This is a genomic window from uncultured Brachyspira sp., assembly GCF_934747485.1.
Lineage (GTDB): Bacteria > Spirochaetota > Brachyspiria > Brachyspirales > Brachyspiraceae > Brachyspira.
In genome coordinates this window covers 1-57,607 of the sequence record NZ_CAKVGN010000008.1, presented here as the reverse complement: position 1 = coordinate 57,607, position 57,607 = coordinate 1, and the positions used below count along the sequence as shown (strand labels likewise).

Below are 57,607 nucleotides of genomic sequence, written 5' to 3'. Positions count from 1 at the left end.
TTAGTTAATTAAATTATAAGGAATACCTGCTTTTTTTAAACTAAAAAACGTGCAATATGTATGGCTCCTAAACACATTATTTTCTTATTTTTATATATAATCTAAATATTATATTAAATTATTATAATCTTGATATATAGAAACTTTATAAAAAATAAAAGAGCTTTAAGTCAATAAAAACCTCAAAGCCCTTTTGTATTTAAATTAATTATATTCTAAATTAAATTTCTTCGCCGTTCTCTATTTTTGTAAGCAAGTCAACTCTCTTAGCATGTCTTCCGCCTTCATATTCAGCATCAAGCCATTCCTTAACAATCATCTTAGCCAAATCAACACCTACCACCCTAGCACCGAAAGCTATTATATTAGAATTATTATGCTGTTTAGAAAGTTTAGCAGAATAAGGCTCACTGCAAACTGCCGCCCTTATGCCTTTAACTTTATTAGCAGCAAGTGAAATACCTATACCAGTTCCGCATATCAAAACGCCGCATTCACATTCTTTACTTACAATGGCATCAGCAACTTTTTTTCCATATATTGGATAGTCAACACTTTCTGTAGTATGAGTACCATAATCAGTAACAGTATGCCCTAATTCCTCTAAATATTTTATTATCTCTTTTTTTAATTCAACAGCTGAATGATCGCAGCCTATAGCAATTTTCATAATTTTATTTCCTTTATATATTTTTTCTAATATTAAAATCAATTTATAATAAACAATGTAAAATTATTTATAAGATATAAGAAAATTCTAATATAGCATAAGTTTTATCATCTTCGCTATCAAACTTGAGTAAAACTTTATCATCAATTATAGCTTTCTTTACAACTATAGTATCCCCTAAAGCAGCAGGTACTCTGTATTCTATTCTTATTCTTTTATAATTATCTTCTACATAATCTATTGCCATATCAATATATCTTGCATTATTTACATGATTATTATCATCTATAAAATATTTTTTTACTTTAAATCTATCAACTTCTTTTAGACTATCATTATCAACTTTTATTTTTCTGGGTAAATAATTCATTTCCTGCTTTTCATCAAATTTAATTTTTTTAATAAAATCAGAAGGCACTCTAATCAAATTACCATTAGATAAATCAACAAACCCTCCTATGGCATAACAAATAACAAGCTCATTATAATTTTCATCATATATTACAGTATTTCTATATCCATATGCCTCATTACATTCATACACATAAGTGCGTACTATAACTTTATCGCTATACTTTGGAAGTTTATATATATCAACTTGCCTAGATACTAAAAACATACTCACATTATTTTCATTAAAATACTCTGTAAGCTCTTCTTCAGAATCTAATTGAAAAAATGAACAGTCCTGCATTAAATCAAATATTGATGAAGTTTTTAAAAGTCCATCTTTATCAATCTGACTAGTACCTACAACTGCTTTCATTTCATACATAATTAGTAAACCTTTTTAATTAAAATAATTTTAAATATTATAATACTAAAATAATAATTGTCAAAGCAATTAGACTTTCAGTTTTACACAGCCGCACGGTTAGCTTATTTCTTATATAATAAAAATTGTTTTAATTTAAATATTTTCTTTTATATAAAGAGTTCTTCGTGCGGTTAATAAAACTTTAAATTTAAAAAACTCTAGGGTGGGAAGCTATAAATTTCTATTTAGATTATTAAAATAAATAAAATTATAATTTAAAAAAACAAACATTAAATCTTAAGGGTGGGGAGTGAGAATAATTTTTTTTACACACCCCGCCCTTTTATATATTCTTCTTAATTTAGTAAATATAGTTATTTGTTTTTTAACACTAAAAAAGAAAAAGCATACCCACCCAAGTTTTGATTAGATTAAATGCTAAATTTACCGCACGGTTAATAATATTTCATAAATAGAAAAATTAAAAAATAATATTATTACAAATTATAAAATCTATTTAGCGTGCGGTTAAAAAGATTAGAATTATAATAATACCCCAATAGTAAGCATTCTTCCAATCTGAAGAGCATCTCTCCTATAAGAATAAAAATTATCATCATAACTATTGAGATTAGATAGTTCAATATTATTCTCTAAAATACCGCATTTTATCATTTGACTCTTTACTTCTAAACCATTATCAATATGCCATTTATTATTAATTATAGTTTTATTTTTGAAATGAATTGCTACTTCTTCTCCAACTTCATAATCTTTTAAAGCTATGTATGGACCAATATAGGCATACATTTTAGAAGGGTTTGCATTATATTCTTTTATCATAATATTAATAGTTTTTTCTGTAATATTTTGAACAGTGCCTCTCCAACCAGAGTGAATTGCAGCCATAGAATTACTTTCACTGCAATAAAGTATTATAGGAACACAATCAGCTGTTTGAACTACTAAAGGAATATTTTTTAAGTTAGTTATTATAGCATCGGTTTCTTTAACTAATTTTTCTCTGCTTCCAAATGAATTAATATTAGTTTCATCTATTTTTACTATATTATCCTTATGGACTTGATTCATAAAAATGGCTTTATTAATATCAAAACCAATAGTATTAAAAAAAGTCTTCTCTTGATTGTCTCTATATTCTAAAGTAATCTCTTTAGGATTTACATTTGATTCTTTAGAAAGCACAGCTATATATATATTATCATTTTTATTATTAGGATAATAAATATTATGCATTCTTTAACCTTTTAATCTCCGCCTCTAATTCTTTTACTTTATTAGTAAGGTCTTTAGTTTCGCTTCTTGATTGTTCCATAATATTTTCATACAAAACAAAAAATTTCTGTGCATATTCCAATTTTTGCTTTAATTCATTTATCTCTTCTTTATAGATGTCTATTTTAGAAGCGAGAAGTTTATTATCTTCCTGCAATTCTAAAATAGTTTCTTTATCATTATATTCCACTTATACAAATCCTAATTTTTTCTATATATAATATAATTATGTACATTAAAACTGAATTGTCAAGTTAAATTACATAATTATATTATCATAATCAAATAAATATGAACTATAATACAAATAATTATTTAACAATTAATTATTATATATTAGATACAATAATATCTGATATTTCAGAACATTTTACTAACTTGTATAAATTAGATATATTTTTATCTTTAGGCATAATATCTATAGTTCTATAACCTTCTTCTATAGTTTTATAAACAGCATTTTCTATATTTTCTGCCTCTTTATCCAAATTAAAAGAATGCCTAAACATCATAGCAAGAGAAAGTATAGTACCTATAGGATTAACCAAATCCTTACCTGCAATATCAGGGGCAGAACCATGAATAGGCTCATACATACCAACAGTATTATCAGCAAGACTTGCAGAAGGAGCCATACCTATAGAACCAGTTATAACGCTAGCCTCATCAGAAAGTATATCTCCAAACATGTTTTCTGTAACTATAATACCAAATTGAGAAGGATTAGCAATAATCTGCATAGCAGCATTGTCAACATACATATCATTATATTTAATGTCGCTATATTCTTTTGATAAATTATTCATAACCTCACGCCACAACTTAGAAGTATGAAGTACATTAGCTTTATCAACAGAAGTTAAAGGCTTTTTAAGTTTTCTAGCCATCTCAAAAGCAACCTTACCTATTCTTTTTATTTCATTTTCATCATAAGGCATAATGTCTATTGCTTTTTTTGTGTTATTAGTGTTTTCAAATTTATGCTCTCCAAAGTATACGCCACCAGTAAGCTCTCTCACTATAACAAAATCTATATCATTTTTAGTGATAATCTCTTTTAGAGGAGAAGCATATTCTAATGGTTTAAGCATTTTTATAGGTCTAATATTGGCATAAAGCCCCATACCTTTTCTTAATTTAAGAAGCCCCTTCTCTGGTCTATTCTCAGGAAGAACATTATCCCATTTAGGACAACCAACAGCACCCAAAAGCACAGAATCAGAATATTTGCATTTTTCTAAATTTTCATCAGTAAGAGGCACTCCATATTTATCTATAGAAGCCCCGCCCATATCAACATATTCTAAATTGAATTTATGAGAATATTTTTGCTCTATTTTTTTTAATACATCAATAGCCTTAGAAATAATTTCAGGACCAACACCGTCCCCTTCAATAACAACAATATTTTTTTCCATAAATAATTATCCCTTAAATTAATTTTTTAAAGAGTTCAAAAGCCCATTAGAGTTAATAATATTTTTTATAAACTCTGGGAAAGGCTCTGCTTTGTAGCTTTCATTTTTAGTTATGTTTGTAATAATACCGCTGTCAAAATCAACTTCAGCCTCATCACCAGCATTTATTTTTTTACTAGCCTCATCGCATTCTAATATAGCAAGCCCTATGTTAATAGAGTTCCTATAAAATATTCTAGCAAAAGATGAAGCTATAACGCAGGATATACCAGATTCTTTAATAGCAATAGGAGCATGCTCTCTTGAAGAACCGCAGCCGAAATTCTCTCCTCCAACCATTATATCGCCTACTTTAGCCTTGCCTACAAAATCTTTATCAATATCTTCCATACAATGAGAAGCCAACTCTTTATGATTAGCAGTATTTAAATATCTTGCAGGAATGATAACATCAGTATCAACATTATCTCCATATTTATGAACGAAACCTTTAGCTTTCATATTATCTCCTAATTTAATTATTATTAATAATAAATACGGCTATAAAAACTACATTCCTAAAAACTTTCAGCCGTAAAATTAGTAATGAACAATTTTTTAATTTATCAATTTTTTGTTGTTCTTTTTCCCGCCGCAAAAAGAACCAAAAAGTGCAAGTATAAAAATTAATGTCAAATAATACTAATTTTATCTTTAATAAGATAAATTATTAAATTTAAGCTAAAATATAAATTTATTTTAACAAATTATATTTTATTATAATATTATAACAATTATTACATTTTTATCACTTAGGCTCTGTTATGTATCCTGTCAAAGCACTATATGCTGCTGTAGCAGGACTAGCCAAATATACTTTTGAAGTTTTATCTCCCATTCTTCCAACAAAGTTTCTATTAGTTGTGGTAACAGCAACCTCATCATGTGCAAGTATTCCCATATAACCACCCAAACAAGGTCCGCATGTAGGAGTAGATACTGCACAACCAGCGTCAATAAATATATCCATATAACCTAATTTTATGCACTCTTTATAAACTTTTTGTGTAGCAGGAATAATTATGCATCTTACATTCTTAGCTACTTTTTTTCCTTTAAAAATGTTGGCAGCTATAGCCATGTCGGATAATCTTCCATTAGTACAAGAACCTATAACAACCTGATCAACTTTTATGTCTTTTAATTCTTTAGCTTCTTTTGTGTTTTCAGGTAAATGCGGGCAAGCAACTGTAGGCTCAATTGCAGATAAATCAATATCATACTCTTTTTCGTATACTGCATCATCATCAGCTTTAAAAATAGTATAATCTCTTTTTACTATGTCTTTTAAGAATTCTATAGTTTTGTCATCAACTTCAAATATTCCGTTTTTAGCACCCGCCTCAATAGCCATATTAGAAATACAAGCCCTGTCGTCCATAGTAAGAGATGAAACACCTTCTCCCCTAAACTCCATTGACTTATATAATGCTCCGTCAACTCCTATCATACCTATAATATGAAGTATAACATCTTTACCAGATACATTTGGCTTTAACTCTCCTTTAAGATTAAACTTAATAGCAGCAGGCACCTTAAACCAAACCTTTCCAGTAGCCATAGCAGCCGCCATATCAGTGCTTCCAACACCAGTAGAAAAAGCACCAAAAGCCCCATAAGTACAAGTATGAGAATCCGCCCCAATTATAACTTCACCGGGAGCAACTAACCCCTTTTCTGGTAAAAGTGCATGCTCAACACCCATATCACCCACATCATAATAATGAGTAATATCATGCTTATTAGCAAAATCCCTACATTGTTTGCACTGCTCTGCAGCTTTAATGTCTTTGTTTGGAGCAAAATGGTCCATAACCAAAGCTATTTTTTCTTTGTCAAATACCTTATTAAAACCATACTTTTCAAATTCATTTATAGCAACAGGACTTGTTATATCATTACCTAAAACTAAATCGGTTCTAACCATTATAAGCTCACCTGCTTCAACTTTGTCAACACCAGCATGTGCAGCTAAAATCTTTTGTGTGATAGTCATGTTCATATCCTTAAATTAATTTATACTAAAAATTATTTTTATTATTTGCAGGGGCTAGCCCCCGCACCCCCAGTTCTTTTACCGAGTAGGTACCTTTCGGTATTGGTATAAAAGAACCAAAAGAACTGCATTTTAAAATTTAGGTATTATAAAAATATATATTTTTTATTTATAAAAATTACAACCTACATTCATAGAAAACTAACAAAAACACAATTACTTTAGTTTACATAAAAATGATTTACAATTATATCATAAAAAAGGGCTTTTACAATCTATAAAAAATTGCATAAGCCCTATATGAAAATTATAATTTATTCAAACCATTAATATAAGCCATCAAACTTGCCTGTATAATATCTGTACTTACAGCTCTTCCAATAACTGTTTTGTCATCAGAAGCAAGTCTTACAATAACCTCTCCTAAAGCATCTTCGCCTTCTGTAATAGCATTAATAGTATATGTAACCAATTTAGCTCTATTTGATGTTACAGAGTCAATAGCTCCAAATGCAGCATCAATAGGTCCGTTACCCTTTCCTATAGCCTCAACAACATTGTCTTTATTGTCAATTATAGATACAGAAGCAAAAGAAGATATTGAATCACTGTCATTAACCATAAAGCTTTTTAATGTGTAGGTAGGATTTTCTATATTTGTATTTCCTATCAATAATGCTTCAATGTCAGAATCTGTAACTACTTTTTTCTTGTCTGCCAAAGCCTTAAACTCTACAAACTTATCTTCTAAAACTTTATCATCAATATCATAGCCCAAAGATTCAATTCTGTCTTTAAAAGCATGTTTACCAGAATGTTTACCTAATACCATTTTGTTTTGAGGTATGCCTATATCTTCAACATTCATAATCTCATAAGTAGAACGCTCTTTTAATACGCCATGTTGGTGAATACCAGCCTCATGAGCAAAAGCATTAGCTCCCACTATAGCCTTATTAGGAGCAACCACCATACCAGAAATTGTAGACAATAATTTTGACACTTTATAAATGCGTTTAGTGTTAATATCAGTATATGCATTATAAAAATCTTTTCTTGTTTTTATGCCCATTACAATCTCTTCTAAACTTGCATTGCCTGCACGTTCCCCTATACCATTAATAGTACATTCTACCTGAGTAGCACCAGCTAACACTGCAGATAAAGAATTAGCAGTACCAAGTCCTAAATCATCATGACAATGCACAGATATATCAACATTCTCTATGCCCTTAACATTTTCTTTTAAATATTTTATTAAGTCAGCCATCTCTATAGGAGTGGTATATCCAACAGTATCAGGAACATTTATAGTAGTAGCACCGTTTTCTATAGCAACAGAATAAGCCTTAGCTAAAAATTCTCTGTCGCTTCTTGATGCATCTTCAGCAGAAAACTCTATAAACTCGAATTTGGTTTTAGCATAAGAAACAGATTCTTTTATAGTTTCTAATACTTGCTCTCTGGTCATCTCTAATTTATGCTTTAAGTGTATATCACTTGTAGCTATAAACGTATGAAGCATAGGGTGTTTTGCCTCAGCAAGTGCCTCATAAGCTCTGTCTATATCTTTTTTGTTGCATCTTGCTAAGCTTACCAATTTTGCATTTTCTACAACCTTGCTTACTTCTCTTATGGCATTGAAATCATCATCAGAACATATAGCAAAACCTGCTTCTATTATATCAACGCCTAATTTATCTAATTCAGCTGCCATCTCTAATTTTTCAGCCAAATTCATAGTACAACCGGGAGACTGCTCTCCATCTCTTAAAGTAGTATCAAAAATTTTAATCTTTCTCATTGTTAAAACCTTTTTATAAAATAACCATTGTATAATTAAATATTTTTATTGTTTGTATAAAAATTGTTTATTTTTTCTTGTTCTTTTTCCCGCAGCAAAAAGAACCAAAAAGTGCAAAATAGTATATATAAAAAATATAAATTATCTTTTATATATTAAAATGATTTATTAAATTACTATCAAATGCAGTCCTTTTGCTTCTTTGGGCCACCAAAAGAAGTAGGGGTTCGGGGACTAGTCCCCGAAAATAACAAAAATATAAAAACTAATTTACAACAAAGTTAAAAATATTCAGTATATAAACAAAACTCCAATATAAAAATATTTAATTATAAGTTTGGATAAAAATTACTTTTTAATCCAGCTCATCATCTTTCTTAACTCTGCACCGACTTTCTCTAATTTATGCTCACTCTCTAATCTCTTAGTAGCATTAAATTTAGCCTTGCGTCCTGCACTAAACTCTTGAATAAACTCACTAGCAAAAGTTCCGTCCTGTATCTCTCTCAATACTTTTTTCATCTCTTTTCTAGTTTCATCTGTTATCATTCTTCTGCCAGTTCTATAATCTCCATATTCAGCAGTGTTTGAAATAGAATATCTCATCATAGCAAAACCGCCAGAATATATTAAATCAACAATTAACTTCATTTCATGTATACATTCAAAATAAGCCATTTCTGGTTCATAACCTGCTTCTACTAAAGTGTCAAAACCAGCTTTCATTAGCTCTGTAACACCTCCGCATAATACTGCCTGCTCACCAAAAAGGTCAGTTTCAGTTTCTTCTCTGAAAGTAGTCTCAAGTATACCAGCACGTCCCGCACCTATTCCAGAAGCATAAGCCAATGCATAATCTTTAGCTCTTCCGCTTTTATCTTGATAAACAGCTATTAAACTAGGAACCCCTCTTCCTTCTAAATACTGACTTCTTACAGTGTGTCCAGGTCCTTTTGGAGCTACCATTATAACATCTATATCTTTAGCAGGTACTACAAATTGAAAATGAATATTAAATCCATGAGCAAACATTAACACATTGCCCTCTTTCATATATGGAGCTACCTGACTATTATAAATATCAGCAGCAACCTCATCTGGTACAAGCATCATTACTATATCAGCAGCCTTAGCAGCTTCTGATACTTCCATTACTTTAAATCCTGCCTCTTCTGCTTTTTTGCAATTAGCACTGTCTTTTCTAAGTCCTACTATAACATTCATTCCGCTGTCTTTTAGGTTCTGTGCATGAGCATGTCCTTGACTGCCGTATCCCATTATAGCTATAGTTTTTCCGTCTAATAATCCTAAGTTACAATCAGCATCATAATATTTTTTTATCATTTTATTTCTCCTTATATTTGTTTTTTAGTTTTATTAAAATATTTATTAAAATTATTAAAAATTATTAAAACTCAAAATTATTTATTATATTCATATCAGGAACATCATCACCCAGTTGTATAGATGTTACCCCTGTCCTTGAAAGCTCTAATATATTGAAATCTTTTAAAGCCTCTAAATAACCGTCTATTATAGAAGCAGAAGCAGTAATTTCAACTATCATACTCTTACTTCCTATATCAAGTATAAGTCCATTATGAGCATTAGTGATATCGCAAACTCTGCGTTTATTAGAATCATCTATCTCTATTTTTACCAACAACAAATCTCTTATTATGCTGTTACAATGATCTATCAAATGAACTGAATGAACCTCTATAAGTTTAGAAGTTTGCTTCATAATTTGTGTAATATGCAAATCATCTCCCTCTGTAACTATAGTCATTCTTGATATACTTGGAACACAAGTTACAGAACAAGTAATAGTTTCTATATTAAAACCCTTTTGACTAAATAATAAAGTTATTCTGTTTAATACACCAGAACTATTATCTACAAATAAAACTAAAACCCTTCTTTGTTTATTATTCATTTTTAGCTCCTACTATTATTAATCTACTATTATATCATCTATAGTTCCGCCAGCTGGAATCATAGGTAAAACTCTCAAATCTTTATCTATAACACATTCTATCCAAACAGGACATTTACATTTTAATGCCTCTTCAAAAGCATTTTCAAATTCGCTTATAGTTTCGCATCTAAACCCCTTAGCCCCAAAACCTTCAGCTACTTTAACATAATCCATTTTTTTATTGATATCAGTGCTTGAATATCTAGATTCATAAAATATTGTCTGCCATTGTCTTACCATACCCAATGTGCTGTTATTTAGTATTATAGTGATAATAGGCAAATTATATTCAACGGCAGTAGATACTTCGTTTAAATTCATATAAAAAGAACCATCTCCTGTTATATGTATTACTCTCCTATTTGGATTAGCAACTTGAACACCTAAAGCTGCCCCATATCCAAATCCCATAGTTCCCAAACCTCCGCTTGTTATAAAACTCCTTGGCTTAGTATGGCGTATATATTGAACTGCCCACATCTGATGCTGACCTACATCTGTAACATAAATAGCATCATCTTTAGTTTTATCTCCTATTATATTCATAACCCTGCTTGGATAAATTCCATCTTTATTAGTGTTTCTCTTAGAATTTTCTTCTTTTTCTTTTGATATTAAATCAGATAAATATTTTACCCATTCATCATCTTTCACTCTTTTAACAAGTTTATTAAATCTATCTAACACATCATTTAAATCGCCTATTATACTATAATCAACATTAACGTTTTTATTAATCTCGCTTCTGTCAATATCTATATGCACCTTTTTGGCAACACCTCCAAATTTAGAAGTATTCAAAGCAACTCTGTCGCTAAATCTTGTTCCCACAGCAAGTATTAAATCAGCTTCATTCATAACCTTATTAGCAGTAGCAGAACCATGCATTCCAAGTAAGCCAATATTTAATTTCTCATTATAACCCAATACACCTGCCCCCATCAATGTATGAACCGATGGTATATTTGAGTTAATCATAAACTCTCTTAATTTGTCGCTTGAATCTTTAGCCCCGCCCCCAAAATATATAATAGGTCTTTTAGATTCATTTATTAATTTTGCTACTTCTTTTATTGTGTTTTCATCTTCAGAACTTATTTGAACTGGTTTTGGAGTAAATTTTGGTTTGCTTACGAATTCTGTTTCTGCTATAGTTATATTTTTTGGTATATCTATTAAAACAGGTCCCTTTCTTCCAGTATTTGCTATATAAAAAGCTTTTCTAATTGTATTAGCCAAATCATTAATATCTCTAACAACGAAATTATGTTTTGTAATAGTCATTGTTATTCCAGCAATATAAACCTCTTGAAAAGAATCTTTCCCTATTAAACTTGTAGGCACATTTGCTGTAATAGCAATCAAAGGCACACTATCCATATATGCTGTAGCTAATGGTGTTACTAAGTTGGTTGCCCCCGGTCCGCTTGTTGCAATTACAACACCTGTTTTACCGCTTGCTCTTGCATATCCGTCAGCAGCATGACAAGCCCCAGCTTCATCAACCGGCATTATATGCCTTATTTTATCTCTATATTTATAAATAGTATCATATATATTTAAAGCAGCTCCGCCGGGATAACCAAATACAGTGTCTACCCCCTCTTCTATCAAAACTTCAATTAAGATATCTGAACCATTCAATTGCATAAAAATCTCCTAAAATCTACTAATTCTATATATAGTATTGTAAATATATACAAATACAACAGAATACAATTTATTATTTTTGTTATTTTTATATGTGTGTATTATTTTTTATAATAGAAACTTTACAGGATAATAATGAGAGATAGGAGAATAATAGATATGTTAGTTTGATTGAAATGTTTGAAAAATGACTTCATTCATCTTCTCCTTATCTTATTTTTGAATATATTATATAATACTTCTAATAATATTGCAATAGCAAAAAACAAATAATTTAATAAAAAAATATATGATTTAATAAAATATAACACTAATATGTAATTTGAGAGTGTTGACTTTTTATTAAAAAAAAAGATAATAATAAGTAAATTAATATTTTTTAAGGGGGAATAATTATGGGTATTTCAGACGAAATAAAATCTGGTATTTATACTGGTATAGGTTTTATGCTTAAAGGCAAAGAAAAAGTGGAAGAGGCAGCAAAAGAGTTTATAAAAGATAAGAATATGAGTACAGAAGAAGGCGAGAAATTTGTAAAAGAAATGGTTAGCAAGGCTAATGAAACTAAAGAAGAAATAACTCAATATTTAGATGAAAGAATAAAAACTACTATGGATAAAGCTGGATATGTAAAAAAAGAAGAATATGATGCTATAAAAAAGGAATTAGAAGAATTAAAAAGCAAAATAAATAATCAGCAGTAAATTATAAACACTATTAATAATTATAAAATTGGGGCATATTGTGAAGGGGAAAAAATCTTTAAATAGGACAAAAGAAATTATATCAGTTATAATGGCATATGGTTTTAAAGATATAATTGCTGTTACTCCTATATTAAAATTGGTAAAAAATCCAATACAAAAATTTAATGTAAAATATAAAGGAGTGGATTTAAGAAGCTATACACGAGGTCAGAGAATAAGAATGGCTTGCGAAGAACTCGGAACCACATTTGTAAAGTTAGGGCAAATACTTTCAAACAGAAGCGATATACTTCCAAAAGACATCATTGAAGAACTAAAAAAACTTCAAAATAATGTTAAGCCTTTCGATGAAAAAGAAGCTGTAGCTATAGTAGAACAAGAATTACAAAAACCTATAAATGAAGCTTTTCAATCTTTTGACACTACACCTAAAGCAAGTGCCTCAATTTCTCAAGTACATATTGCTGTATTAAAAACAGGTGAAAAAGTTGCTATAAAAATAAAAAGACCAAACATAGAAGAAAATATACTTAATGATATTGAAATAATAACTTGGCTTTCTTCTATATTAGAAAAATATAATGAAGAGTTTGCTTTAATAAGACCGGAAAAATTAATAAAGGCTTTTAAAAATCAGCTTTTACAGGAATTAGATTTTAATTTTGAAAAAAACAATACTATAAAATTTCAAAAGTTTTTCAAAAATAATAAAAATATAAAAATAGCTAAAATCTACGAAGAATATAGTACAAAAAACATATTAACTATGGAATATATAGAAGGAATTAAAATCTCTGATATTAGTCCTGATGATACAAAATATGATAGAAAAAAATTAGTTTCTATTGGCGTTGATTGTGTATTAGAACAGATATTTAAATTAGGTTTCTTTCATGCCGACCCTCATCCGGGAAATTTAATGGCTTTGGATAATAATGTATTATGTTTTTTAGATTTTGGTATGATAGGTTTTATTCCTCCTACTTCAAAAGAGGCTTTCTCTTCTCTTATAATGAGTATCAATAATGCTGATTATATTAATCTTTCTAAAGCTGTATTAGATTTATGCGATCATAGCGAAATACAAAATATGGAAGATTTTAATATGGCTATATTTATGCTTATAAACAAATATATAGATATGCCGTTAGAAAACATTAATATAGAAGATATATTCAATGAACTTATATCTATAATAAGAGAGTTTAGGCTAATGCTCTCTGGAAATATAATGCTTCTTATAAAATCTTTAATAGTATTAGAAGGTGTTGGAAGAGATTTAGATAAAGACCTTAAATTAGTAGAACATATAAAACCTTTTGCTTTTAAGTATGTTAAAGAACAATTAAAACCTGATAATTTATTAAAACAATCAAGAAATTTAATTAATGATTATTTTCATGTTTTAAAAAATGTGCCTTCAGATTTGGGTGAAGTTATAAGCCTAATGAAAAAAGGAAATATTAGAATACAGCTTGAACATAAAAAACTTGATACTCTTGCAAACACTTTAGACAGTTTGGGAGACAGATTAAGCTATTCTATAGTATTAGCTTCATTAATTATTTCAAGCGGACTTATAATAGCTACAAAAATGCCTCCGCTAATACATGGAATATCATTAGTTGGGCTTGTGGGGTTTTTATTATCTGGAATCATGGGTTTTATTATGATTATAAGCAGATTTATAAGAAAGTATGTAAAGAAAAAATAATTATATCTTCTCTAAATACTCTTTGTTAATCCAGCCTTTTGATATGCCGTTAACATAATACCAATTAGAAGACTCTTTTATCACTCTAAATTTTTCACCCTCATACACACTAGAAACTATATCAGATTTTAAACTGCTTCCGCTATATATGTTGGTGTTTTTTACAATTATGACATAATCTGATTTTATAGTGTTATATGAGTATATAGAAAATACAAGTAAAATAGCAGATACAATTAATAATAACCAATTTGTGTTTTTCTTTTTAATAAATGATACAAATAAAAACACAGTAAAAAATACAAACAAAACCAAACTTATATAAAAACCAATTATATAAAAAGAATCATAATCTTTTCTTTCTGTTATTTTATTTATATTGTTTTTAATCTCTTTATCGAAAGGCTCTATATTCAAAGCCCTCTCATACCATAATACAGCATAGCCATTACTATTAATCTCATAATATGAAGAAGCTAAATTATAATACAAATCTTTAGACACCACATTAGAACTTACTAAATTAAGATACAAATTATTAGCCTCTATATACATTCCTTGATTATATAAATCATTTGCATTTTTAAATATATTATTAATATTCTCCAAATCATTTTGAGCAAAAATTAAATTGCATCCAAAAAGTAAAAACATTATAATATTTTTTTTAATATCCATAAATAAAAGCTCACTACTTTTTTTTGTTAATGCTAGTAATTATCTCAATAGCCTTACTATGATAATCTATATTTTCAGTAGATTTATTTCCAGAATAAAGTTCTCTCTCACAAGAATCTATTATATATTTTATCTCTTTTATTTTCTCCTCTTCTACCTTGCCCTTTAATTGCAAATAAATATCTTTAGAGTTTATATTCAATTTATTTTTAATCTCTTTTTCAATATAGGAAACAACACTTTTGCAATACTCTTCTCTATTTCCTTCGTTATAATTTGCAATCATAACACTAATACCAGATTCTTTATCGTTATTTGAAGAAGCTAAAGCTAATGTTTTAATCTTCTTTGAAAACACTATAACAAAAGAAAATACTATTAAAATAAGTATATAAATATAAATAATATTAATATTCAATAAATTAAAAGGCTTTTCATTTTTAATATAAGTATCTTTAATATTAATGATGTTAGGCTGATTATTATTATCAACAAAATGAGAAGAGCCCATATTTCCGCCCATCATAGTAAAAGATATATTGCCTGAATAAACATTACTATAGCTTTTAGCCTCTGGAGAAAAATAACAAAAAGCTATATTTGACAAACTAAACTCTCCGCTGTTAGTTGCAACCATCACATATTGTTTTGTTTTTTTAGCCATCATTTTATCATCTTCAAACCAATTAGTTTCGTATGTTTTAGGCTGATAAACAGAAAAATATTTATTTATGTTTGTATCAATACTAGGCATATTTATAATAGAAGTATTTCCCTCACCAAAAACCTCTAAACTAAGAACAACCTCTTCACCTATTTTTAAATTAGTTTTATTAGCCTTAACTGTAAAATCAAACTCTCCAACACCTCCAGAAAAGTCTTTGTACCCAGTATTATCAGGAAGAGGAAGCACCTTTATATTATACTCTTCTTCTCCATAAAGCACCCTGTCAAAAAACATATTATTCTTTTCAAAAACAAACTCTGTAGTGATAATGCTTTTATCTCCATCTTTTAAAGCATATAAAACCTCTTTTTTTAATGGTATAACACTCACCCTCTTTCCGTCAATTATCTCTGTAAAGGAATTATATTCAGAATAATCTGTATAAGAAATAAAATCTGTTCTGTCAGCTATTTTAGATATGCCAACCACATTAACAGGAACATGAGTATATGCCCTTTGTGTAATATATATAGGTTCATACAAATATACTTCTTTTTTATTTATAGTGTTTTCAACATGTATATCTTCAGAATAATTCATAAAGCTCTCAAAAGAATCAGAATCAGGAGCATCGCTTTGCCTTTCTCTCACAGGCTCATCTACAACCTCTAAAGTAACAGGATTTGCTTTGTAAGTTGTATTATCTATTTTTACAGTGATATTATCTATTTTATATATCCCAACTCTGTTTGCCACATAAGTATAGCTATAGGTTTGAATGGATTTAAAAGTCCCCCCGCTTAATGTCATATTTCTTGTTTGCGAAGTTCCTCTCAATAATAAACCATCTATATTTGGTATGGTAACTTTACCTTTTGTATTATTAATAGTTACAGATAAACTAAAAACTTCCCCAACACCTATTTTTTCATCAGAGAGTTTAGCGGTAATTGTAGTTTGAGAAAATAAGGCAGAAACATTCAATAAAAATAATATAGCAGCTATTACTTTACCAGTCTTTATCAATTCTTCCTCCGCCGTAATATTGGTCATCATTTTCTTTATCTTTTCTATATTGTCTCAAAGAATCTAAAAGTCTATCGATATCAGTTTGAGTGTTTTTCTCTTCATCATCTCTGTTGTCGTTTCCATTATTATTATCTTGATTATTCTGATTATTATTTTCTTGGTTATCGTTATTATTTTGATTGTTATTTTCTTGATTATCATTATTCTGATTGTTTTCATTATTGTTTTGATTATCTTGATTATTATTATCTTGATTATTCTGATTATTGTCTTGATTATTATTATTGTTTTGATTGTTCTGATTATTTTGATTATTATTATCCTGATTATTTTGATTAGAGTTGGCATCATCTTGATTATCATTATTATTGTTCTGAGCACTCTCACCGCTATTTTTTTTCTGTTCTTCTAATTTCTTTTTAGCATATTCTAAAGCACTCTTTGCATTATTATCATTAGGATTATTTACCAAAGCTTCTATCAACTCTTCTATAGCACCAGCATAATCTTCCATTTCTATTTTGCTTATGCCGGCATTATAATAAGTTGAGCTTTTTATATCTTTAGAAGTTTTTTCTGTAAAATTTTTTTTAGCCATATCAAAGGCTTGAACTGCTGAGTCCATTTCCCCCATAGAAGATAAAGTAGTACCCATATTATAATAAATTTCAGGAGACGTAGGCAGTTTACTTAAAGCCTTCTCATACAAACTTATAGCATTATCATAATCGCCTTTTCTTAATAATCTGTTAGCCCTATCAACATCAATTTTAGCTGTAAACTCATTTAAAGAAAAAGCATAGGAGCTTGAGAATAATATTAAAAATAACAGTAATACTTTTATTCTAAACAGCACAATATAAATCACCTATTTATTTAGTATCTTTAATAATACTACTTTTATTATTTTTGTAAAGAACTCTTTTTTGAGTTAATATATTTAATATACTAGCAATTATAATTAAAATAGTCGAAGCAAACAAGAATATTTGAAATCTATCTTTATAGCTTCTATTATTTTTCATTGTGGAAACGCTGTCCATATTATTTTTTATATCATCAAATATAGCTTTTAAAGATATATTATCAGAAATATAAGCCTTGCCGCCTGTAGAGTCTGCTATTAATTTTAATGTTTTATCATCTCTTTTTGATATAACCGTTTTTTCAGAATAACCAATATCGCTTCTTATGCTAGCCCCAAGTTCAGAACCAACCCCAACTGTATAAACACTAATATCATTATCCTTTAATTCTTTTAATATATTATCAAAATACCCCGCATGGTCTTCACCGTCTGTTATAAGTATAATTGATTTCTTTCCCGGTATATTAACATTAAAAGTATTTTTGGCAGTAACCAAAGCATCAGCAATTCTAGTGCCCTGCAAAGTTACAGATTTAGTATTTAATTCATTTAATATATAAGAAAAAGTTTCCATATCCTGAGTAAAAGGCGAAGCAACAAAACTAGTGCCCGCAAACCCTACTAAAGCTACAGAAAGATTATCTGTGTTTTTTACAAAATCTTCTATTTCTAATTTTGCCCTTTCTAACCTTGAAGGCCATACATCATCAGCCTCCATAGAACGTGATAAATCTAATAATATAGTTATCATATAATTATTAGTTTTAATTTTTTGCTCTATTATACCCCATTTAGGCTGCATAAGTGCAAATATAGCTAATGATAATGCAAGTATTAAAAATGAAGCAGAAAATATTCTTAATTTAGATATTCTTTTATAATTTTTATCGTTTTTAAAATCTGTGTTTTTTGTAAATACAGATAATACTCTATTTACCTTAAAACGAGAAGTAACTAAAAAAAATATTAGTATAGGTACAATTATAAAAAGAAATACAAACTTAAAATCTGCTATAAACATAATACAATGATATACTAATTTATTATTTAATCAATAAGAAAATCAATTATCGCTGCTGTATACAATATCCCCGTCAATTATAGTTTTTAATACTTTAATATCTTTTATCTCTTTTTTATCTACTTCAAAAATATCTCTATCTAAAACGATAAAGTCAGCTAATTTATCTTCTTCTATACTTCCTTTAAGTTTATCTTCAGAAGACAAATAAGCACTTCCCATAGTATATAAATAAACTGCCTCTTTAACACTAAGCTTCTCTTCAGGCATCCAACCGCCCTCTGGCCAGCCATTCAAATCCTCTCTATTAACGGCACAGTGAATACCTTCCATTATATTAATTCCTCCTGCAGGACCAGCAGTACCAAAACCTATATTAATACCCATATCCATAGCTGTCTTATAAGCATAACTTGTTTGAGCCCTCTCCTTACCAACACGCTCTTCAGCTATATGCATATCATAATTCAAAAATATAGGATGATAATATATACAAACATTTAACTCTTTTATTCTCTCTAATAATTGCTTATCTGTTATCTGACAATTTATCAAACCATTTCTTCTATATTTAAAATCTTTAGTATCTTTAATTTTCTCTATAGAGTTTAATGCCATCTCTATAGCACCGTCCCCAGTAGCCTGTATAATAACAGAATAATCTAAACTATTTGCATATTTTACTAACTCATCAAGCTCTTCTTGTTTGTACTGACTTACCCCTCTAACTCCTTGAGCATCATTATAATCTTCTCTGAGTAAAGCAGTTCTTGAGCCTATACCTCCATCTATAACAAGCTTTATACGTGCAACTTTAAATCTGTTATCATTAATATATTGATAGTAATAGTATTGTCTAAAATCATCTATATCTTCTTTGTTAATAAACTCTGCCTGCTCGCATACTCTTATCTTTAATTTCTTTTCTCTATGAAGTTTTTGATAAGCATCTATTACCTTTTTATAATCAAAATCTGTAAGCCCTCTCAAATCATCAGCCTGCACAGATGTAATACCCATCTTAAAAAACTCTTCTTGTGTATCTAATATTATCTCTTTTAATTTGTCCATCTCAAGAGATTTTATCTTTGACAATATTAAACTCATAGATTTTGAAGATATAAGACCATTCTCAAAATCTATAGTATCAGATTTCATACTCTCTGTAATGCCGCAAAACTCAAGAGCCTTACTGTTTGCTACTATCATCTCTCCGCAGCATCTTCTAAAAGCAACAGGATATTCATTAGATATCTCATCTAAATCATGTTTATTAAGCATTCTCTTCTCTTCAAAATAATCCTGATTCCAGCCTCTGCCTACAAGCCAATTATCATACTTCTCAGCCTTCTTAGCAATATTAATAACCTCTTTTATAGATTTGCAATTACTTAAATCCAACATAGTATTAAAACGAGCATAAACTACAAAATTAACATTACTGTCATTAAATCCCGGTATAACCGTTTTTCCTTCTAAATCTATTATATCTGATGCATCTTTATATTTTTTTAATACCTCTTCATTGCTTCCTGCAAAAACTATAACTCCATTATCAACAGCAAGAGCTTCATAAATGCTGTCATTTTTGTCCATAGAATATATTTTAGCATTTTTAAAAACTTTCATTATTTAAAATCCTCCATAAAAACTTATAACTCTATTTTTTATTTCCTATTATTATTTTTTTATTCCAACATAGCCTTTATACTATCAATCTCTTCATTGATTAAAAGCCATTCATTTTCTTTTTCTTCTATTAATTTCTTAACCTCTAATAATCTCTTACTTTTATCATCATTATAATCTTTCTCAAAAAACTTTAATATATCTGTCTCCTCTTTTTTATACTCTTCTATTTCTTTCTCATATTTTTTTAATGCAGATTCAGCTTTAGAAAGCCTATTTCTAATCTTTTTTCTCTCTTCATAATTGCTATTATTTTTTTCTGCTGCATTTGTATCTTTAGTGCTATTTGCCTCTTGATATTCTAATTCTCTTTCTTCTTCTTCCAAAGCCTCCAAACGAACCTTATAAACATAAGCTTCATAATCACCATTATAAAGAGAGAGTTTTTTGTCTTTAACTTCTATTATGGTATCAGCAAGAAGACTTGCAAAAGTTCTATCGTGCGAAGTAAAAAATATAGTGCCGCCATAATCACGCAGAGAATTAGCAAGAGCCTCAACTGTTTCAAAATCTAAATGGTTAGTAGGCTCATCTAATATAAGCACATCTGCACATTGTGTAATAGCACAAAGCAAAGATAATCTTGCCATCTCACCTCCGCTCAGCACCTTTACATCTTTATTAACATCTTCTCCAGAAAACAAAAAACTTCCTAAAAGTGTTAAAAGTTCCTGAGTTAAAAGCCCTTGTTTTGCATTCTTTTTCAAATAAGAAAGTACATTATCATTGGCTGTGATATTTTTGTAAGTATCCTCTCCAAAATAGGCAAGTTTTATGCCATAAGAATAATTATAACTTCCAGATACAGGATTAAGCCTTCCTGCTATAGTTCTTAAAAAAGTAGTTTTACCTTCTCCGTTTTCTCCAAGCACAGCAACTCTGCTTCCTCTTGCTATCTCCATTCTCCTGCTTGTCGCTATCACCTTTTCACCATATCCCACAGATAAATCATCAGATATAATGGCAAAGCCTTTTTTAGATTCAATTTCAGGAAGTCTTATTCTTACACTCTTTGCTGGGTGATTAATCTCTATAGTTTTTAATTTCTCTATTTGTTTTATACGCGACTGCACAGCCTTTGCTTTTGATGCCTTATATCTAAACCTCTCAACAAATCTCTCTAAATGTGCCTTTCTCTCTTCTACATTCTTATTATATTTTTTTATTGTATATTCTTTCTCTTCTTTATATTCAAAATAATCTTCTATATTACCCGGAAAATAAGTGAGTTTGCCCTTTTCTATTTCAACGGTTTTATCGCAAGTAGTCTTCAAAAATTCTCTATCGTGCGAAACTATTAAAAAACCGCCATTATAATCCATTAAAAAATTTTCTAAATCTATTAATGTATTTAAATCCAAAAAGTTTGAAGGTTCATCAAGTATTAAAAAATTAGGCTCTTCAAGCATCATCTCTGCAAGTTTCACTCTCATTCTATAACCGCTTGATAAGCTTCCAATATTATAATTTACTTTTATATGGTCAATTCCAAATCTGCTTGCTATCTTAGAGCATTTCCAAGATTCCTTACCGCTAACCCTTACAAGATAATCTATTACCTTCTCACTCTCATCAAAATCACCCTGCTGACGAAGATAACCAATCCTAACATCATCAGAAAATATTACCTCTCCATCATCAGCTTCTTCAATACCCATAAGAATTTTTAAAAGAGTAGTTTTCCCCGCCCCATTTCTTCCTATCATGCCTATTTTAGATTTCTCTTCTATAAGCAAATTAACATCATCAAGCAAAACTCTGTCTATAAATCTTTTTGATATATTAACTATATTTATAATACTCTTAGCCATTTCTCTATATTTAATTAAACAATTTATTTTAACTTATTAGTAAGTTAGTAAACAATTCTATAATAGTTTTAAAAATTATTCAATAACATAAAAATTATATTTATAAGAGTGTAAATTTTTTGTATATTTTTATTGCAAAAAACGCTATATATCTATAAAAAAATCATAAGTTTTATAACTAACTTAAAGTTTATCTACATCTATTTCAGTCACAGAATTAAACACATAATTTGGTTTATAAGGAAACTCTTTTAGCATTTCTTCTTTTGTAACTCCAGACAATACTAAACAAGTTCTCATTCCTGCACCAAGCCCTCCAAGTATATCTGTATCCATTCTGTCGCCTATCATTACAGTATTTTCACTATGTGCATTAATTTTGTTTTTTGCAATAGACATCATAATAGGATTGGGCTTACCAACTATATAAGGCTTTTTTCCAGTGGCCGTTTCTATGGCAGCAAGTATGGGACCAACTGCCGGTATAAGCTCGCCATCTGGAGCAGGGTCTGTTATGTCTGGATTACAGCCTATAAACCTCGCACCTTTATTTATAAGCGAAACAGCCTTTTTAAGCATATCATAATTAAAAGCACTTGTCTTACCAACTACTACATAATCAGGATTAACATCATTTATGCTATATCCTATATTATAAAGCTCACTTACCAATCCGCCCGTACCTATCACATAAGCACTTCCATTTTCTTGCTGAGTCTTTATAAACTTTGCTGTTGCTTGTGCTGCCGTAAAAAAATGTTTATCTTCTAAGCCATCTATGCCAAGAGATTCTAATTTTCTTTTCAAATCAATTGGTGTTTGTTCTGCATTATTTGTTAGAAATAAAAAAGATACATTTTTCTCTAAAAGCATATTAACAAAATCTTTAGCACCATCTATTAAATTATTTCCTCTATATATTACTCCATCCATATCTGATATTATGCTAACCATATAATTTTACCTCTTTTTATACAAATATTATTTTTTATATAAAGTCTTTCCTTCTTTTATTGTTTCTAAAACTTCTATACTGTTCATATCTTTAGCATCTATTTTTAACGGGTCATCAGAAAGTATTACTAAATCTGCTAATTTTCCCTCTTTCAAACTTCCTTTTATATCCTCTTCTCCATTTTGATAAGCAGCATTTATTGTGATAGCTTTAAAAGCATTTAGAGCATCTATCTTCTGATTTTCTCCAAGCAATACTCCGTCTTTTGTAGTTCTATTTAAAGCACAGCTTATAGTTTCTATCATATTAGGTTTTATAACAGGGGTGTCTTGATGATATGTAAAAGGCAAATTGTTGTCTAATGCAGTTTTACTTGCACTTATTTGAGAAGCCCTATCCATTCCTAAATTCACTATATGAGTGTCTCCCCAATAATATATATGAGCCACAAATAAAGAAGGTATTATATTAAACTCACTCATTCTTTTATATTCATTTTCTTTTACAATCTGGCTATGAACTAATACAGCTCTATAATTGTTTGTAGTGTTTCTCTCTGTCATAACTTCTGATATTGCATCAACATATTGCTCGGCAGCAGCATCTCCATTACAATGAGCCTGAAGCTGCATTTTATCATCAAAAGATTTTCTTACATATTCTTTTACAGTGTTATAATCATGTATAGGATATCCTCTATAGCCTTTCTCTCCTGTTATATAAGGCTCTTTTAACCAAGCAGTTTTAGCCTGAGGAGAGCCATCTAAAAACATTTTGTATCCTGATATTTTAAATCTATTACTATATTTACCAATTAAATCTTTATGTTCATCAAAAATATTAGGAGCATTCTTTAAATCTATAAAACCTATTATATCTATTTTAAATCTATTATTTGTTATCATATTCTCTATTAAAGGGAAATCACTATTAACTATTAAAGAGTTTTGAGCAGTTGTAATACCATAACTTAAATAAACATCTTCTGCCTGATTAACAAAGTTCATCATATCTTCATCGGTAACCTTAAAATCAACCTCTCTTGCATATTTCATAAAAGCAGCCTCTTCCATATAACCAGTAGGCTTTCTGCTATTAGGATATCTTTCTATAACTCCGCCTTCTATATCTGGAGTATTTTCATCTACACCAAAATATTCTAATGCTTTAGAGTTCATGCTTCCAACGTGCCCAGATGCATGCGTAATAAATATAGCTAAATTTGTAGAAACTTTATCCAAATCATCTCTTGTAGGATTTTTTTTGCCCGGAAGTAAATTATTATCATAACCAAAACCTATAATCCAAGCACCATTTGTAAGATTATTGTTTTTTATATAGTCTTCTAATCTTGAATCAATTTCTGCTATGTTTGTTGTGCCTGATAAATCTACAGTTGTGAGAGCCTGAGCAAAACTTATTATATGACTATGAGGGTCTATAAAAGCAGGCATTAAAGTTTTACCTTTTAAGTCTACTAATGATTTATTTTTTATTAAATTATTTGCTTCTTCATCAGTGTATGCCACTTTTGTGATGACTCCGTTGCTTACTTCTAAAGCCTTAGCATATAGAGTCTCTTCTGTGTTTCCTTCCATTGTAATAATATTGCCATTATAATACACTTGCAAATTGTTATTTTGTTTATTAGAGCAAGATATAAAAATAGCTAAAATAAATAAAACATATAAATAGAATAATTTCTTCATAATATTCCTCATTATTATTTATTGATAACAAGATTATATATTATAAAAGAAAAATTACATAACACTTTTTATTTTGTTAAATATCTAAAAACTATATTTTATAAAAATATTTTTAATTTTTTTATTTGCGGTGGCTTTGCCCTTAACGAAGTACACACCGTGCCGCCCCCCCACTTCTTTTACGACCGTAGGAAGTGCCTTCGGTATTGGTATAAAAGAAGCAAAAGAACTGCATTTTTATATAAAGAATTATCGGTATAATAAGTAATAACGTGCGGAAAGGTTCTACAACCTACAGTTGACAAAGCTAAAAATTTTTAGTATATTCCACAATACTAACATCTATATTATCATAAACAAAGTTCTTTAATGTTTTTGAAGAAAATAATTTGCTATCTACTTCTGGAAAAAATCTGTCGCAATTATAGTCTTTATTTATATGAGTAAGATATATTTTGTCTGCATAATCCATTGCTCTTTTATAAATAGACTCCCCTCCTATAATAAATATTTGACTATGCTTTTCTAATAATAATTTAGAAATAGTATTTTCAAAATTATCTTCATAAAAAAGGTTGTCATATTTATTTGAAAGCTCATTTTTATTAGATGATATAACAATATTTTTTCTGTTTGGAAGCGGCTTTCCCCCTAAAGACTCAAAAGTAACTCTCCCCATAACAACGGCATATCCTGTGGTAGTGCTTCTAAAAAACTGCATATCCTCTTTAATATGTCCCCAAGGCATTACACCATTTAAGCCTATACCATTTTTTGAATCAACCGCAGCAATTAATGATACTATCATTTATTATCCCTATTTAAAAAATTAGCAAAATATTCATCTATTTCTTTTCTCATTTCAATACCAACTTCTTCAAAACACAATAAAATATCATTATAAACATTTTCACCAGCTATAAAATTCCAAAGCTCTTCTGCCACTTTTAATTCTTTTTCTAAATCAAGCATACCAGCAAGAGTCCATCTTTCATATGGTTCTGGGGCATAAGGATTATATGGGATACCTATAATAGAATGAACATTATTTTTATCATTAGAATATAAAGTTACCGCCACCCATTCTAATAAAGTCCTTTTAAAATTTTGAAATTCACCTTTATTAGGTTTTGCTGATTTTAAATCTATTAAATATATATTATTATCATAATCTTCAAGATAAATATCTATCTTTGTAGGTTTTATTTTTTTAGTTTCACCTATTTTGCATACTTTTTTTATTAATTTAACTTCATAATCTTTATTAGGTCTTTTAATTGCAGATCTTAAATCATCCATTATATTTTGTATAACTATTTGTGATTCTGATGTAATTATATCATTAGGTTTAACTTGCTTATCAATAACTTTAAATCTATCTTTACCTAATTCAATAGCTAAAGGTTCAAATATTGTTGTTCCAAAGTTAGTATTTAAAGAATGTATAAAAGAAAATAAAGCCATTCTATCTTTACCAAGTAAACGAGTATGAAATGGCATCGATGTTGTTTCTGGTTTATAATCTTTAAATTTATTTCTTAAAGTTGTATACAATTTATCTTTTATAGAATCCTTTTGTTTTTTATTTAATGGCATAATAAAACTCCTACAATTCTTTTAAATGAAATATTATTTCAGAATATGCTGATTTATCTTTTTCTACTCTATTTAATACTGGTCTTTTAAAAGTATTAACTATTTTCATATTTGATTTATAAGCTATTTCAGGATATAAGTTATATTTGTCATTAGCAACAATAAAAACATTATAATCATCTGTCATATATTTTTTAGCATTTAATAAAACTTTAGATATATCTTCAGTATATTCCTTTTTGGCATTTAAACTTGTACCTTTAGATAATGATCCTATTTCAAAATTATCATTTCTATTAAAATCAAATAAATCATAGGCATAAGCATGCTGTTCATGATAATCTATAAGTCCTATATAAGGAGGGCTTGTAAATATACCATTTATTTTTCTATTGTTTAATAATTCATAAAAGTTGTAATCAATATTTTTTAATACACTAAAAATATCAATATTTCTTGAATCTCCAGTTATACATAATTGCTTAGTATCAGTTCTTAAATTATTAAAAATATGCAAACGTTTTATTGTATCTTTATAATATATTTTCCACCATTTAATAATTGAAAATAATGGCTTACATATTTTATAATGCTTTCTACAATAATATGTAGTTACAACTGGATTCAATAATGTTCCCAAATCTGAATGAGTTGTAGCTCTGCATGAACGCATTGTCCTACTTAAAATTACCATAATAATATTTTTTATATTTTTATCATCTATATTTTTTATTAAATCATTCATGAAATTTAATTCATCTATAATACTTGGAATAAACCATTTTTTTATAAATGAACTATCATCATCATTCTTTAACCTAATATTATATTTTTTTATTAGATTGTAATATTCAATTAAAAATTCTTTTTCTTTTTCTTTTCCATATATTTTTGAATCAATCTTATTTTCTCTAACATATTTTTTAAACATTACTTTATCAAAGTATTTATTATTAAAATCAAATAATTTTTCATTAAGTTCATTTTCAAATTCAGAATTAATTTTAATATAGTTTTCTAATTTTTCAGTTAATTCTTTTAGTATAATCTCTAATTTACCTAAATCAATATAAGAAATTTTTGAATTTGATATAATGGTATTAAAATTAGAAATATCTATACCTAAAGCATTAATACCTAATTCATTAGCTTGTACAAGAGTTGTACCACTACCACAAAAAGGATCTAATATTATATCATCTTTTTTGAAATATACTTCTTTTTTAAACTCATCAATACTATTATCTATAAAATAATTAACTAATTGAGGAATAAACTTTCCTTTATACGGATGAATTCTATGTACATGTTTTGTTGTATCAGATTCCTTTAAATTATCAAATGATAATTTCCAATTTAAATCATTACCAAGCTTCTCTTTCCAATTTATTTCTTTTTTATTTTTATCATAATATTTTTTCAAATCTGATTGAGAAATATAAGCCACCCCATTATTTATAACTTTATCTATTAAAGCATATTGTATTAAATAACTAATATTAGATATAGTTACAGACTTTTTTGTATATTCAGATGCCCAAACAACAGCATCATTTATTGTAATCAAATCAGACTTATTCATAATTTTATATATAAAACCTCAAAATCAAACAGCTACCTCCGCTTTTATAGTTGGGTGATACTTATAGCCTTCTAATCTAAAATCCTCATAAACATGGCTGAATATGTTCGGACGCTCTTCTATAAATAATTCTGTAGTCTGTTCATAAGGCTCTCTTGAAAGCTGAAGTTTAACTTGCTCCATATGATTATTATAAATATGTGCATCGCCAAATGTCATTATTAATTCTGAAGCTTTAAGACCGCTATGCATAGCTAAAAGCCTTGTAAGTATGGCATAAGAGCTTATATTAAAAGGAACACCCAAAAATAAATCTGCAGAACGCTGATATAAATGAGTTATTATACCTCCTTCATTATTAACAAAAAATTGGCACATCATGTGGCAAGGAGGCAAATGCATTTTATCAATCTCTCCCACATTCCAAGCATTCAAAATATTTCTTCTGCTTGTTGGATTATTTCTTAATGTATTAACAACATTAGAAATTTGGTCTATTTTATTTCCTTCTTTAGTCTCCCAAGCTCTCCACTGCTTTCCATACACTGGTCCAAGTTCTCCCATATCATCAGCCCACTCGTCCCATATATGAACATTATTTTCAAGCAAAAACTTTATATTTGTTGAACCTTGCAAAAACCATAATAATTCTATAATAACACCTTTCATAAATACTCTTTTTGTAGTTATAATAGGTATTTTATTGCCTTCAAATTTAAATCTTAACTGCGGAGCAAATATTCTTCTCGTGCCAACCCCAGTTCTGTCTTTAATATCTTCGCCCTCTTCTAAAACTTTTTTTAACAATTCTAAATAGTTTTTCATAAACAATCCTAATTTGTTTTTAAAACTAATTATACATGTTTAATAATTTTTAGCAATTATATATTTTATGATAAAAAACACTAATAAAAATAGCTATTGTAATTTTTCCTATATATTATAAAATATTAACTTATAGGAAATTATTAACAAATATGCCGCTGAGTAATAACATATTCAAAAATCAATCTTATTTTTTCATGAGTAAAATCTACTACTTTTTTAAGGGAATATAATAAATGGACATAATTATTATTATAATACTTATACTTTTAAATGGAATATTTGCTATGTCTGAAATAGCTATAATATCGGCAAGAAAAAGCTCTTTAACAAAAGACATTAAAGACGGAAATAAAAATGCACAAATAGCTTTAGACTTAGCCAATGAACCAGATAAGTTTTTATCAACCATACAAATAGGCATAACATTAATAGGAATACTAACAGGTATATATTCTGGAGACACTATATCAAAGGATTTATCAAACCTTTTAATAAAAATAAATATTCCAGCAGCATATTCTTCTGTAATATCTCAAGTGATAATAGTAGCATTAGTTACTTACCTCACATTAATATTTGGTGAATTAGTACCAAAAAGGTTGGGGATGGTTATGCCGGAAAAAATAGCAAAAGCTGTGGCAAGCCCTATGACTATATTGTCAAAAATAGGAGCTCCTTTTGTGTGGATATTATCAAACAGTGCTATTATAGTTTCAAGAACTTTAGGCATAAAAGATGAAAAAACTCCTGTTACAGAAGAAGAAATAAAATCTATGATAGAAGAAGGCAAACAAGGCGGAGAGGTAAAAGAAGTAGAACAAGATATTATAGAAAGAGCATTCTTTTTGGGGGATAGAAAAATAGAATCCATTATGACTCACAGAGCTGATATAGTGTATTTGGATATAAATATGACTAATGAAGAAATAAAAAAAACAATATCTAAAAACCCTTATACTGTATATCCTCTAATAGACAAAACATTAGACAACATAATTGGTGTTATAAAAATAAATGAAATATTTGATAAGTTAAATAACAGCAAATCAAAAATTGAAAAATACGCACAAAAAGCTACATACTTTCATAACAACATGGAAGTTTATTTAGTGCTTGAAGAGATGAAAAAAAATAACACAAAAATAGGCTTTATATCAGATGAGTTTGGAAATATAGACGGTATGATTACACAGCATGATATATTTTCTGCCTTAGTCGGCTCTATTAGCGAAACAAAGAAAAATATGGATATAAGAAAAAGAAAAAACGGCGGTTATTTTGTTGACGGACAATGCCCTATTTACGATTTTTTAGAATATTTTGAAATAGAAGATGAAAACATATCAAACAACTATAATACTATAAGCGGACTAATATTAGAATTATTACAGCATGTACCAAAAGAAGGAGAATCAATCAACTGGAAAAACTTATCTTTAGAGATAGTTGATATGGACGGTGCGAGAATAGACAAAGTTATAGTTGAAAAATTAGAAGAAAATAAAGGCAATTAAATATATTGTATATTTGTATAATATGTAATATTGCTATAATTTTTTAGTTATGTTATAATTTGTATACAGTTTAATTTTTTATGGAGGTAAATTATGCCACGTGTTATAAATAACGATTGTGTAGCTTGCGGATCATGTCTTCCTGAGTGTGCTTTCGATGCAATTAGCGAAGGAGATATTTACAAAATAGATCCAGACAAATGTACTGATTGCGGAGCTTGCGAAGCTGTTTGTCCTAGCAACGCTATACATCAAGCTTAATGCTTAAGTAGGCATAACTTGGGGCGGGTCATTTATGATCTGCCCTTTAATTTTTAAAAAGGAATTTAATTTGATAAAGAATTATGAGGCTTTTATATTATCATACAATAATTATAAAAACTCATCTATTATAGCTTCTTTTCTCACCAAAAAAAATATAATATCTTCTATTTGCTATCAAGCTAAAAAAAACTCTAAAGCTTTCGGCTCTGATTTAGAAAGCATATCAAAATTAAATATTAACATATACGAAAAAAAATCTGACAGCCTTTCAATATTAAAAGAATCAAATATAATAAAAAATTATAATATCTTAGAAAAATCTGTTTATTCATCATTAGCAGTATTTTATATAAGAGAATTATTATTATATTTTGCAAAAGATTTTGATGAGAGATATTTTATTTTAATGGAGAAAACATTATACTCTTTAGAAGAAAATGAAAAAGAAAATAAAGATAATTTAAAATATTATATAAATATACTATTAAGAGCCTTTGAAATAAAACTGCTCTATATTGCAGGACTCTCTCCTTTGTTAGATAATTGCGTATTGTGTGAAAGAGAAAATGCAAATTATTATTCCATTAATGAAGGCGGCTTAGTTTGCAGTAATTGCAAAACAAATATAAAAGATGTTATGGAATTAGATTATAATGATATAGCATTTATGAAACTAATAAAACATTCTTCTATGCTCGATATAACAAATAACAACGATATAATAAAATATTATAATAATTCAATAACAACAATAAGAGATATATTACAAAAATCAATACACAATCATATACATAGAGAATTAAAAAGCCTAAAAGTATTAGAAGAGATTTTATTTAGCGATAATAATATTTAAAATATCTTTAGTGTTATCTGCTATATATGTAGCATCTCTAAACTCTTCATCGTTTCCAAAACCATATCTCACAGCAATAGAATCAAAGCCCATATTTTTTGAAGCTTCAATATCGTCTATTCTATCGCCAATCATAATAGTTTCATTTTTATTAAAGTTTTCTTTAAGAGAAGCCTCTTTTAAAACATCAAGTTTATTTTTTATAGCTCCTCCTAAAATAGCTCCATACATATTAGTAAAATATTTATCCAAATCAAAATGCTTTATTATCCTCACAGCAGATTCTAAAGGCTTCGCAGTTGCTAAATAGGTATTGAAATTACTGTTGTATAAAGTTTTTATTAAATCATCTATGCCATCATAAAGCGTACAATTAAAAAGCCCATTGTTTCCATTATAATCTTCTCTGTAATACTTTATAAACTCCATAGCCTTATCTTGATTATCATAAATATATTTCTTAAAACTAATATCAAGAGGAGGACCAATAAATTTTCTTAAAGTATCATCTTCAGGCAATACAATATTTAAATCAGGATAAATTGCAGACATTTTTTTTATGCCGTATTTAACAGCATTTGTAATACCATTAGCAGAATCTGTAATAGTGCCGTCCAAATCAAATAGAATATTTTTATATTTACTTTTCATTATCTTTCCACAAATATATATCCGGAAGCAGGAAGTATCTCAAAACTTTTTTTTGCTTTTTCTTTCATAGCCTTAAAAAGTAAATTAAGCCCCAAACTATCACTAGCCATATGTCCAGCACAAACAATATTAATATTATATTTTTTACACTCTTCTATATGATTATCAGATAAATGCATCACAACCAAAGTACCAACACCCGCATTAGCTAAAGCAGAAATCATTCCAATATCAAAAGAAGCTCCGCCAGTCATATCTACAACAATTTTACCAGCTCTGTTTTTTTCACTTCCATTAAAAAGTTTAGGAGGATTATTATTTTTTGATGATATTTTATATTATTCAATATCATTAAGTAAATCTAATATATCAGAAAGTTTATAGGGATTTTTTCCTTTTATAAGATTAGTTAAAAAAGTTTCAACATGATTATCAGCTAATGTATGCATACACATATAATTAAGATTAAGAAGCTTGGCAGCAGTAACATCTCTATTATGGTTTGAAGGAGAAACAGAGCGTTCAACTCCATTCATTCTTTTATTAGTAAGAGCTTCAGATACATTTACATTAACACCATTAAGATAGTTTTTATCAGTCTGCATAGCTATCACTTCATAAAACTTAGCATAAGCATAACCATTAGGGTGATGAGTAACAATTAAATCAATGTTTGCATTTTTTTCATTTAATCTGTCTGCAAGCAAAAGCTCTGAAGTTTGCATATCAATACCACAAAATATTTTTTTTATCTCTTTATCTTCTGCAATATTTAATATTCTGCTGTCAGCATACGGATTAAACAAATTATCTTTATCAAAGCATTCTTTTTTTCTTTTATCTTTTATAGCCTCATAATCTTTTTTTACTATATCAAGCTCTTTTTCTACAATATCTCTTCCCCTCGGGTCAGAATCTATAGCACATTCTATGGCAGTCTTATAAAAATCATTTATATTAAAGTATTTATTACTCAAAATCCCCCCTATAAAAACATTAAATATCGCTCTTCTTATTATCGTTTTTAGGCTCGCCTCTGTATTTATCAATTTGTATTAAGCCTTTATCTTCATAGAAAGTAACAGCCTTATAGGTTTGTCTAATATCAAATTCAGCACTGCCTATGATGAGTTTAACCCCAGCCAATGCCTCTTTACCGGCACTTATTGTAGACTCTACTTTCTCTATTTCCATTTGCTGCAATAAAGCCTCTCTCTCTAATACAATTTCCTCTCTTCTGCTGTTAGCCTGCTCAAGCTGCTCTTTCAAACTTTGTAACTGCTCAGTCTTTTCATCATCTAATTTTCTCACCTTAGCAGCCTGTTCTAATGATTTAATATTTCTTTCTATCTCTTCTATAGCAACATCAAGCTCCTCTTTTTCTTTATCCATAGCAGCAATACTTCTTCTTTTAGCAGGACTAACCCCTGTTTCTATAGTAGTTTTTGTTCCAGAAGGAGAGCCTAATACCTTACCATTAACCTCATATAAAGCTCTTAATACTCCACCGCTTGCAGAAGCCCTCTTACCTGTAAGTATTATTCTATTATCTGAATCTATATTAGAATTAAGTATAGCCTCAGTAACTATAACATTATTAGCAGATTCCACATTTGAGAATTGTATAAACTTAGCAATAACATCACCGCCAGCCCTAACAAAACTGTTCTCATTTCCTTGAATACCAAGTTTTACTATAATGTCTCCCTTAGCCTCAAGGTCGCATTTACCAACTGTACCATTAACTTCAATATTACCCTCAGCTTTTACAGAGAAATTATCACTAACACTTCCCTTAACAAGCACGCTTCCTATAAAATTAATATTTCCAGTCTCAGGTCCAACATCTCCAGAAACCTCAAATACAGGCTCAACACTTAATAATTTACCCTTTAATAAAACCTGTCCATTTATACCCGCAACTATATAATCGCCATCTATAACAACATTGTCGCCAAGTATATCTTTTAAATCTAAATCTTTACCGTCTTTGGCTTCTATCTTTGTACCTAAGACATTAATACCATGTTCCCCCTCTGTAGCAGGAATCTTATGTGCTAATTTCTGTCCCTCAGATACATTTTCTACGATGCTCAAATCCTTATAATCTATACTCTCATCTTCATCTATATATTTTGGTATAACATCTTTATTAACCTTAACTAAATATTCTATCTTAGCATTCTGCCCAATCTTAGGATAAAGCCCCTCAGCAGCAAGTATCGGAACATTAAAAGTACCCTCTTCCAAAAGCTTTGAAATATTATCTTCTTTTACACCAAATACAATTCCGCTATTTTCTAATAATTCCTTAGCATCTTGCAAGTCAATCTCTCTTCCGCCATTGTTTGGTTTGCTAACAGTAATATAAGCTTGCATATTATCTTCTGTAATAGTATATGTAATTTTAGCATTGTATACAGATTTTGAAGGGTCCCAATCGGCTATTTTTACATACTCGCCTTTTTGCTCATGTAAAATTTCTTTAGCTAAGTTGGAATCATAATGTTTAAGACCAGCTTCTATTAATTTTTTTTCTAAAGCCTTCATATCTTCAATTCTAGTTCCGTCAGCAGTAGGAGGAGAAACTTTTAAAAATACTCCATCTCTTTTTACCCTTACTACTATGCTTGTATCTTTATCTATAACAACACTGTCATCTTTATCCATATGCGAAACAGTAGAATAATCAACTGTATGACCGTATGTAATACTAGATTTATCATATTTTATATGTGTGTATCTTATTAAATAAGGAGTAAAATGAAGCTTTTTAAAAATACCTGTGCTTCTATCTCTAATGATTTTGTAGGATAGTTCATATACAGGACATTGAAATATAGCAGCTGCCTGATGCATGCCGTCTTCTAAATTCTCAACTTCCAATTCTATAGAACGCGAATTCTGATTATTATAAATATCTTTGTAAAAATCACTTTGTAAAATTTTTCTTTTTAATTCATTCATAAAAAACCACCTACTATAGTAATTGTTTTTTTATCTCTGAAAGACTGTATCTTAATTGCTGCACAGCCTTTGTGTGAAGCTGAGATACCCTGCTCTCTGATACATCTAATACCTTACCAATCTCTTTTAAAGTTAAATCTTCATAATAATATAATATAAGAACACTTCTTTCTTTTTCAGGTAATTTATCTAAAGCCTCAACAATCTTTTTCTGAACATCTTTCCTCTCAGCAAGATATTCAGGATTATTTTTATCGCTTGCTTTTAAAGTATCCATTATAGATATTTCATCAGAATCATCTCCATGATACCAAACCTCGCTTAAAGAAGTAGTAGATGCTTCTATAGAATATCTCATAGTTTCATTAATTTTACTCAAAGGTATACCCATAGTATCTGCTATCTCTTGAGAGTTAACATTGCGTCCTAATTTACTCTCTAAGAACTCTCTCGCTATTTCTATATCTTTTATCTCTCTTCTTATAGACCTTGGAAGCTTGTCTATTTTTCTAAGCTCATCATAAATAGAACCTTTTATTCTTGTTGTAGCATAAGTTTTGAATTTAACTTCTTTATTTGGGTCATACTTATCTATAGCATCTATTAACCCCAAAGCACCATAGCCTACTAAATCATCAAATTCTATATCACGAGTAGCTTTCATATTAAAGTTTATTTGATTAGCAACATATTTAACCAAATTAGAATATTTTATCACTAATGCTTCTTTTATATGAGGAGAGAGTGTCTTTTTATACTCAATCCAATACTCCTGCTCATTATCATCTGTAATATTTGGTATTATGCCTTTCTTATTCTTTTTCATAATGGTACTCTACTTTTTATTTTTTTATTTACTTTCTTTTTTCTCTTCTTTAGAAAGCATAGTCCTCACTGCTTTAGCAACCTTCTCAGGGTCTTCCCTTACCTCCCTCTCTAAACTAACCGCATCAGCAGTTTCTTTCTTAAGAGGAAAATAATCACTCGCTTCTTCCATATTGGAATTATCAGTAACGGAAGATATTATGTCGCCTATATCTCCCATATTATGATAATCTACTTTTTTATTTTTATCAACATTTATATTATCAATACTAGGCACTATATTATTATCTTCAATTTTAAAATCTTCAGTTGTATCCATATTTCCAGAAGAAGTTTCTAAAGTTGTATTTTCATCACTAATATTATTTTCTACAGGATTATTAGTAGGAGTATTAGCAATATTATTATTTGTATTTTCTTTAATTTCACTAATTTCTTCATTAGCTGCTGCTTGAGTGCTATTTGCATTACTATCAAAAACTCCAGAAGATTCTATAGCATCAGATAAAAACTTTTTAAGAACAATAGCTAAAACATACAATATAATACCAGTAATTACTGTAGATATAAAAGCCCTCATAATAGACACATCTATTCTATTTCTAAACAAAGTAGAAAATAAAAAAGTAAATATAAAAGATAAGCCCATTACAATAAGCGACAATTTACCAAAGTTACTGGAAAAATAATTTTTTACCTTAGCCATAAAATCATTCATAAATAAAACCTCTATAATTTCAATATTTAATAAATTCTATTCTCTTTTCTACTAACAAAAGCAAATAAAGACTCCATAAAACCAGATAGCCCCTTAGTATCTCTCTCTTCATCATATTCCATATCAATAATTCTCTTAGCTATGTTGTATATAGAAATAGAAGCATGACACTTATTATCATACTGATAAAAAGGAAGCTGCTGTGAAACAGAATAGGCAATAGTCTTATCTTCAAGTACATACCCCAAATACTTAATATCCATATCCAAATATCTCTTACTCACCTCTATAATTTTATCACCCACTTCCTTACCTTCTGATGCCTTAGTTACTCTATTAACTAAAATTTTAATATCTGCCTTAGGGTCTTCCGGAGCTATAGATTTTATTACCCCATAAGCATCAAGTATAGCCGTAGGTTCCGGTATAGTAACAACAATGTTCTCATCTGAAGAAAGTAAAAAATACAAAACATTATCAGATATTCCAGCCCCAGTATCAATTATAATAATATCTGCATCATTTAAAGAGTCCATGCTATTTATTAATTTGGTTAAACCTCTGCTCGACAAGTTTGCCAAAGAAGAAAAACCCGAAGCACCGGCAATATATCTAATTCCATAATCAGTTTCAAGCACAACCTCATGTATTTTTTTAGTACCCTTTATAACATGATATAAGTTATATTCAGGTATAGTACCCAATATAACATTAACATTTCCAAGCCCAAGATCCGCATCTATTAGAAGTACATTTTTTCCAAGCTGCTGCAATGCTATAGCCAAATTAATAGCAATATTAGTTTTACCAACTCCGCCTTTACCGCTAGTTACGCTAATTATACGCTGAGGACGCTTATCTTTTACTTCCATCATTTTTCTTAATTCATCTGCTTGATCTTTCATAATTTTTTATAATTCCTATATAAATTAATTTTTTATTTTTAATTTCCAAATAAACCTTCTAACATTTTATGAGCATATCTTTTGGCAGGAGCAATATCCTTAGGCACTCCCTGACCATAAGTTACATAAGTGATAGGTACTTTACTTTTTGATATAGCACATAAAGATGAAGCTAAATAATCGGTTTCATCTACCTTAGTTAAAATAATACCTTTATAATTTGCAGGTTTAAATGCATTCATAATTTTTAGAGCATCTTTATATTTAGCAGTGGAGCTCATTACAAGCTGAACGTCCATATCAAATCTTCCCACAGTATTAAAATATTTAGACATAGCTATTATCTCTTCAACACTCTTAGGAGAACGTCCCATAGTATCTATAAAAAGTAAAGATGAACTGTCTAATTTGCGTATTTCTGCTCTCAAAGCTTCAGGAGTGCTGGCACTTGTAAAAGGCACTTTCATTATGCTTGCATATCTTTGAAGCTGATCAACTGCTGCTATTCTATAATTGTCTATTGTTACAAATGATACCCTTCTGCCTGATCTCATATATTGAGCTGCTATTTTAGGTATTGTAGTAGTTTTACCAACTCCAGTAGGACCAACAAATACCACTATCTTCTTTTTAGCACCTACATCTATTCCATTTGCAAGGAGCAATCTGCTTGAAAAATATTTCTCTATCTCTTCTTTTATAACATCTTTAGATTGAAAAAATCTTGCATTGCTTGATGTAAGTAAATATTCTCTTAATTCAAGCAAAACCTCTTCCGGAAACTCTCTCTGTCTTAAAAAATTAAAACTTTCTTCCATGCCGTCTGCAGCAGAAGAATCTTTAGCAATAATATTTCTATCAGAATATGAATCATCATCATCATCTTGATAAAAATTATTATTAATATCATTGAAGTTATTTTTAATAATAGAAGAGTTTAAATTATTATCTTCTCTTCTATAGCTTTTTATTTCTTCTATAGTGTTTTTTAAACTTCTCTCTTCATTTTGAAATATATTATCATAGCTATTATAAAAATTATTATTTTCTTTTTTTGTATAATTTGAAGAGTTAAAATTATTTCTATCTATGTTTGGAATATTATTTTCAAAATATTCTTTAACTATATCTTTTAGCTGATCCTGAACTATTCTTTTTACATTTGCTTCTATGCTGTCAATATTAGAGTTATTTTTTTGATTGTTTTGAGGATTATTATAAGCAAAATAATCTTCTTCTTTACGAGTATCTCTGCTATATGAAGTGTCAGAATCATTTAATAAAGAATTTCCCATCATACCAAAATTATTATTAAAATTATTAAAACTATTATTTACTTTTTTTTCTTCAAATTTTTCTTCAAATTCTATAGGCTTAAAAGTTTTACTTTTATTTACAAGTTCAGCATTTTCAAATTCAGTGATATCTACAGTAGCAGTATTTTTTTTAGCCGTTAAATTTTCACTTCTTTCACGTGCAGATTTTTTCAAAGCATTATTAAGATTAATTAATCTCTCAGCCATCTCACTAGCATCTAACACTTCTGTTTTATGCTTATTCATTTCTATTCTATCGCTATTTAATTTGTTATTATAACTCTCTTCTTCTGTTACTGCATTAGTTTCTTTATCAGCATTCTTTTTATCATATATAGAGTTATTTAGCATTATTCTAATCTCATGCTCAGTTTTCTTTCCCAATCCCAAAAAACCGCCGACTTGAATATCTTTACTAGACAATATATAAAAATTGCTTCCGTACTCAACTCTCGCCTTAGCAAAAGCATCTGTCTTATCTTTTCCTCTGATTGTTCTTATATCAACCATCTTAATAACTCCCTAAAATTAATACTGCTCTAAAACGCCTATAGATACTTCAAATTCTTTTTTTATAATGCCAAATATATTTTTCCTTCTTAATTCTCTTATACTTATAATAAAATAATTTTCTCCATACTTATCCCTAGCCTGTTTTTCAATTTCTTCTCTGTTTTTTCCAAAGATTTTTATAGTCTTCATAATTATAACTCCAATAATATTTTATTAAAAAATTGTTTATTTTATACTAGCAACACCCATTACATTATACCCTTGTGCTATCTCGGTTGTTGCCACTACTTTATACTTACCAATATTTTTAGCAATAAACTGATACAAAGGTCTTCTTATTATAGGTGAAACCAAAAATACTATTTCAGTAACACCAGAATCTTGAACTAATTTTATAGCGTCTTTAATATTTCTTATAAGAGCCTGCATACTTTCAAAACTCATAGCTATCACTTGAGAACCTTGTATATTTCCGCTGTCAGCTAAGTTTTGTGCTATATTGTTTTGCAGCTGCTGGCTTAAAGTAATGACTCTTATATTTTTTTGGTCATCAGCTATAAGCTGAGATATTTGAGGAGCTAATCTGCTTCTAACCAATTCTGTAGCCTGTTCGCTTCCCATAACAGTAATAGCATCAGCAACGCCCTCTAATATAGCAACACTGTTTCTAATAGGAATTTCCTCTTGAAGTAAATTCTGCAATACTTTTTGTATGTAGCCAAGAGGACTCTCATTATGAGGTTTAGCAGCAAGCACCTCTGATACCAAAGCCTTATTATCATCTTTAATAAGATCAAGCATATTCTGTACTTCTTCACGTCCGATAAGAAGATTAGCATTTCTCTTAATTGTCTCACTAAAATGTGTAGCAATAACTGCAGTGGGCTTAAATAACATAAATCCTTTTCTCTCTGCTGTATCCTTATCAGCAACCCTAATCCAATAAGCAGGGAGGCCAAAAGTAGGTTCTTTTACTTTTTCAGAGTCTTCAGTAGGTCCTTCATTAGAATTAGCATTCAAAGCAAGAAGCATATTAGGACGAACAAAACCTCTTGCCATTTCTGTGTTGTTTATACTAATTGTATATTCATCTGGTTCTATAGCCTGATTATCAACTATACGAACAGGAGGTACAGATAAACCAACCTCTAAAGCAAGCTCTCTTCTAACCTGAGTTACCCTATGTATTAAATCTCCGCCCTCATTTTCCATTGCTAAAGGAACTAATGATACACCAATAGACAATTCTATCTTTTCTATTTTTAATAAAGGACTAACATCTAAAGGAGCATTCTGAGGCTGTTCCTGAGCTTCTGCCTTAGTGCCGTCTTCGTTAAGACCAAGCTCTTGCTGTTCTTTTCTTAGAGCATAACCTGCCAAAAATAATGCTAATGCTATAACAAATAATGCTATCTTTGGAAAGCCGGGTAAGAACATTAAGAAAAATGCAAAACCAGCACCAATAAATAAATTTTTAGGCTTAGCAAAAACCTGTACAGCAATTTGAGTAGACAAATTATCTTCACTGCTGCTTCTAGTAACAAGCAAACCAGTAGCAAAACTCATAAAGAAAGAAGGTATCTGACTTACCAAACCATCACCCACAGTAAAACGAGTATAAGCATCAGCAGCCTGAGCAAACGGCTCTCCTCTCATTGTCATACCAATTATGAGACCGCCAACTATGTTTATAATAGTTATTATGATACCAGCTATAACATCACCTTGAACAAACTTTGAAGCACCGTCCATTGTACCATAAAAATCACTCTCGCCTCTTATCTTTTTTCTTTTCTCTTCTGCTTCTTTGTCTGTAATAGCTCCAGCCTGAAGTTCGCTTTCAACAGCCATCATCTTTGAAGGCATACTGTCTAATGCGAATCTTGCTGCAACTTCTGATACTCTCGTAGCACCTTTAGTAATTACTACAAACTGAACTATTATAAGTATGATAAATATTACAACACCCACAACTATATTATTGCCAACTACAAACTCAGCAAATGAAGTGATAACCTTACCATTAAAATTAGCCCCCTGTGTAAGTATTGCTCTTGTTGTAGAAACGTTTAATGCAAGTCTAAATGCAGTCATCACCAAAAGCACAGAAGGAAATACACTAAACTCACTAGCACTCTTTATACTCAAAACCATAAGAAGTATAAGCAAAGATATAACTATATTTATGATAAGGAGAAAATCCAAAATCATAGAGGGAAGCGGTATAATAAGCATCATTATTACCATAACCGCACCTATAGCAAACATTATATCGCTATGCCTACTAAGGTTTGTAGGTAATTTTATAGAATCTAAAAGCGATTTAGCATTATTAATAGTTGCCACTTTTCATTTCCTCCTATATAGCCCTTGCCATTTTTTCATTACGTATTCTATATACCTCGCCAAGTATTCTTGATACAACATGAAACAACTTCTCTGGTATATACTGCCCTATATCCACATTATAATAAAGTTCACGGGCTAAAGGTTTATTTTCTACTATTTCTACTTCATGTTCTTTTGCTATTTCTTTTATTTTTAAAGCAATATTATCAACACCTTTTGCAGTTACTATTGGAGCATAATCTCCGCTTTGATATTTTAAAGCAACGGCAAAGTGTGTCGGGTTTGTGATTATTACATCTGCCTCTGGTACTGATTTTAGCATTGTTCTGCTTACAATCTTTCTTGCCATTTCCTGCAGCTGATTTTTTACTAAAGGGTCTCCCTCCATCTCCTTAAACTCTTCTTTCATCTCATGCTTTGTCATCTTTAAGCTGTTAATATATTGCTTTCTTTGAAAATAATAGTCCACAACGGCAACTATTATCATAAATATCATTACCTTTCCTATCATCTCTAAAACTATAAAGAAAAATACATTCATAGCCTGAGCTAATTCCATATGAACCATGTTAAATAAGTCGTTGCGTCTGCCATTTATTGTTGTAAATGTTAATATAGCAATAACAAGCATTTTAAAAAGTATTTTAGCTAAGTTCATTAAGTTTTGAGAAGATATAAAAACTCTCTCTTTAAAATTTGACCAAGTTGGTGCTATTCTTTTGAAATTTGGTTTTAATTTTTTTGTAGTAAACAAAAACTGTGTTTGTGCTAAATTTACTCCAACACCAATAATCAATGCTGTAAGCAAAACTATACCAGCTGTTTTTGCTATCAATAAAACTATTTCTATAAATATATCAGGCAGCCCGTCCATAGTCATTGTTGCATCAGCATTTGCAATTCTATTTAAAACATCAATAAAAAATTGTGATAATGTATGAGTAAGATAACCTATAAGCAAAGCTATTAAAACAGTAGTAACACCCAATACTAAAGTTTGATTAATTTCTACAGAGTTTACAACACGTCCCTCTTCTTCTCTTGCTCTTCTCTTTTTTCTCTCTGTAGGAAGTTCTGTTCTTCCTTCATCTTCAGCGGATGCAAATAAAGTTAGTGCAAAACCTCTGCCTGTTAAACGCAAATATTTTCTATAAAGTTTAGCTCTTATAGAAATAAATAAATCTTTTACTTGTAAATGTTTCATCAAAGAAGCAAACATTATCATACCGTGCCTCCTGACAAAAAAACAAATAAATTATTAATATCTGCAATTGTGTTTTGCATTATCTTCATAAAATTAGTAATTAGCACAGGAATAAGTATATAGTACGCTACAATTCCAACCGCTATTTGCATAGGGAAACCAAGCATTAATACATTCATTTGAGGAGCAGCCTTTGCTAACAATCCTAAACTCAATGAAAGTAAGAACAAAGTAAGCATTATAGGCAAAGCAAGTGATAAAGCAATAGAAAACATAGAACTCATATAATAAATCATTCTGTCTATCACACCTTGAAAAGAACCTAAAAACACTGCCTTTGAAGCATCGCTCAACACCGGCATAGCTTTAAAACTATTATACAAAGTTCTTATTACCCAATTCTGACCATCTATGGCTATAAATATAAGTATTACAACTAAAGCCTGAAGCTGACCTAACACAGGAACAGTAATTTGGCTTATAGGGTCAACTGCCTCAGATATACCAAAACCCATTTGTATCTCAAAGAAATTAGTTGTAACCTGAAAAGCTAAAAATATCATAGACATTAAAAAGCCAATTAACAAGCCTATCAATGCCTCATTCAACAAACTTAAAAAATACTCTAAAAAAGTAGGAGCTGCTTGAACCGATGTATTTGCTACTAATGGAAAAATTGTAGCTGTTGCAATAAATGCTAATCCTGCTTTTATAGTATTAGGAATAACATTAGAAGAGAACATAGGGGCTACTATGAGTATAGCCAAAAATCTTACCATTATGAGAAGGTAAATCTGAAAGAAATTAACAAAATTATCCATCTTCTAAATATTCCGTATTTATTATTATCTTGCTATAGCAGGCAATATATTAAAAAGCCTAACCGTAAAACCGCTTATATAATTTATCATCCAAGAAGATAAAAAATATATAACTGCAAGCATAGCTATCATCTTTGGCACAAAAGTTAAAGTTTGCTCTTGAATACTTGTAGTAGCCTGTATAATAGATATAATAAGACCAACTATTATAGAAACTCCTAAAACAGGAGCAGAAAGAATCATAAAAGTCCATAAAGTTTGCTGTACTAAAACAATAATAGAAGTATCATTCATAACTCACCCTCTTATTAATTTTCTAATTAAAACTTTGTACAAGCTGCAATATTAAAAGCTTCCAACCATCAACAGCCACAAACAATATTATTTTTAAAGGCAATGATATCATAATTGGAGGAAGCATTATCATACCCATAGCCATAAGTATTGAAGCTACAACCAAATCTATAACTATAAAAGGTATAAATAAATATATACCCATCTTAAACGCTATAGTAAGCTCATTAATAATAAATGCAGGCACTACAACTATAGTTGGAATCTTTGCTAAATCTTCCACAGACTGAATATCTCTTAATCTAACATTGCTATCACTAATACTTAAAAATAAGTCCAAACTCTTCATACCGTTTTCACCTCTTAAAGAGTTAAACATAAACATTCTTATAGGCTGTATTCCTCTGCTGTATAAATCATTAACCCCTATAGTTCCGTTTAAATATGGCTGAAGTGCTTCGTTATTTATCTGAGTTAATGTTGGCATCATTATAAAAAATGTTAAAAACAAAGAAAGCCCCATTATTAATGCCCTTGGAGGTGTTTCTTGTAAAGACAATGCCCTTTGAACAAAACTTAAAACTATAGAAACTCTCACAAAACTTGTAGTCATTATTATAATAGACGGAGAAAGTGAAAGTATAGTAAGCAAGAACAGTATTTGCAGCCCTAAACTCACTTGCTGAGGTGTTTGAGCTTGTGTAACATTCAAATCTATTGTAGGTATAGGTATTTGCGTTTGAGCATAAACAGTAACAGGAGCAAATAAACATAATACAATAATCACAGCAAAGAACTTTCTCATTTTTTTATTATACTCCAAATTTTTTTATTAAATAAAATCAAAATTATACCGTTGATATATAAGGTAACATATTACTATAAAAAGTCAAGTATTATGTTAACTATTTTTTAGCCAAAACTAAATAAAAAAAATATCACTTAAAGCAAAAGACCAAATAAATAGCAGTTATAATAAACCCCATTCAAATAAAAAAAATTTCTTATTTCCCCTTCTCTTTCAAAACCAAATTTTTTATATAAAGCTATAGCTCTGTCATTATCAGCTCTCACGTCTAACTCTATCTTTTTTAAATTATTAGACTTACAATAATTTATTGTGTACTCAATGAGTTTTGAAGCTATTCCACGCCCCCAATACTCTTTTAAAACACTTATTCCTAAACTAACTCTATGCTTTACCCTCTTTTTATTAATTCCTCTGATGCTGCATATTCCAACTATTTTTTCATCAATCTCACACAAAAACATCCTCTCTAATACTGATTTCTCTATTGTCTGTATAAACTCTCTCTCTTTCTCTACACTAAGCTCCCTCTCATCAGATGCACATATTAAAAAATCACTCTCATCTGATACTTTTTTTATAAAATCAACAACATTTTTAGCATCTGTTATATGTACTTCTCTTATAATCATAGCAAGCTTCAAATTTATTATGTAAACTATAATATGATAACTCTTTTTTTCTTTTTGTAAATACCGTTAAATATTTTTTTAATAAAAAACCGAAAAAATACAAAACATTATACAAAAACTAATTAATACTATTTTATAGACTATATACCCAAATATATATAATACCAATCAATAGCTAATCTAAAGATTCCACTCTTATTTATACAAGTTCAGTTTAAAAATTCCATATTTATTAATCTTCTTCCAATAGATATTATTAATAAATTAGCTAAGTGTATATAAAATATTTATTCATATCTTAATATTATGTTTAATTTACATAATTAAAACTTATGTTTACTTAGAAAATACTATATAACAATATGAAAAATAAGTCAATAATTGTATATTAAATATTATGTTTAGGAGTCACAGATATTGCACGTTTTTTAGTTTTAAAAAAGTAGGTATTCCTTATAATATAAATAGCTCAAATTTAAAGGAATACCTATGAAAGAATATACTTCAAATCAAAGAAAAAATATAGTTCTAAAAATAAATAAAGTTAAAAATAAAGAAATATTAGCTTTAAAATATGATATTAGTATTAGAACATATTATTATTGGAAAAGACAATTAGAAACTTGTTCTATTATAAACCCTAAATCTACTACACCGAAAACTAATAAAAATAAATTGAAAGATAAAAAGATTATCAAAAGAATAGTTGAGATAAGAAAATTATAAGGAAAACCGTTCACAACTTTTTTAAAGAAGCAAAAAAGTATGAATAGATACTATGCTCTGCGGACTTCATCAATATGCTTTCTTTAATAAAATACATTATTTTCAAATTACTGCTATAAATTTAGATACGAGAATGACTTTCAGATATTTACACGATGAAAAAACCACCGATAATATAATAAATTTTATTAATCGAATGTTAGATTATTTTCCTTTTAGAGTTCATTGTTTACAGTCGAACAATGGTACAGAATTTACTTATCGCAAACATTCATTTGAAACAGAACACCCATTAGGTATATTTTGCAAGAAAAACTATATTAAGAGAGTTTATAATACAGCCGCTTCTCCTTGGTATAATGGTGTAGTAGAAAGTACACATAGGCTAGACTAAAAAGAATTTTATGACTTTTGTACTAAAGAATTAACTTTACAGAAAGCAAATAAAAACATACAAAAATATAATCATTTTTTCAATTATAAACGAATACATTCTGCTTTAAATTATGATACACCTTTTGTTTACTTTTATAAATTAAGGAATTCCTAACTGCAATATGTTTGGCTCCTGTGCACATAATCGTATATAGTAATATTGAAATAATTTATAATAGTGTTATAATATTTTATTTAAATAAATATATAATTTTTTTTTGGGGGAAGAATATGGATAAATTACCTGATATATTTGAAAGTTATGTGTTTAATGACAACGTAATGCAAGAAAAACTTCCTAAAGATATTTACAAAAAGTTAATAAAAACAATAAAGAATGGTGAGAGATTAGATTTAGAGTTAGCAAATGTAGTAGCTCATGCAATGAAAGAATGGGCAATAGAAAAAGGGGCAACACATTTCACTCACTGGTTTCAGCCTATGACAGGTGTAACTGCAGAGAAACATACTTGTTTTATAACACAAACTAAAGACGGCAAAGTTCGTATGGAGTTCACAGGTAAAGAACTTGTTCAAGGAGAACCTGATGCTTCGAGTTTTCCTTCTGGAGGATTGAGAAGTACTTTTGAGGCAAGAGGATATACCGCTTGGGACCCTACTTCTTATGCTTTTATTAAAGATAATACGCTATGCATACCAAGTGCTTTTTGTTCTTACAGCGGAGAATCTTTAGATAAAAAGACCCCATTACTTCGCTCTATGCAAGTTATAGAAAGAGAAGCAAAGAGAATATTAAAATTATTTGGTCATAATGATATCAATAGAGTATATACAACAGTTGGTGCTGAACAAGAATATTTTTTAATAGATAGAGACTTATATTTACAAAGACCAGATTTAAGATATTGTAAGAGAACATTATTCGGAGCTTGTCCGCCAAAGGGACAGGAATTAGAAGACCATTATTTTGGTGCTATAAAACCGAGAGTTTTAGAGTTTATGAAAGAGTTGGATAATGAACTTTGGAAGCTTGGTATTATTGCAAAAACAGAGCATAATGAAGTAGCACCCGGCCAATATGAACTTGCTCCAGAGTTTACTATAACCAATATGGCAACAGACCAAAACCAAATTACAATGGAGCTTATGAAGGTAATAGCAGAAAAACATAATTTAGCTTGTATTTTGCATGAAAAACCTTTCTCTGGTGTTAATGGAAGCGGAAAACATAATAACTGGTCTATAGCTACAGATACAGGTCTTAACTTATTTGAACCTGGTAAAACACCTTCAGAAAATAAGCAGTTTTTATTATTTATAGTTGCTGTGATGAAGGCAGTTGATGAATATCAGGATTTGCTTAGAGCTACAACAGCAAGTGCAAGTAATGATCATCGCTTGGGAGCATCTGAAGCACCTCCTGCCATAATATCAATATTTCTTGGAGACGAACTTACTGAAATAATAGAGTCTATGGAAAACTCAAAAAAATACAAAAAAAGAGAAGCTGTTGAAATGGAGATGGGAGTAGCCGCTCTTGCAAGATTTACAAAAGATTCAACAGATAGAAACAGAACTTCTCCTCTTGCTTTTACAGGAAATAAATTTGAGTTTAGAATGGTAGGCTCTAGCTTGTCTGTATCTGGACCTAATATTGTATTAAACACAATAGTAGCCGAAGCATTATCTCAATTTGCTGATATATTAGAAAAGTCTTCAGATTTTGATAAAGATTTAGAAGAGCTATTAAAAGAAAACATCAAAAAACATAAAAGAATAATTTATAATGGAAATAATTATTCTGATGAATGGGTAAAAGAAGCTCATAAAAGAGGTTTATGCAATTTAAAAACAACCCCTGAAGCACTTGAAACATTTATATCACAAAAAAATATAGACTTGTTTACAAAACATAATGTTTTAACAAAGGCAGAAGTTCTTTCAAGATATGAAATAAGCTTAGAAGAATACACTAAAGTAATTAATATTGAAGCACTTACTTTAATAGATATGATTAATAAATATATTATTCCATTTTCTTTAGATTATATCGAAGAGCTTGCTAATATATGCGATAAAAAGAAAAATGTAAAAATAAAATACGATGTAGAAAAAGCTCTATTAGATAAAATAACTAATTTAACTAATAATCTTTATGATAAATTGAAAATATTAGAAAATTATTTATCTGAAGCAAAAAAGATAAATAATATATCAAAATCAAGTGTATTTTTTAGAGATAAGGTATTTGCTTGTATAGAGGAAATGCGTCCTATAATAGATGAGCTTGAGAGAACAGTTTCTAAAAAACATTGGAAACTTCCAACTTATGGCGATATGTTATACAGTTTAGCTTAAAGAATATAATATTAAATAAGGCTTGCAAAAAGATATTATTTTGCAAGCCTTATTAGAAAATCAATAATCTATATCAACTATTCTTCCTCTTCTAGTTATTTCTAACTCTATACCATTACTAAGCTCTACATGATACAAACCATCGTCCATCTCCACTTTCCAAATTCTTGCTCTTGGAAAACGTCTTCTAACAGCATTCTTAACTGCTGCAGGAACTTGATTGAGAGATATAATCCAATCTGCAAAAAGAGAAGAACTTCCTATTATAGAAAAAGCAAATAATAAGCAAAATAATTTCTTCATAAATACTCCTTTTTATTTCTATTATGTTAAATTAACTTATAATTATATTATAGTATAATTTTCGAGTAATGTCAATTTATTTTACAAAAAATAGTAAAAAATTTACATTTTTTTGCTATTTTTTAACAAATTTAGATAAAATTTTACATTTTTAGATTGTATAATAAAAAAGGTTTACAAATAAAAATTTGCAAACCTTAATATATTGTTATTATTTTACTAAATTATTATTTATGATATGCTCCGACAGCTTCTTTTATATCATCATCAACCATAATAGAGTTCATACTATCTTTAGCAGAACGAGCAAAGAACTCTAATCTGTTTACAGTATTAACTTCACTAGCACCAGCATCCATATCCAAATAAAGAAGATTGAGATTAGGATATATAGTTTTAAGTCTAGTTTCAATACCGCGGGCTATAATATGGTTAGCAATACAACCGAAAGGCTGTAAACAAAGAACATTATTAATATTCTCTTCAGCAAAAGTAGCTATCTCACCAGGTAATAGCCAAGCTTCACCGAATTGATTTGTCATAGCAGTAACTTTAGCAGCATTTTCAGCAATCTGTCTTATATGGTGCACAGGTCTAAATCCTTTAAACTTAGACATTATTTGATTGATAGAATCTATTCTCATGTCTATAACTTTTTCAGATAATTTAGAGCCATAATATTTTAAAGATGAAACCTCTCTTGCATTAGTCTCTTTATTAACCTGAGCACTTATAATCTTTTGTACAAAGAAGTCAAATACAGGAGGAACTATAACTTCTATACCTTTAGCCATTAGCCAATCACAAACATCACCATTAGCAAAGTTGTTGTATTTTACATATATCTCACCAACAAGTCCTGCTTTAGGCAATATTAAGTCTTTAGTTTCAATGGCATTAAACTCTTTAACAGCCTGTTTTAATAATTTATCAGTATCATTGAGGCTAAAATCTCTTGGGTGTAAAGCTATATATTTATTAGCAAGAGCCAAAGATTCTCCTCTATTAACCTCACGTACAGCCGTATAATAATACATTGCAGATATAGCATCAGCATAAGGCATAGCAACAATACCCTCTTTCATCATATCAACCTTAGAGAGTTTAAATCCCGGCTGATCATTAATAACAGTTAAACCCACAGTAATAACAGGCACATTAGGATAACCAGCATTAATTAACCCTCTCTTAATAAGCGAAGCATAATTACTAGCCCTGCACTGTCCGCCTGTTTGAGTGATGCCGGCAGCTATTTTGTCAGGGTCATACTTACCGCTTTGTACAGCTTTGACAATATCTCCAACTATTATTGTAGCAGGGTAACATATATCTTGGTTAGCATATCTCAAACCTGTTTCTACAGAGTCTATATCAGGCTCTGGAAGAGCTATTGTATCATATCCGCTTCTTTGAAGCAGAGTTAAAATCATAGGGTCATAGAAATGTCCGAATTTAGGTACAAGTATTGCACGCTTATCGTTTTTCTCATATCTTTTAATAATAGTTCTTTGCGGTTTTTCTTTTGGAAAAAAATTACCTTTCATTTTCATACTTTCTATCATAGAACGTATTCTGAGTCTTATACTTCCGGGGCTTGAAATCTCATCAACTTTTACCAAAGTAGGGTTTTTGCCATAAGCATTAAGTATTGATTTTATTTCATCAGAAGTAGTAGCATCAGGTCCGCAGCCGAAACTATTAATTTGAACTACTTCAAGTTTTATATCTTTTTGTTTAGCTGCCCATAAAACAGCTTTAAACATCTTGTTAGGATAAGACCATTGAGTTAATACTTGAACATCAGCAAGAGATTCATCAATATCAAGACCATCTTCTGTAAGTACATTAATACCAAATGAAGCAATAGTTTCAGGTATTTTATGATTGATTAGCGGGTCTATATGATAAGGTCTGCTTACTATAAGTATAACAGGTGTTTGTGTTTCTTTAGCATGCTCTATTATCTTTTTGCCTTCTTCTTTTAATTCTGCTTTTACTCTCTCTTGTTCTTTTAAAGCTAATTTGAATGCTCTGTCAAAATCTTTTTTATCTATACCAAGTGTTTTTACAAAATAAGCTTTACATCCTTTATAGAGTAAATCTTCATTTAGGAATGAAATTGTCGGAGCATCAAAAGCTATACCATATTTAGTTAATGGGCTTATAGAACTGTCTATTACATCAGGATAACCAGTTACAACAGGGCAGTTATAACTATTGTCGCTGCCATCATTTTCTTTTTTCTCTAAAACAACAGAAGGATAGAATATTCTGTCCACATTAGATTCTATTAAATCATATATATGTCCATTAGCTATTTTAGCAGGGAAACATATATTATCGCTCATAACAGTACCAGAGCCTTTCTCAGCTATAGCCATGCTTGAAGGAGATGATAATTGTACTCTATATCCGCATTCTACAAGTATAGTAGCCCAGAATGGGAAGTTTTGATACATATTAAGTACTCTAGGTATTCCTATAACGCCTTTTATATCATCTGTAGCAGGTGCTAAAGGTCTGTCAAAGAGTAAAGAAAGTTTTTTCTGAGTAATATCCATACCATAATTTCTTTCTTTTGAGCCTTTGTTAGTAAATATTCTTTCACATTTATTGCCTGTATAGAATGATTTACCGTCTTTGAATTTTAATCTTGTAACAGTACAAAGGTTTTCACAGCCTTTACAAGTAAGCTGTTTTCTTTCATAATCATTAGCTTCTTGTAAATTATCTAAACCAATAAATGTTGTATCTTCTTTTTCTTTATTGTAGGTATCCAAAGCAAGCAAAGCACAGCCATAAGCTCCCATAAGCTCTGATATATCAGGGCGAATAACTTTTTTGTTTAGGAATTTTTCTACAGAACGAAGTACAGCTGCATTCTTAAAAGTACCGCCTTGAACAACTATATGCTCACCCAAAATAGAAGTGTCTGTAATTTTTAATACTTTAGTAAAACAGTTTAATGTAACACTCTTAGCAAGACCTGCAGAAATATCAGCAACAGAAGAGCCTTCTCTTAAAGATTGTTTTACTTTACTATTCATAAACACTGTACAGCGGCTTCCTAAATCACAAGGACTTGCAGATTCGCAAGCAATATTAGCAAAGGTCGCTACTTTATATCCCATGCCGCGTGCAAATGTTTCTATAAATGAACCGCAGCCTGATGAACAAGCCTCATTTATTTCAATGTTTTCTATAATGCCGTCTTTAATAAATATAGCCTTCATATCCTGTCCGCCTATATCAAGAATGAAGCTTACATCTTTATCAAAAGCCTTAGCTCCTCTATAATGAGCCATAGTTTCAACAATGCCTTCGTCCATATTGAAAGCAGCTTTTATTAAATCTTCTCCATATCCTGTAACAGCAGTTCTTGCTATATTTATTTTTATATTTTTTTCATCTAATTCTTTTTTTATCTCTGTAAGTCCTTCTGTAACAGCACCTACTGGATTTCCATTATTGTTTCTATAGTGTCTTAATACTACTTGTCCTTTATCATCAATAATAACTATTTTTGTAGTAGTAGAACCAGAGTCTATACCTAAGAATGTGTTTTTGCCATTAACAGTTGATGCATCAGCAGATTTTACTTTATCTTTGCTATGTTCATCTACCCATTTTTCATATTCTTCCTGACCGCTGAATAATGCTTCTCTATGTTTAGAATTAGTTATTTTTACATCAGAAGAAATGTTTTCTACCAACTTTATAAAATCAGAAACTTTTATAGCTGTTTGCTCTTCATCTTCACCAAAAGCAGCTCCTATTGCAGCAGTTAATTCAGGGTGATCAACTGTATACATATCATCTTCTGTAGCATTCAAAAGAGTTAAAAATGTTCTTCTTAATTCTGGAAGGAATGTTAAAGGTCCGCCTGTAAATAATATTTTAGGCTTAATCTCAAAACCTTTAGCAAGCGTATTAATTGTTTGAACAGCAACTGCTTGGAAAATACTTTTAGCAATATCAGTTTTTGGTATGTCGCGGCTAATGAGAGTTTGTACATCTGTTTTAGCAAATACACCGCATCTGCTTGCCATTGGGTAGATAGATGTTGATTCTTCTGCAAGTGTTGAAAGTTCTGATGGATGAACATTAAGAAGTGTTGCCATTTGGTCTATAAAGGCACCGGTTCCGCCTGCACAGTTACCATTCATTCTTATATCTGCTTTAAAATTATCATCAAACACTATTATTTTTGCATCCTCTCCGCCTATGTCAATCAATGTTCTTCCATAAGGATAAATCTTCCTAATAGCTGTTGAAGAAGCAATTACCTCTTGTACAAAGCTAATGCCTGTCTTTTCACTAATACCCATACCAGCAGTGCCTGTCATAGATACTAATAATTCTATATCTCCATGGTTAATTTCCAAATCTCTTAATATAGAGAGTAATGTTTCTTTAACATCAGCATTGTGTCTAGTATAAGTTTTAAATATCATATTGTTTTTATTATCATATACAACCATCTTTGCGGTAGTTGAACCAATATCAATACCTGCTTTATAAATAATTTTCATATATTTTCTCCATAAACAAAAATTAAATATCTATATTAAAAGCCATAAACTTTATCTTAGTCTATAACCATATTATGCATATTTACTTGGATAATATTTGTAATATGTTTCTTTATATGCTCTTCCGGTATATTGCCGTATGACAGTATAACTATTACATCATCTTTTTTAGCTAAACGTACATACTTGCCATTTATGCTTATTATACCAGTATTTGCTATTCCCTTTATAACCTCAGCTTCAAATCTATTATTATTGCTAAGGTTAATTATAGATACTATATCCCCCTCAAGTATATCTGATTTATCCATTAAAGTTTCATCTATGGTAATTGAATCTTTGAAATTAAGATCAGTTCTAGTTACAGTCAATCTATTTATTTTAGATTTTATTACTTCTCTCATCATAATAAAAATAATTTTCCATAAATAAAACTTACAATTATTGTACTTTTCTAGAAAAAAAAGTCAATATAATGTTTGGTACTATTCACTTATAATAGTTAATATACACTATTGTATTTTTGTATATTTTTATACATTTCATACATATTTTTTAATAAACATAACTATTGAAAAACATATAAAAATTTTTTATAATTAATTGCATAAAAATACTATTTATATTAAAACAAAAATAGTATGAAAAAATATTATTAAAGGAGTTGAAAATGAAAAAAAACATTTTCACAAGCTCCATCGGCATTATAGTATCTGGTGCCATTATTGGAGCTTTAGCGGCTTGGCTTTCTGTAATGGGAAACCCTGCCAACATGGGAATATGTGTTGCATGTTTCACTAGGGATTTAGCTGGGGCTTTAGGGTTGCATAGGGCGGCTGCTGTGCAGTATATAAGACCTGAACTTATAGGGCTTGTTATTGGTGCTACAGTATCTGCTTTAATCTCTAAAGAGTTTTCTCCTAAAGGCGGAAGTTCACCTATTATAAGATTTATTTTAGGTTTCTTTGCTATGATTGGGGCTTTAGTTTTCTTGGGCTGTCCTTGGAGAACATTGTTGAGAATAGCTGGTGGAGATATTAATGCTATATTTGGCTTAATAGGTATTATTATAGGCGGAGGTATTGGAGTTTTCTTCTGGAAACAAAATTTCTCTTTGGGTCAGCCAAAAGCATATAATAATAAATTAGTAGGTTTTATACCGCTAGTAATATCAATAATACTATTAATATTATTATTAAAACAAACAAAATTCTCTGAAGGCGGAGCAATATTTTTCTCTGAATCAGGTCCAGGAAGTATGAAAGCTCCTTTAATTATAGCTTTAGTAGTTTCTATTATAATAGGTTTTATAGCTCAAAAATCTAGATTTTGTACTGTAGGCGGTGTGAGAGATGGAATATTTATGAAAGATTTCCATATGACTAAAGGTGTTATAGCTTTTATTGTTGCTGCTTTAATAGTAAATATTATAACAAATAGATTTAATGTTTCTATGGAAAATCAGCCTATAGCTCATACTAACATATTATGGAATACTGTATCAATGATTCTTACTGGTTTAGCATTTACTTTGGGTGCTGGTTGTCCGGGAAGACAGTTTATACAATCTGCCGAAGGAAATATGGACAGTTTTGTATTTGTTATAGGAATGCTTGTTGGTGCTGGATTTGCTCATAATTTTAATTTGGCAAGTTCTACTGCTGGTCCTACAATATATGGTATGTTTGCTGTTATTTTAGGTTTAGTATTTTGTATTATTATAGGATTTACTATGAAAGAAAATCAGTGATATGTTTCTTACTGTGCAGCAGGTTGTTGTCATTATATAATAAGAAATATACCATATAATAGGGATTATATAATGAACTCTACCGTTACGTTATATTATTAGAATGTATATTATAGTAATATAAAGTGGCGGTAGAGGTTATAATAACTTAATTTTGATTAATAAGTTGATTATAATAATTTGATATCCTTATAAATGATATTGTTAATCTTAAATAAAAAATATCAAAAAATGTTAAAGGATTTTTATGCAAGAGACTATAAAAATAGATACAAGAGGAATGTCTTGTTCGCAGGCTTCTTTTCAGGCTAAATGTGCAGCTATAAACAACACAGAATTAAACACAGTTATAGAGGTTTTAGTTAGCGGGCATTCAAGCTGTGAAAGTGTGATTCGCGGATGCATTAAATATGGATATGAAGGAAGTTTTGAGCATATAGAAAACGAGGACATATTAGTTACTTTAATTAAAAAGAAATAATAAAAAAAGAATAATAAACTTTTTTGACAATTTAATTATTAGCTATTATAATAATATTTAAGCGAACTTTTTTCGGAGAATACATATAATGCAATTAATAGACTTGGTAAAAAATGCAAAAGATTCTACATATAAATTACAATCATTAAGCACAGATATAAAAAATAAAGCATTATTAGAAATAGCTGAAAAATTAGAACAAAATAAAAACATTATATTTGAAGCGAATAAAAAAGATTTGGAATATGCCAAAAAACTTCTCGATGAAAATAAAATTTCTCTTTCTATGTTTAATCGTTTGAAATTAGACGAAAACAAAATGATAGATATTATTTCTGGTATCAAAGATGTTGTGAAATTGGAAGACCCTATTAATAAAGTATTATTAGAAACGGAGCTTGATGATAATTTATTATTAAAAAAAATATCTTGTCCTATTGGTTTAATTGCTGTAATATTTGAAGCTCGTCCTGATGTTATATCTCAAATATCTTCTTTATGTATAAAATCTTCAAACGTTGTTATACTTAAAGGCGGTGCTGAGGGAGAGAATACAAACAAAGCGATATTTAACATCATTAACGAAACATTAGAGAGTATTGAAGAGTTTCCAAAGAACTCAGTTAATTTGGTATTTACAAGAGAGGATATAAAAGAATTATTATCAATGGATAAATATGTTGATCTTATAATACCAAGAGGCGGAAACAGTTTAGTACAATATATAAAATCAAACACTAACATACCTGTACTTGGGCATGCTGACGGTATATGTCATTTATATATAGATGAATCAGCTAATCAAGAAAAAGCATTAAAAATATGTTTAGATTCAAAGGTTCAATATCCAAGTGCATGCAATGCTGTTGAAACTATACTTATAAATAAAAACATAGCTAATGAATATTTGCCAAAGCTTTATAATTTATTTAAAGAAAATAATATAAAAATGAACGGCTGTAAGGAAGTAAGAAAAATACTTAATCAATCAGATATTGCTGAAGTAAAAGAGTGGCATTTTGAATATGGAGATAAAGAGGTATCATTAAAAATAGTAGAAAATACAGAAGAGGCATATAATCATATAAACAGATACGGTTCTCATCATACAGATTCTATAATATCAGAAAACAAAGATAATATAGAAAAGTTTATGACTTATGTTGATTCTGCTAATGTATACTGCAACACTTCAACAAGATTTTCTGACGGGTTTAGATATGGTTTTGGAGCAGAAGTTGGGATATCAACAAACAAAACTCATGCAAGAGGTCCTGTTGGCTTAGAAGGTTTAACTATATACAAATACAAACTTTTTGGAAATTATCAAATAGTTGATGATTATGTAAGCCATAGAGATAGTTTTAAACATAAAAGAATAAAATAAAAATATAAACTAAAAGGCAAGAGCTTTTGATAAACTCCTGCCTTTTAATTTTTTTACTAATAAAGAATTATTTAGCACCTGCAGAAACAAGCATATTTATAATAGTCTTATTTCCTATTTCTTTAGCTAAATCTAATACTGTATAATCAACATTATTTATTTTTGCTATAGCATTAACATTAGCCCCCGCATTAATAAGCATTCTAACTGCTTCTGTATTATCTCCTAAAACAGCCAATAATAAAGCCGTAAATCCTTTATTATCTTTTAAATCAAGATTAGCACCTGCAATGATAAGCATTTTTACTGCTTCTGTATTATCTTTGTAAGCAGCCCATAATAAAGCCGTAAATCCTTCATTATCTTTTAAATCAAGATTAGCACCTGCATTGATAAGCATTCTTACTGCTTCTGTATTATCTTTGTAAGCAGCCCAGTATAAAGCTGTTCTGCCTTTATTATCTTTTAAATCAAGATTAGCACCTGCATTGATAAGCATTTTTACTGCTTCTGTATTATCTTTGTAAGCAGCCCAGTATAAAGCTGTTCTGCCTTTATTATCTTTTAAATCAAGATTA

At 29.3% G+C, this 57,607-nt stretch carries 51 protein-coding genes and 1 pseudogene; 10 read left to right on the top strand and 42 right to left on the bottom strand.

Annotated elements, in window-relative coordinates; genetic code table 11:
• Positions 1-220: 220 nt before the first annotated feature.
• From rpiB to ilvB, 11 genes are all read right to left on the bottom strand, one after another.
• Entirely contained in the window at positions 221-670 is a 450-nt protein-coding gene (gene rpiB / locus Q0H31_RS02810; protein ID WP_295295670.1) for a ribose 5-phosphate isomerase B, read from the bottom strand.
• A gap of 67 nt (positions 671-737) precedes the next feature.
• Positions 738-1,445 (bottom strand): acyl-ACP thioesterase domain-containing protein, encoded by a 708-nt coding sequence (locus Q0H31_RS02805; protein ID WP_295295669.1) that lies wholly within the window; start codon positions 1,443-1,445, stop codon positions 738-740.
• 525 nt (positions 1,446-1,970) lie between these two features.
• Complete coding sequence (gene pgeF / locus Q0H31_RS02800; RefSeq protein ID WP_157148220.1) at positions 1,971-2,684, bottom strand: peptidoglycan editing factor PgeF; 714 nt, start codon at positions 2,682-2,684, stop codon at positions 1,971-1,973.
• Positions 2,677-2,913: a hypothetical protein gene (locus Q0H31_RS02795; protein WP_013243145.1), complete on the bottom strand. Its 237-nt coding sequence runs from the start codon at positions 2,911-2,913 to the stop codon at positions 2,677-2,679. The genes pgeF and Q0H31_RS02795 overlap by 8 nt, the downstream gene beginning before the upstream one ends.
• Before the next feature lie 139 nt (positions 2,914-3,052).
• A complete protein-coding gene (gene leuB / locus Q0H31_RS02790) occupies positions 3,053-4,141 on the bottom strand; it encodes a 3-isopropylmalate dehydrogenase (protein WP_295295668.1) in 1,089 nt (362 codons plus the stop codon).
• An 18-nt stretch (positions 4,142-4,159) separates the two neighbouring features.
• On the bottom strand, positions 4,160-4,642 hold the full coding sequence (gene leuD / locus Q0H31_RS02785; protein WP_295295667.1) for a 3-isopropylmalate dehydratase small subunit: 483 nt from the start codon (positions 4,640-4,642) through the stop codon (positions 4,160-4,162).
• 286 nt (positions 4,643-4,928) lie between these two features.
• The gene (leuC, locus tag Q0H31_RS02780; RefSeq protein WP_295295666.1) at positions 4,929-6,176 is read right to left on the bottom strand and encodes a 3-isopropylmalate dehydratase large subunit; all 1,248 of its coding nucleotides are present in this window, start codon (positions 6,174-6,176) and stop codon (positions 4,929-4,931) included.
• Positions 6,177-6,483: 307 nt separating this feature from the next.
• Positions 6,484-7,980: a 2-isopropylmalate synthase gene (locus Q0H31_RS02775; RefSeq protein WP_295295665.1), complete on the bottom strand. Its 1,497-nt coding sequence runs from the start codon at positions 7,978-7,980 to the stop codon at positions 6,484-6,486.
• A 348-nt stretch (positions 7,981-8,328) separates the two neighbouring features.
• Positions 8,329-9,324, bottom strand: a complete 996-nt coding sequence (gene ilvC / locus Q0H31_RS02770; RefSeq protein WP_015274006.1) for a ketol-acid reductoisomerase — start codon at positions 9,322-9,324, stop codon at positions 8,329-8,331.
• Between the two features lie 64 nt (positions 9,325-9,388).
• Positions 9,389-9,916, bottom strand: coding sequence for an acetolactate synthase small subunit (gene ilvN, locus Q0H31_RS02765; protein WP_295295664.1), 528 nt, complete (start codon positions 9,914-9,916; stop codon positions 9,389-9,391).
• Between the two features lie 18 nt (positions 9,917-9,934).
• Positions 9,935-11,608 carry a biosynthetic-type acetolactate synthase large subunit gene (gene ilvB / locus Q0H31_RS02760; protein WP_295295663.1) on the bottom strand — a complete coding sequence of 558 codons (1,674 nt, stop codon included), beginning with the start codon at positions 11,606-11,608 and terminating at the stop codon, positions 9,935-9,937.
• A 395-nt stretch (positions 11,609-12,003) separates the two neighbouring features.
• On the opposite strand from ilvB, the gene Q0H31_RS02755 reads away from it, so the two are divergent.
• Both Q0H31_RS02755 and Q0H31_RS02750 read left to right on the top strand, forming a co-directional pair.
• Positions 12,004-12,312, top strand: a complete 309-nt coding sequence (locus Q0H31_RS02755; protein ID WP_219695945.1) for a phasin family protein — start codon at positions 12,004-12,006, stop codon at positions 12,310-12,312.
• Between the two features lie 40 nt (positions 12,313-12,352).
• Positions 12,353-14,029 carry an AarF/ABC1/UbiB kinase family protein gene (locus Q0H31_RS02750; RefSeq protein ID WP_295295662.1) on the top strand — a complete coding sequence of 559 codons (1,677 nt, stop codon included), beginning with the start codon at positions 12,353-12,355 and terminating at the stop codon, positions 14,027-14,029.
• On the opposite strand, the gene Q0H31_RS02745 is transcribed toward Q0H31_RS02750, so the two are convergent.
• The 12 genes from Q0H31_RS02745 to Q0H31_RS02690 form a co-directional block, all read right to left on the bottom strand.
• Positions 14,030-14,707: an SH3 domain-containing protein gene (locus tag Q0H31_RS02745; RefSeq protein WP_295295661.1), complete on the bottom strand. Its 678-nt coding sequence runs from the start codon at positions 14,705-14,707 to the stop codon at positions 14,030-14,032.
• Between the two features lie 13 nt (positions 14,708-14,720).
• Positions 14,721-16,400 carry a BatD family protein gene (locus Q0H31_RS02740; RefSeq protein ID WP_295295671.1) on the bottom strand — a complete coding sequence of 560 codons (1,680 nt, stop codon included), beginning with the start codon at positions 16,398-16,400 and terminating at the stop codon, positions 14,721-14,723.
• A complete protein-coding gene (locus tag Q0H31_RS02735; RefSeq protein ID WP_295295660.1) occupies positions 16,384-17,259 on the bottom strand; it encodes a tetratricopeptide repeat protein in 876 nt (291 codons plus the stop codon). The genes Q0H31_RS02740 and Q0H31_RS02735 overlap by 17 nt, the downstream gene beginning before the upstream one ends.
• Positions 17,260-17,275: 16 nt before the next feature.
• Positions 17,276-18,292: a VWA domain-containing protein gene (locus tag Q0H31_RS02730; RefSeq protein ID WP_295295659.1), complete on the bottom strand. Its 1,017-nt coding sequence runs from the start codon at positions 18,290-18,292 to the stop codon at positions 17,276-17,278.
• Positions 18,293-18,334: 42 nt separating this feature from the next.
• Entirely contained in the window at positions 18,335-19,921 is a 1,587-nt protein-coding gene (locus tag Q0H31_RS02725; RefSeq protein ID WP_295295658.1) for an amidohydrolase, read from the bottom strand.
• A gap of 59 nt (positions 19,922-19,980) precedes the next feature.
• Positions 19,981-21,792 carry an ABC-F family ATP-binding cassette domain-containing protein gene (locus Q0H31_RS02720; protein ID WP_295295657.1) on the bottom strand — a complete coding sequence of 604 codons (1,812 nt, stop codon included), beginning with the start codon at positions 21,790-21,792 and terminating at the stop codon, positions 19,981-19,983.
• Positions 21,793-21,975: 183 nt separating this feature from the next.
• The gene (locus Q0H31_RS02715) at positions 21,976-22,746 is read right to left on the bottom strand and encodes an HAD-IIA family hydrolase (RefSeq protein ID WP_295295656.1); all 771 of its coding nucleotides are present in this window, start codon (positions 22,744-22,746) and stop codon (positions 21,976-21,978) included.
• Between the two features lie 27 nt (positions 22,747-22,773).
• Entirely contained in the window at positions 22,774-24,456 is a 1,683-nt protein-coding gene (locus tag Q0H31_RS02710; RefSeq protein ID WP_295295655.1) for an amidohydrolase, read from the bottom strand.
• Between the two features lie 307 nt (positions 24,457-24,763).
• Positions 24,764-25,264, bottom strand: a complete 501-nt coding sequence (locus Q0H31_RS02705) for a dihydrofolate reductase (protein ID WP_295295654.1) — start codon at positions 25,262-25,264, stop codon at positions 24,764-24,766.
• Entirely contained in the window at positions 25,261-26,052 is a 792-nt protein-coding gene (locus Q0H31_RS02700; RefSeq protein ID WP_295295653.1) for a TdeIII family type II restriction endonuclease, read from the bottom strand. Before Q0H31_RS02700 ends, Q0H31_RS02705 begins: the two co-directional genes overlap by 4 nt.
• Positions 26,053-26,062: 10 nt before the next feature.
• On the bottom strand, positions 26,063-27,634 hold the full coding sequence (locus Q0H31_RS02695) for a DNA methyltransferase (protein WP_295295652.1): 1,572 nt from the start codon (positions 27,632-27,634) through the stop codon (positions 26,063-26,065).
• A gap of 24 nt (positions 27,635-27,658) precedes the next feature.
• Positions 27,659-28,459, bottom strand: coding sequence for a thymidylate synthase (locus tag Q0H31_RS02690; protein ID WP_295295651.1), 801 nt, complete (start codon positions 28,457-28,459; stop codon positions 27,659-27,661).
• A 236-nt stretch (positions 28,460-28,695) separates the two neighbouring features.
• Here Q0H31_RS02690 and Q0H31_RS02685 point away from each other — a divergent pair, with 236 nt between their 5' ends.
• From Q0H31_RS02685 to recO, 3 genes are all read left to right on the top strand, one after another.
• Positions 28,696-29,976, top strand: coding sequence for a hemolysin family protein (locus Q0H31_RS02685; protein ID WP_295295650.1), 1,281 nt, complete (start codon positions 28,696-28,698; stop codon positions 29,974-29,976).
• Positions 29,977-30,069: 93 nt separating this feature from the next.
• Complete coding sequence (locus Q0H31_RS02680; protein WP_013245128.1) at positions 30,070-30,237, top strand: DUF362 domain-containing protein; 168 nt, start codon at positions 30,070-30,072, stop codon at positions 30,235-30,237.
• A 70-nt stretch (positions 30,238-30,307) separates the two neighbouring features.
• Positions 30,308-31,093 (top strand): DNA repair protein RecO, encoded by a 786-nt coding sequence (gene recO, locus Q0H31_RS02675; RefSeq protein ID WP_295295649.1) that lies wholly within the window; start codon positions 30,308-30,310, stop codon positions 31,091-31,093.
• Here the strand turns inward: recO and Q0H31_RS02670 are convergent.
• The 15 genes from Q0H31_RS02670 to Q0H31_RS02600 all read right to left on the bottom strand — a co-directional run bounded on the left by Q0H31_RS02670 (position 31,070) and on the right by Q0H31_RS02600 (position 45,096).
• A complete protein-coding gene (locus tag Q0H31_RS02670) occupies positions 31,070-31,744 on the bottom strand; it encodes an HAD hydrolase-like protein (RefSeq protein WP_295295648.1) in 675 nt (224 codons plus the stop codon). The two genes, recO and Q0H31_RS02670, sit on opposite strands and share 24 nt — an antisense overlap.
• Entirely contained in the window at positions 31,744-31,998 is a 255-nt protein-coding gene (locus tag Q0H31_RS02665) for an NIF3 domain-containing protein (RefSeq protein WP_014935820.1), read from the bottom strand. The genes Q0H31_RS02670 and Q0H31_RS02665 overlap by 1 nt, the downstream gene beginning before the upstream one ends.
• Before the next feature lie 84 nt (positions 31,999-32,082).
• The gene (locus Q0H31_RS02660; RefSeq protein ID WP_295295647.1) at positions 32,083-32,721 is read right to left on the bottom strand and encodes a hypothetical protein; all 639 of its coding nucleotides are present in this window, start codon (positions 32,719-32,721) and stop codon (positions 32,083-32,085) included.
• A gap of 19 nt (positions 32,722-32,740) precedes the next feature.
• A complete protein-coding gene (locus Q0H31_RS02655; RefSeq protein ID WP_295295646.1) occupies positions 32,741-34,711 on the bottom strand; it encodes a DUF342 domain-containing protein in 1,971 nt (656 codons plus the stop codon).
• Positions 34,712-34,724: 13 nt separating this feature from the next.
• The gene (whiG, locus tag Q0H31_RS02650) at positions 34,725-35,537 is read right to left on the bottom strand and encodes an RNA polymerase sigma factor WhiG (protein WP_295295645.1); all 813 of its coding nucleotides are present in this window, start codon (positions 35,535-35,537) and stop codon (positions 34,725-34,727) included.
• A 24-nt stretch (positions 35,538-35,561) separates the two neighbouring features.
• A complete protein-coding gene (locus Q0H31_RS02645) occupies positions 35,562-36,254 on the bottom strand; it encodes a hypothetical protein (RefSeq protein WP_295295644.1) in 693 nt (230 codons plus the stop codon).
• A gap of 26 nt (positions 36,255-36,280) precedes the next feature.
• Positions 36,281-37,159, bottom strand: a complete 879-nt coding sequence (locus tag Q0H31_RS02640) for a MinD/ParA family protein (RefSeq protein WP_295295643.1) — start codon at positions 37,157-37,159, stop codon at positions 36,281-36,283.
• A gap of 38 nt (positions 37,160-37,197) precedes the next feature.
• Entirely contained in the window at positions 37,198-38,985 is a 1,788-nt protein-coding gene (locus Q0H31_RS02635) for a flagellar biosynthesis regulator FlhF (RefSeq protein ID WP_295295642.1), read from the bottom strand.
• Between the two features lie 18 nt (positions 38,986-39,003).
• Positions 39,004-39,177: a hypothetical protein gene (locus Q0H31_RS02630; RefSeq protein WP_295295641.1), complete on the bottom strand. Its 174-nt coding sequence runs from the start codon at positions 39,175-39,177 to the stop codon at positions 39,004-39,006.
• 36 nt (positions 39,178-39,213) lie between these two features.
• On the bottom strand, positions 39,214-41,334 hold the full coding sequence (locus Q0H31_RS02625) for a flagellar biosynthesis protein FlhA (protein ID WP_295295640.1): 2,121 nt from the start codon (positions 41,332-41,334) through the stop codon (positions 39,214-39,216).
• Positions 41,335-41,347: 13 nt separating this feature from the next.
• Positions 41,348-42,562 carry a flagellar biosynthesis protein FlhB gene (gene flhB / locus Q0H31_RS02620; protein WP_295295639.1) on the bottom strand — a complete coding sequence of 405 codons (1,215 nt, stop codon included), beginning with the start codon at positions 42,560-42,562 and terminating at the stop codon, positions 41,348-41,350.
• The gene (fliR, locus tag Q0H31_RS02615; protein ID WP_295295638.1) at positions 42,559-43,362 is read right to left on the bottom strand and encodes a flagellar biosynthetic protein FliR; all 804 of its coding nucleotides are present in this window, start codon (positions 43,360-43,362) and stop codon (positions 42,559-42,561) included. The genes flhB and fliR overlap by 4 nt, the downstream gene beginning before the upstream one ends.
• Positions 43,363-43,386: 24 nt before the next feature.
• Positions 43,387-43,656: a flagellar biosynthesis protein FliQ gene (fliQ, locus tag Q0H31_RS02610; RefSeq protein WP_295295637.1), complete on the bottom strand. Its 270-nt coding sequence runs from the start codon at positions 43,654-43,656 to the stop codon at positions 43,387-43,389.
• 22 nt (positions 43,657-43,678) lie between these two features.
• The gene (fliP, locus tag Q0H31_RS02605; RefSeq protein WP_295295636.1) at positions 43,679-44,461 is read right to left on the bottom strand and encodes a flagellar type III secretion system pore protein FliP; all 783 of its coding nucleotides are present in this window, start codon (positions 44,459-44,461) and stop codon (positions 43,679-43,681) included.
• Positions 44,462-44,598: 137 nt separating this feature from the next.
• The gene (locus tag Q0H31_RS02600) at positions 44,599-45,096 is read right to left on the bottom strand and encodes a GNAT family protein (RefSeq protein ID WP_295295635.1); all 498 of its coding nucleotides are present in this window, start codon (positions 45,094-45,096) and stop codon (positions 44,599-44,601) included.
• A 489-nt stretch (positions 45,097-45,585) separates the two neighbouring features.
• Here Q0H31_RS02600 and Q0H31_RS13200 point away from each other — a divergent pair.
• Both Q0H31_RS13200 and Q0H31_RS02585 read left to right on the top strand, forming a co-directional pair.
• Positions 45,586-46,372 (top strand): annotated as a pseudogene (locus Q0H31_RS13200) (integrase core domain-containing protein).
• 116 nt (positions 46,373-46,488) lie between these two features.
• On the top strand, positions 46,489-48,576 hold the full coding sequence (locus Q0H31_RS02585) for a glutamine synthetase III (protein ID WP_295295632.1): 2,088 nt from the start codon (positions 46,489-46,491) through the stop codon (positions 48,574-48,576).
• A 60-nt stretch (positions 48,577-48,636) separates the two neighbouring features.
• On the opposite strand, the gene Q0H31_RS02580 is transcribed toward Q0H31_RS02585, so the two are convergent.
• From Q0H31_RS02580 to Q0H31_RS02570, 3 genes are all read right to left on the bottom strand, one after another.
• Entirely contained in the window at positions 48,637-48,879 is a 243-nt protein-coding gene (locus Q0H31_RS02580; protein WP_295295631.1) for a PepSY-like domain-containing protein, read from the bottom strand.
• A gap of 227 nt (positions 48,880-49,106) precedes the next feature.
• The gene (locus tag Q0H31_RS02575) at positions 49,107-53,411 is read right to left on the bottom strand and encodes an acyl-CoA dehydratase activase-related protein (protein ID WP_295295630.1); all 4,305 of its coding nucleotides are present in this window, start codon (positions 53,409-53,411) and stop codon (positions 49,107-49,109) included.
• A gap of 56 nt (positions 53,412-53,467) precedes the next feature.
• Positions 53,468-53,818, bottom strand: a complete 351-nt coding sequence (locus Q0H31_RS02570; RefSeq protein ID WP_147730863.1) for an aspartate 1-decarboxylase — start codon at positions 53,816-53,818, stop codon at positions 53,468-53,470.
• A 263-nt stretch (positions 53,819-54,081) separates the two neighbouring features.
• On the opposite strand from Q0H31_RS02570, the gene yedE reads away from it, so the two are divergent.
• From yedE to Q0H31_RS02555, 3 genes are all read left to right on the top strand, one after another.
• Positions 54,082-55,161 carry a YedE family putative selenium transporter gene (yedE, locus tag Q0H31_RS02565; RefSeq protein ID WP_295295629.1) on the top strand — a complete coding sequence of 360 codons (1,080 nt, stop codon included), beginning with the start codon at positions 54,082-54,084 and terminating at the stop codon, positions 55,159-55,161.
• Positions 55,162-55,408: 247 nt separating this feature from the next.
• A complete protein-coding gene (locus Q0H31_RS02560) occupies positions 55,409-55,642 on the top strand; it encodes a SirA family protein (RefSeq protein ID WP_013243047.1) in 234 nt (77 codons plus the stop codon).
• A gap of 88 nt (positions 55,643-55,730) precedes the next feature.
• The gene (locus Q0H31_RS02555; RefSeq protein ID WP_295295628.1) at positions 55,731-57,029 is read left to right on the top strand and encodes a glutamate-5-semialdehyde dehydrogenase; all 1,299 of its coding nucleotides are present in this window, start codon (positions 55,731-55,733) and stop codon (positions 57,027-57,029) included.
• A 67-nt stretch (positions 57,030-57,096) separates the two neighbouring features.
• On the opposite strand, the gene Q0H31_RS02550 is transcribed toward Q0H31_RS02555, so the two are convergent.
• Positions 57,097-57,607: ankyrin repeat domain-containing protein (locus Q0H31_RS02550; protein WP_295295627.1), on the bottom strand; the 511-nt coding region annotated here is incomplete at its 5' end.

Bases quoted from the DNA above. Each gene is read 5' to 3' on its own strand.
- rpiB (WP_295295670.1), bottom strand. From the start codon at position 670: ATGAAAATTGCTATAGGCTGCGATCATTCAGCTGTTGAATTAAAAAAA.
- Q0H31_RS02805 (WP_295295669.1), bottom strand. From the start codon at position 1,445: ATGTATGAAATGAAAGCAGTTGTAGGTACTAGTCAGATTGATAAAGAT.
- pgeF (WP_157148220.1), bottom strand. From the start codon at position 2,684: ATGCATAATATTTATTATCCTAATAATAAAAATGATAATATATATATA.
- leuB (WP_295295668.1), bottom strand. From the start codon at position 4,141: ATGGAAAAAAATATTGTTGTTATTGAAGGGGACGGTGTTGGTCCTGAA.
- leuD (WP_295295667.1), bottom strand. From the start codon at position 4,642: ATGAAAGCTAAAGGTTTCGTTCATAAATATGGAGATAATGTTGATACT.
- leuC (WP_295295666.1), bottom strand. From the start codon at position 6,176: ATGACTATCACACAAAAGATTTTAGCTGCACATGCTGGTGTTGACAAA.
- Q0H31_RS02775 (WP_295295665.1), bottom strand. From the start codon at position 7,980: ATGAGAAAGATTAAAATTTTTGATACTACTTTAAGAGATGGAGAGCAG.
- ilvC (WP_015274006.1), bottom strand. From the start codon at position 9,324: ATGATAAAAAAATATTATGATGCTGATTGTAACTTAGGATTATTAGAC.
- ilvN (WP_295295664.1), bottom strand. From the start codon at position 9,916: ATGAATAATAAACAAAGAAGGGTTTTAGTTTTATTTGTAGATAATAGT.
- ilvB (WP_295295663.1), bottom strand. From the start codon at position 11,608: ATGCAATTGAATGGTTCAGATATCTTAATTGAAGTTTTGATAGAAGAG.
- Q0H31_RS02755 (WP_219695945.1), top strand. From the start codon at position 12,004: ATGGGTATTTCAGACGAAATAAAATCTGGTATTTATACTGGTATAGGT.
- Q0H31_RS02745 (WP_295295661.1), bottom strand. From the start codon at position 14,707: ATGGATATTAAAAAAAATATTATAATGTTTTTACTTTTTGGATGCAAT.
- Q0H31_RS02730 (WP_295295659.1), bottom strand. From the start codon at position 18,292: ATGTTTATAGCAGATTTTAAGTTTGTATTTCTTTTTATAATTGTACCT.
- Q0H31_RS02725 (WP_295295658.1), bottom strand. From the start codon at position 19,921: ATGAAAGTTTTTAAAAATGCTAAAATATATTCTATGGACAAAAATGAC.
- Q0H31_RS02720 (WP_295295657.1), bottom strand. From the start codon at position 21,792: ATGGCTAAGAGTATTATAAATATAGTTAATATATCAAAAAGATTTATA.
- Q0H31_RS02715 (WP_295295656.1), bottom strand. From the start codon at position 22,746: ATGGTTAGCATAATATCAGATATGGATGGAGTAATATATAGAGGAAAT.
- Q0H31_RS02710 (WP_295295655.1), bottom strand. From the start codon at position 24,456: ATGAAGAAATTATTCTATTTATATGTTTTATTTATTTTAGCTATTTTT.
- Q0H31_RS02705 (WP_295295654.1), bottom strand. From the start codon at position 25,264: ATGATAGTATCATTAATTGCTGCGGTTGATTCAAAAAATGGTATAGGC.
- Q0H31_RS02700 (WP_295295653.1), bottom strand. From the start codon at position 26,052: ATGCCATTAAATAAAAAACAAAAGGATTCTATAAAAGATAAATTGTAT.
- Q0H31_RS02695 (WP_295295652.1), bottom strand. From the start codon at position 27,634: ATGAATAAGTCTGATTTGATTACAATAAATGATGCTGTTGTTTGGGCA.
- Q0H31_RS02690 (WP_295295651.1), bottom strand. From the start codon at position 28,459: ATGAAAAACTATTTAGAATTGTTAAAAAAAGTTTTAGAAGAGGGCGAA.
- Q0H31_RS02685 (WP_295295650.1), top strand. From the start codon at position 28,696: ATGGACATAATTATTATTATAATACTTATACTTTTAAATGGAATATTT.
- Q0H31_RS02680 (WP_013245128.1), top strand. From the start codon at position 30,070: ATGCCACGTGTTATAAATAACGATTGTGTAGCTTGCGGATCATGTCTT.
- Q0H31_RS02670 (WP_295295648.1), bottom strand. From the start codon at position 31,744: ATGAAAAGTAAATATAAAAATATTCTATTTGATTTGGACGGCACTATT.
- Q0H31_RS02665 (WP_014935820.1), bottom strand. From the start codon at position 31,998: ATGACTGGCGGAGCTTCTTTTGATATTGGAATGATTTCTGCTTTAGCT.
- Q0H31_RS02655 (WP_295295646.1), bottom strand. From the start codon at position 34,711: ATGAATGAATTAAAAAGAAAAATTTTACAAAGTGATTTTTACAAAGAT.
- whiG (WP_295295645.1), bottom strand. From the start codon at position 35,537: ATGAAAAAGAATAAGAAAGGCATAATACCAAATATTACAGATGATAAT.
- Q0H31_RS02645 (WP_295295644.1), bottom strand. From the start codon at position 36,254: ATGAATGATTTTATGGCTAAGGTAAAAAATTATTTTTCCAGTAACTTT.
- Q0H31_RS02640 (WP_295295643.1), bottom strand. From the start codon at position 37,159: ATGAAAGATCAAGCAGATGAATTAAGAAAAATGATGGAAGTAAAAGAT.
- Q0H31_RS02635 (WP_295295642.1), bottom strand. From the start codon at position 38,985: ATGGTTGATATAAGAACAATCAGAGGAAAAGATAAGACAGATGCTTTT.
- Q0H31_RS02630 (WP_295295641.1), bottom strand. From the start codon at position 39,177: ATGAAGACTATAAAAATCTTTGGAAAAAACAGAGAAGAAATTGAAAAA.
- flhB (WP_295295639.1), bottom strand. From the start codon at position 42,562: ATGATAATGTTTGCTTCTTTGATGAAACATTTACAAGTAAAAGATTTA.
- fliR (WP_295295638.1), bottom strand. From the start codon at position 43,362: ATGGATAATTTTGTTAATTTCTTTCAGATTTACCTTCTCATAATGGTA.
- fliQ (WP_295295637.1), bottom strand. From the start codon at position 43,656: ATGAATGATACTTCTATTATTGTTTTAGTACAGCAAACTTTATGGACT.
- fliP (WP_295295636.1), bottom strand. From the start codon at position 44,461: ATGAGAAAGTTCTTTGCTGTGATTATTGTATTATGTTTATTTGCTCCT.
- Q0H31_RS02600 (WP_295295635.1), bottom strand. From the start codon at position 45,096: ATGATTATAAGAGAAGTACATATAACAGATGCTAAAAATGTTGTTGAT.
- Q0H31_RS02585 (WP_295295632.1), top strand. From the start codon at position 46,489: ATGGATAAATTACCTGATATATTTGAAAGTTATGTGTTTAATGACAAC.
- Q0H31_RS02580 (WP_295295631.1), bottom strand. From the start codon at position 48,879: ATGAAGAAATTATTTTGCTTATTATTTGCTTTTTCTATAATAGGAAGT.
- Q0H31_RS02575 (WP_295295630.1), bottom strand. From the start codon at position 53,411: ATGAAAATTATTTATAAAGCAGGTATTGATATTGGTTCAACTACCGCA.
- Q0H31_RS02570 (WP_147730863.1), bottom strand. From the start codon at position 53,818: ATGATGAGAGAAGTAATAAAATCTAAAATAAATAGATTGACTGTAACT.
- yedE (WP_295295629.1), top strand. From the start codon at position 54,082: ATGAAAAAAAACATTTTCACAAGCTCCATCGGCATTATAGTATCTGGT.
- Q0H31_RS02560 (WP_013243047.1), top strand. From the start codon at position 55,409: ATGCAAGAGACTATAAAAATAGATACAAGAGGAATGTCTTGTTCGCAG.
- Q0H31_RS02555 (WP_295295628.1), top strand. From the start codon at position 55,731: ATGCAATTAATAGACTTGGTAAAAAATGCAAAAGATTCTACATATAAA.